Source organism: Pseudooceanicola lipolyticus (assembly GCF_002786325.1).
In the GTDB taxonomy this organism is placed as follows: domain Bacteria; phylum Pseudomonadota; class Alphaproteobacteria; order Rhodobacterales; family Rhodobacteraceae; genus Pseudooceanicola_C; species Pseudooceanicola_C lipolyticus.
In genome coordinates, this window is the sequence record NZ_PGTB01000008.1 from 1 (window position 1) to 57,671 (window position 57,671).

The 57,671-nt window shown below is 59.9% G+C and carries 46 protein-coding genes and 3 pseudogenes (1 of these 49 running past the window's edge); 34 read left to right on the top strand and 15 right to left on the bottom strand.

Annotated elements, in window-relative coordinates:
• Positions 1-34: 34 nt before the first annotated feature.
• From pcaF to CVM52_RS04740, 6 genes are all read right to left on the bottom strand, one after another.
• Positions 35-1,234 carry a 3-oxoadipyl-CoA thiolase gene (gene pcaF, locus CVM52_RS04715; RefSeq protein ID WP_071974433.1) on the bottom strand — a complete coding sequence of 400 codons (1,200 nt, stop codon included), beginning with the start codon at positions 1,232-1,234 and terminating at the stop codon, positions 35-37.
• Between the two features lie 2 nt (positions 1,235-1,236).
• On the bottom strand, positions 1,237-2,157 hold the full coding sequence (locus CVM52_RS04720; protein WP_071974432.1) for an FAD-binding protein: 921 nt from the start codon (positions 2,155-2,157) through the stop codon (positions 1,237-1,239).
• Complete coding sequence (locus CVM52_RS04725) at positions 2,157-2,915, bottom strand: electron transfer flavoprotein subunit beta/FixA family protein (protein ID WP_009827023.1); 759 nt, start codon at positions 2,913-2,915, stop codon at positions 2,157-2,159. Before CVM52_RS04725 ends, CVM52_RS04720 begins: the two co-directional genes overlap by 1 nt.
• Positions 2,916-2,991: 76 nt before the next feature.
• Positions 2,992-3,747 carry an SDR family NAD(P)-dependent oxidoreductase gene (locus CVM52_RS04730; RefSeq protein WP_037954867.1) on the bottom strand — a complete coding sequence of 252 codons (756 nt, stop codon included), beginning with the start codon at positions 3,745-3,747 and terminating at the stop codon, positions 2,992-2,994.
• Positions 3,748-3,819: 72 nt separating this feature from the next.
• The gene (locus tag CVM52_RS04735) at positions 3,820-5,457 is read right to left on the bottom strand and encodes a flavin-containing monooxygenase (protein ID WP_071974431.1); all 1,638 of its coding nucleotides are present in this window, start codon (positions 5,455-5,457) and stop codon (positions 3,820-3,822) included.
• Between the two features lie 125 nt (positions 5,458-5,582).
• A complete protein-coding gene (locus CVM52_RS04740; protein WP_071974447.1) occupies positions 5,583-6,485 on the bottom strand; it encodes an alpha/beta hydrolase in 903 nt (300 codons plus the stop codon).
• 287 nt (positions 6,486-6,772) lie between these two features.
• On the opposite strand from CVM52_RS04740, the pseudogene CVM52_RS04745 reads away from it, so the two are divergent.
• Together CVM52_RS04745 and CVM52_RS04750 are read left to right on the top strand one after the other, a co-directional pair.
• A pseudogene (locus CVM52_RS04745) lies at positions 6,773-7,800 on the top strand (IS110 family RNA-guided transposase).
• 324 nt (positions 7,801-8,124) lie between these two features.
• Positions 8,125-8,873 (top strand): annotated as a pseudogene (locus tag CVM52_RS04750) (IS5 family transposase); the annotation flags it as partial.
• On the opposite strand, the gene CVM52_RS04755 reads toward CVM52_RS04750, so the two are convergent.
• Together CVM52_RS04755 and CVM52_RS04760 are read right to left on the bottom strand one after the other, a co-directional pair.
• Positions 8,861-10,900 carry an FAD-dependent oxidoreductase gene (locus CVM52_RS04755; RefSeq protein ID WP_232786402.1) on the bottom strand — a complete coding sequence of 680 codons (2,040 nt, stop codon included), beginning with the start codon at positions 10,898-10,900 and terminating at the stop codon, positions 8,861-8,863. The pseudogene CVM52_RS04750 and the gene CVM52_RS04755 sit on opposite strands and share 13 nt — an antisense overlap.
• Before the next feature lie 8 nt (positions 10,901-10,908).
• The gene (locus CVM52_RS04760; protein ID WP_232786403.1) at positions 10,909-12,363 is read right to left on the bottom strand and encodes an NAD-dependent succinate-semialdehyde dehydrogenase; all 1,455 of its coding nucleotides are present in this window, start codon (positions 12,361-12,363) and stop codon (positions 10,909-10,911) included.
• Between the two features lie 171 nt (positions 12,364-12,534).
• On the opposite strand from CVM52_RS04760, the gene CVM52_RS04765 reads away from it, so the two are divergent.
• The 22 genes and pseudogenes from CVM52_RS04765 to CVM52_RS28020 all read left to right on the top strand — a co-directional run.
• Positions 12,535-13,329: an IclR family transcriptional regulator gene (locus tag CVM52_RS04765; protein WP_017467065.1), complete on the top strand. Its 795-nt coding sequence runs from the start codon at positions 12,535-12,537 to the stop codon at positions 13,327-13,329.
• A 15-nt stretch (positions 13,330-13,344) separates the two neighbouring features.
• Positions 13,345-14,505, top strand: coding sequence for an acyl-CoA dehydrogenase family protein (locus CVM52_RS04770; protein WP_017467064.1), 1,161 nt, complete (start codon positions 13,345-13,347; stop codon positions 14,503-14,505).
• An 18-nt stretch (positions 14,506-14,523) separates the two neighbouring features.
• A complete protein-coding gene (locus CVM52_RS04775) occupies positions 14,524-15,678 on the top strand; it encodes an iron-containing alcohol dehydrogenase (RefSeq protein ID WP_017467063.1) in 1,155 nt (384 codons plus the stop codon).
• The gene (locus CVM52_RS04780) at positions 15,678-16,880 is read left to right on the top strand and encodes a CaiB/BaiF CoA transferase family protein (RefSeq protein ID WP_088672647.1); all 1,203 of its coding nucleotides are present in this window, start codon (positions 15,678-15,680) and stop codon (positions 16,878-16,880) included. Before CVM52_RS04775 ends, CVM52_RS04780 begins: the two co-directional genes overlap by 1 nt.
• A 52-nt stretch (positions 16,881-16,932) precedes the next feature.
• Positions 16,933-17,814: a helix-turn-helix domain-containing protein gene (locus tag CVM52_RS04785; protein ID WP_232786404.1), complete on the top strand. Its 882-nt coding sequence runs from the start codon at positions 16,933-16,935 to the stop codon at positions 17,812-17,814.
• 73 nt (positions 17,815-17,887) lie between these two features.
• Positions 17,888-18,346, top strand: coding sequence for an acyl-CoA thioesterase (locus CVM52_RS04790; protein WP_007120589.1), 459 nt, complete (start codon positions 17,888-17,890; stop codon positions 18,344-18,346).
• 204 nt (positions 18,347-18,550) lie between these two features.
• A protein-coding gene (locus CVM52_RS04795; protein ID WP_369924169.1) for an IS3 family transposase occupies positions 18,551-19,677 on the top strand; the annotation gives its coding sequence in 2 pieces (ribosomal slippage) (positions 18,551-18,797 and positions 18,797-19,677; 1,128 coding nt in all).
• A gap of 165 nt (positions 19,678-19,842) precedes the next feature.
• Positions 19,843-22,014: a ParB/RepB/Spo0J family partition protein gene (locus tag CVM52_RS04800; RefSeq protein ID WP_009827031.1), complete on the top strand. Its 2,172-nt coding sequence runs from the start codon at positions 19,843-19,845 to the stop codon at positions 22,012-22,014.
• A 126-nt stretch (positions 22,015-22,140) separates the two neighbouring features.
• Positions 22,141-22,521, top strand: coding sequence for a DUF3768 domain-containing protein (locus CVM52_RS04805; RefSeq protein WP_009827032.1), 381 nt, complete (start codon positions 22,141-22,143; stop codon positions 22,519-22,521).
• Positions 22,522-22,637: 116 nt separating this feature from the next.
• Positions 22,638-22,934, top strand: a complete 297-nt coding sequence (locus tag CVM52_RS04810; protein WP_009827033.1) for a hypothetical protein — start codon at positions 22,638-22,640, stop codon at positions 22,932-22,934.
• A gap of 78 nt (positions 22,935-23,012) precedes the next feature.
• On the top strand, positions 23,013-23,396 hold the full coding sequence (locus CVM52_RS04815; RefSeq protein ID WP_009827034.1) for a DUF6878 family protein: 384 nt from the start codon (positions 23,013-23,015) through the stop codon (positions 23,394-23,396).
• A gap of 1 nt (position 23,397) precedes the next feature.
• Positions 23,398-23,874 carry a DUF6915 family protein gene (locus CVM52_RS04820; protein ID WP_009827035.1) on the top strand — a complete coding sequence of 159 codons (477 nt, stop codon included), beginning with the start codon at positions 23,398-23,400 and terminating at the stop codon, positions 23,872-23,874.
• A 105-nt stretch (positions 23,875-23,979) separates the two neighbouring features.
• Entirely contained in the window at positions 23,980-24,624 is a 645-nt protein-coding gene (locus CVM52_RS04825; protein ID WP_009827036.1) for a hypothetical protein, read from the top strand.
• A 50-nt stretch (positions 24,625-24,674) separates the two neighbouring features.
• Positions 24,675-24,926: a type II toxin-antitoxin system ParD family antitoxin gene (locus CVM52_RS04830; protein WP_009827037.1), complete on the top strand. Its 252-nt coding sequence runs from the start codon at positions 24,675-24,677 to the stop codon at positions 24,924-24,926.
• Complete coding sequence (locus CVM52_RS04835; protein ID WP_009827038.1) at positions 24,919-25,218, top strand: type II toxin-antitoxin system RelE/ParE family toxin; 300 nt, start codon at positions 24,919-24,921, stop codon at positions 25,216-25,218. Before CVM52_RS04830 ends, CVM52_RS04835 begins: the two co-directional genes overlap by 8 nt.
• Positions 25,219-25,344: 126 nt before the next feature.
• Positions 25,345-29,742 carry a strawberry notch-like NTP hydrolase domain-containing protein gene (locus CVM52_RS04840; RefSeq protein WP_009827039.1) on the top strand — a complete coding sequence of 1,466 codons (4,398 nt, stop codon included), beginning with the start codon at positions 25,345-25,347 and terminating at the stop codon, positions 29,740-29,742.
• The gene (locus CVM52_RS04845; protein ID WP_009827040.1) at positions 29,739-30,785 is read left to right on the top strand and encodes a DUF7146 domain-containing protein; all 1,047 of its coding nucleotides are present in this window, start codon (positions 29,739-29,741) and stop codon (positions 30,783-30,785) included. Before CVM52_RS04840 ends, CVM52_RS04845 begins: the two co-directional genes overlap by 4 nt.
• 312 nt (positions 30,786-31,097) lie before the next feature.
• The gene (locus CVM52_RS04850; RefSeq protein ID WP_009827041.1) at positions 31,098-32,009 is read left to right on the top strand and encodes a DUF2493 domain-containing protein; all 912 of its coding nucleotides are present in this window, start codon (positions 31,098-31,100) and stop codon (positions 32,007-32,009) included.
• A 192-nt stretch (positions 32,010-32,201) separates the two neighbouring features.
• The gene (repA, locus tag CVM52_RS04855) at positions 32,202-33,395 is read left to right on the top strand and encodes a plasmid partitioning protein RepA (RefSeq protein WP_009827042.1); all 1,194 of its coding nucleotides are present in this window, start codon (positions 32,202-32,204) and stop codon (positions 33,393-33,395) included.
• A complete protein-coding gene (repB, locus tag CVM52_RS04860; protein WP_100161449.1) occupies positions 33,379-34,308 on the top strand; it encodes a plasmid partitioning protein RepB in 930 nt (309 codons plus the stop codon). Before repA ends, repB begins: the two co-directional genes overlap by 17 nt.
• Positions 34,309-34,521: 213 nt before the next feature.
• A complete protein-coding gene (gene repC, locus CVM52_RS04865) occupies positions 34,522-35,733 on the top strand; it encodes a plasmid replication protein RepC (protein ID WP_037954835.1) in 1,212 nt (403 codons plus the stop codon).
• Positions 35,734-35,912: 179 nt separating this feature from the next.
• Positions 35,913-37,271: pseudogene (locus CVM52_RS28020) on the top strand (ParB/RepB/Spo0J family partition protein); the annotation flags it as partial.
• A 97-nt stretch (positions 37,272-37,368) separates the two neighbouring features.
• On the opposite strand, the gene CVM52_RS04875 reads toward CVM52_RS28020, so the two are convergent.
• Positions 37,369-38,466, bottom strand: coding sequence for a tyrosine-type recombinase/integrase (locus tag CVM52_RS04875; protein ID WP_084353840.1), 1,098 nt, complete (start codon positions 38,464-38,466; stop codon positions 37,369-37,371).
• A gap of 156 nt (positions 38,467-38,622) precedes the next feature.
• On the opposite strand from CVM52_RS04875, the gene CVM52_RS04880 reads away from it, so the two are divergent.
• The 4 genes from CVM52_RS04880 to CVM52_RS04895 all read left to right on the top strand — a co-directional run bounded on the left by CVM52_RS04880 (position 38,623) and on the right by CVM52_RS04895 (position 41,275).
• Positions 38,623-39,507, top strand: a complete 885-nt coding sequence (locus CVM52_RS04880) for a DUF1403 family protein (RefSeq protein WP_088672544.1) — start codon at positions 38,623-38,625, stop codon at positions 39,505-39,507.
• A gap of 2 nt (positions 39,508-39,509) precedes the next feature.
• Positions 39,510-40,106 (top strand): SMC-Scp complex subunit ScpB, encoded by a 597-nt coding sequence (gene scpB, locus CVM52_RS04885; RefSeq protein ID WP_088672545.1) that lies wholly within the window; start codon positions 39,510-39,512, stop codon positions 40,104-40,106.
• Between the two features lie 132 nt (positions 40,107-40,238).
• Positions 40,239-40,703, top strand: a complete 465-nt coding sequence (locus CVM52_RS04890; RefSeq protein ID WP_053079232.1) for a helix-turn-helix domain-containing protein — start codon at positions 40,239-40,241, stop codon at positions 40,701-40,703.
• A complete protein-coding gene (locus CVM52_RS04895; RefSeq protein ID WP_088672546.1) occupies positions 40,700-41,275 on the top strand; it encodes a PIN domain-containing protein in 576 nt (191 codons plus the stop codon). Before CVM52_RS04890 ends, CVM52_RS04895 begins: the two co-directional genes overlap by 4 nt.
• 52 nt (positions 41,276-41,327) lie before the next feature.
• Here CVM52_RS04895 and CVM52_RS04900 read toward each other — a convergent pair whose 3' ends face one another.
• Genes CVM52_RS04900 through CVM52_RS04925 form a run of 6 tightly spaced genes read right to left on the bottom strand, consistent with a single transcriptional unit; the run spans position 41,328 to position 50,360 of the window.
• Positions 41,328-42,044, bottom strand: coding sequence for a M48 family metallopeptidase (locus tag CVM52_RS04900; protein WP_088672547.1), 717 nt, complete (start codon positions 42,042-42,044; stop codon positions 41,328-41,330).
• Positions 42,041-45,265, bottom strand: a complete 3,225-nt coding sequence (locus CVM52_RS04905; protein WP_100161450.1) for a type I restriction endonuclease subunit R — start codon at positions 45,263-45,265, stop codon at positions 42,041-42,043. The genes CVM52_RS04900 and CVM52_RS04905 overlap by 4 nt, the downstream gene beginning before the upstream one ends.
• Positions 45,262-46,935: a DUF6119 family protein gene (locus CVM52_RS04910; protein WP_100161451.1), complete on the bottom strand. Its 1,674-nt coding sequence runs from the start codon at positions 46,933-46,935 to the stop codon at positions 45,262-45,264. Before CVM52_RS04910 ends, CVM52_RS04905 begins: the two co-directional genes overlap by 4 nt.
• A complete protein-coding gene (locus tag CVM52_RS04915; protein ID WP_100161452.1) occupies positions 46,932-48,236 on the bottom strand; it encodes a restriction endonuclease subunit S in 1,305 nt (434 codons plus the stop codon). Before CVM52_RS04915 ends, CVM52_RS04910 begins: the two co-directional genes overlap by 4 nt.
• Positions 48,229-49,746: a type I restriction-modification system subunit M gene (locus CVM52_RS04920; RefSeq protein ID WP_100161453.1), complete on the bottom strand. Its 1,518-nt coding sequence runs from the start codon at positions 49,744-49,746 to the stop codon at positions 48,229-48,231. The genes CVM52_RS04915 and CVM52_RS04920 overlap by 8 nt, the downstream gene beginning before the upstream one ends.
• Positions 49,743-50,360, bottom strand: coding sequence for a restriction endonuclease subunit S domain-containing protein (locus tag CVM52_RS04925; RefSeq protein WP_100161454.1), 618 nt, complete (start codon positions 50,358-50,360; stop codon positions 49,743-49,745). The genes CVM52_RS04920 and CVM52_RS04925 overlap by 4 nt, the downstream gene beginning before the upstream one ends.
• A 562-nt stretch (positions 50,361-50,922) precedes the next feature.
• On the opposite strand from CVM52_RS04925, the gene CVM52_RS04935 reads away from it, so the two are divergent.
• From CVM52_RS04935 to CVM52_RS26535, 6 genes are all read left to right on the top strand, one after another.
• The gene (locus CVM52_RS04935; RefSeq protein WP_100161455.1) at positions 50,923-51,261 is read left to right on the top strand and encodes a DUF736 domain-containing protein; all 339 of its coding nucleotides are present in this window, start codon (positions 50,923-50,925) and stop codon (positions 51,259-51,261) included.
• A gap of 632 nt (positions 51,262-51,893) precedes the next feature.
• A complete protein-coding gene (locus CVM52_RS26810) occupies positions 51,894-52,070 on the top strand; it encodes a hypothetical protein (RefSeq protein WP_172720910.1) in 177 nt (58 codons plus the stop codon).
• Between the two features lie 411 nt (positions 52,071-52,481).
• Positions 52,482-53,204, top strand: coding sequence for a helix-turn-helix domain-containing protein (locus CVM52_RS04945; protein ID WP_071974411.1), 723 nt, complete (start codon positions 52,482-52,484; stop codon positions 53,202-53,204).
• A complete protein-coding gene (locus CVM52_RS04950) occupies positions 53,197-55,125 on the top strand; it encodes a relaxase/mobilization nuclease domain-containing protein (protein ID WP_071974410.1) in 1,929 nt (642 codons plus the stop codon). The genes CVM52_RS04945 and CVM52_RS04950 overlap by 8 nt, the downstream gene beginning before the upstream one ends.
• Before the next feature lie 14 nt (positions 55,126-55,139).
• Entirely contained in the window at positions 55,140-57,053 is a 1,914-nt protein-coding gene (locus CVM52_RS04955) for a type IV secretory system conjugative DNA transfer family protein (RefSeq protein WP_071974409.1), read from the top strand.
• A 376-nt stretch (positions 57,054-57,429) separates the two neighbouring features.
• Positions 57,430-57,671: the start of an HAD hydrolase family protein gene (locus CVM52_RS26535; RefSeq protein WP_205964883.1), read on the top strand. 1,567 nt of this gene lie beyond the right edge of the window; the window shows 242 of its 1,809 coding nt (coding positions 1-242); it begins with the start codon at positions 57,430-57,432; the stop codon falls past the right edge of the window.

The following is a 57,671-nucleotide window of genomic DNA, read 5'->3' on the forward strand; positions in this document are numbered from 1 at the left end:
ATGATTATGGTAATTTTTAGGCTGTCACGGCACCTCAGACAGCTTCGAGTGCGATTGCAATTCCCTGTCCCACGCCAATACACATGGTCGACAACGACTTTTCTCCAGGTTTGAGGTCCAGCATCGCTGAGCCGGTGATGCGGGCACCCGACATGCCAAGCGGATGGCCGAGAGCAATAGCGCCGCCGTTTGGGTTCACGCGGGCATCATCATCCGCGATCCCCAGGTGCCGTAGTGTGGCCAGACCCTGCGAAGCAAAGGCTTCGTTAAGTTCGATCACCGAGAAGTCTTCTTGTTTCAGTCCAAGTCGCGCCATCAGCTTTTTCGACGCCGGTGCCGGCCCGAAACCCATGATGCGCGGTGCAACGCCGGCGGTTGCGCCGCCCAAGACCCTTGCGACCGGCGTGAGGCCAAATTTTTTTGCGACGTCGCTGGTGGCAAGGATCAATGCTGCGGCACCATCGTTCACGCCTGAAGAATTCCCTGCGGTTACCGTGCCATCCGCTTTTACGAAAGTTTTCAGTTGGGCGAGCGCTTCCAAAGTCGTACTCGCGCGAGGGTGTTCATCCTGTACGACGATCTTTGGCTCCCCCTTTCGCTGAGGAATCTCTACCGGGACAATTTCACGGGCCAAACGACCGTTCGCCATAGCAACGCTCGCCTTTTGCTGGGAATGTAGGGCGAAAGCATCTTGGTCGGCGCGGTTGATGCCGAAGACTTCAGCCACGTTTTCGGCCGTTTCAGGCATACTGTCGACGCCGTATTGGCTCTTCATCAGTCTATTGACGAAGCGCCAGCCGATGGTGGTGTCTTCCACACTATTCTCGCGCGAGAATGCAGTTGTAGCTTTTGGCATCACAAACGGAGCACGAGACATGCTTTCCACACCGCCAGCAACAATGAGATCGGCTTCTCCAGCTTTGATCGCGCGGGCGGCTGTGATTACGGCGTCCATACCCGATCCGCACAACCGGTTCATCGTCGTGCCAGGGACACAATCCGGAAATCCCGCGAGTAGCAGCGACATGCGTGCGACGTTGCGGTTGTCCTCGCCCGCCTGGTTGGCGCAGCCGAAAATCACTTCGTCAATGGCCGCTAGATCTAGCTTCGGGTTTCGGCTGGCCAGGGCCCTGAGTGGGATTGCACCAAGATCGTCGGCTCGCACAGAAGAAAGCGCGCCGCCATAGCGACCAATTGGTGTGCGGATGTAATCGCAGATGTAGACGTTTGTCATTCTTAGAGTGCCTTTGTCATATCCGGGACGGCGTCGAGCAGGTCTGCGACCAGGCCGTAGTCGGCGACCTGGAAGATCTGGGCCTCTTCATCCTTGTTGATGGCGACGATGACCTTGCTGTCCTTCATGCCTGCAAGGTGTTGAATTGCCCCGGAAATCCCGACCGCGATGTACAGCTCGGGCGCCACGACCTTGCCGGTCTGGCCGACCTGCCAGTCGTTCGGTGCGAACCCGCTATCCACCGCCGCGCGCGAGGCGCCGACGGCAGCACCCAGTTTGTCCGCAAGTGCTTCAATAATCGCGAAATTTTCCTCGGAACCGACGCCGCGCCCGCCCGAGACCACGACCTTGGCCGAGGTCAGTTCCGGACGATCCGACGCCGCGACCTTGTCCTCGACCCAGGCGCTCAGGCCCGCGTTGCCGGCTGCTGCGATGGCCTCGACGGCGGCCGAGCCACCCTGGCCAGCCGCGTCGAAGGCGGTGGTGCGGACGGTCAGTAACTTCTTGGAATCGTTGGACTTTACCGTCTGCATCGCGTTGCCCGCGTAGATCGGGCGCTCGAACGTGGACCCGTCCAGGATGGCCGTCACGTCCGACAGAACCATCACATCCAGCAGCGCCGCAACGCGCGGCAGGATGTTTTTCGCGCTTGCCGTGGAGGGAGCAACGATATGTTCATAATTGCCTGCCAGGCTGACCACCAGATCGGCGACCGGCTCGGCCAGGCCGTTGGCGTAGGCCGCGTCATCCGCGACCACAACCTTCGCCACGCCGTCGATCTGCGACGCGGCCTGACCCGCAGCAGCAGGGCCCGCAACCAGAACGGTCACATCGCCCAGCGATTTGGCAGCGGTCACCGCCTTGGCGGTGGCGTCCAGCGCCAGCGCGCCACCGGCGATTTCTGCAAGGAGAAGAACAGCCATTACACGATCCCCTTTTCTTTCAGTTTCGACACCAGCTCGTCGACCGAGCCGACCATCTCGCCTGCCGACCGTGCGGCGGGCTCGGCGGTTTTCACAATCTCCAGGCGCGGGGTGACATCGACGCCGTAATCGGCGGCGGTCTTCTCATCCAGCGGCTTCTTCTTGGCCTTCATGATGTTGGGCAGCGAGGCATAGCGCGGCTCGTTCAGGCGCAAATCGGCGGTGACGATCGCCGGCAGCTTGACCTTGATCGTCTGCAACCCGCCATCCACTTCGCGGGTCACGACGGCATGATCGCCTTCGATCCCGACCTCGGAGGCATAGGTCGCCTGGCCCCAGCCCAGCAGCGCCGCCAGCATCTGGCCGGTGGCGTTCATGTCATTGTCGATCGCCTGCTTGCCCGCGATCACCAGGCCCGGCGCCTCGGCGTCGATCACGGCCTTCAGGATCTTGGCCACCGCCAGCGGCTCGATGTCCTGGTGCACGTCATCGGCGGCCACAACCAGGATCGCCCGGTCCGCGCCCATCGCCAGCGCCGTGCGCAGCGTTTCCTGCGCCTGCTTCACGCCGATCGAGACGACGACAACCTCGTCCGCCTTGCCCGCTTCCTTCAGCCGGATCGCCTCTTCGACCGCAATCTCGTCGAACGGGTTCATCGACATCTTCACATTCGCGAGATCAACTCCGCTCCCGTCCGCCTTAACGCGAACCTTCACGTTGTGGTCAATTAGGCGTTTTATAGGAGCAATTATTTTCATTGGCTTTTATCGTTTTCAAAATTTGCAATGGTGGTAACGGCCCGGATTCCGAGCCGTTACTCGGGATGGGTCCCTGTCAATTCGCAGTATAACCGCCATCTACTACAATCTCTGCTCCGTGAACGAACGATGACTCATCCGATGCGAGGAACAGGACCGCATTCGAAACCTCTTCAGGTTTGCTTGGTCGCTTGAGCAGCGTCGCCCCCAGAATTGCCTGCCGGGTAACTTCGTCGGCGTGTAGCAGATCTTTTGTCATGGGAGTATCGATGACACCGGGATGGATCGAATTCACGCGTATGCCACTTTCAGCCAGGTCGACTGCGCAGGATTTCGTCAACATCCGTACGGCGCCTTTGGATCCAATGTAGGCTCCCGCCGAAGCGGCTCCAACAATCCCATAGATTGAAGAAATATTGATAATAGATGCCTTTTCGGCCTCTTTCATCAATGGAACCGCGGCTCGGATGCCGAGATAAATACCGCGTACATTGACGTTGAACGTCATGTCAAATTCGTCAGGCGAGGTTTCGTGGAGCGGCTTAAGAATGAGAATGCCAGCGTTGTTCACTAGCACATCAAGCCGACCAGCACTTGATTGCACCGTAGAGATGACATTCTTCCAATCTTCTTCAAGCGTCACGTCATGTTGAATGAATTCCGCCTTCCCTCCGGCTTCAATGATACCTTTCACTACGCTTTCAGCCGCTTCCGTGTCACGGTCGGTTACAAATACATGCGCACCTTCACGTGCCAGCGTTTCACAATGGGCTTTTCCCATGCCCATCGCTCCACCTGTTACCAGTGCGACTTTTCCGAATACCCTTCCCAAATCTCTCTCCCTAGTTTTCATGAACAAATTTAATTGGTTCCGCCGGGGATTCTTGATGCCCGGCGGAATTCTTTACACCTTCTCGGCAGTGCGGTTGCGGATCAGGGATGTATAACCTTCCTCCTTCACTGCATTAATGGCATTTCGGTAATTGCCAATCCCGGCCATGTAGAACATTACTGCATTCTTCTTTCCGGGGATATTTGCGCCGAAGATCCAGCTTTCAGCTTTGGGGAAGAGTGTCATGTCGGCGATTTCACGACAGGTGCGAACCCAAGCATCGCGCGCTTCCACGGTTGGCTCCACACTTTGAACCCCCTCTTTTTCCATTGCGCAAATCGTGTCAGCGATCCATTCAACTTGCGTCTCAATGCTGGGGGGCAGGTTAGTGAAGGGGCCATTAGGGCCAAGGATCATGAAGAAGTTAGGGAAGTCTACCTCCATCATGCCGAGGTAACCGAGTGGGCCTTCCTTCCAAGTGTCGCGCATGGTCACGCCTCCGCGTCCGCGGAGGTCCATTTTGACGTAATTGCCGTCGACCGCATCGAAACCAGTGGCAAAGATTACGATGTCAAGCTCATGCTCCTCGCCGCTTTCGAGACGAATGCCGTTCGGAGTGAACTCTGCGATCGGATCGGCCTTCACGTCGGCGAGGGTCACGTTGTCTCGGTTGTAGACCTCGTAATAGTTGTTTCCGCAAAGCGGGCGCTTGGCGTAAAGGTCCTTCGGCGTCAGTTTCTCTGCGACCTTGGGGTCCTTCACGATTTTCTTGATTTTGCCCTTGATGAAGTCAGCGGCCGCATCATTGGCCACTTGGCTGGTCGCAATATCGCAAAAGGTGCCAAACATGAAATAGAAACCACCGCCGCGCTGCCAGGCGGCTTCGAAGACCCGCTCCCGTTCCTCGGGCGAGGCGGTTTCGGCGGGTTCGGCGCTTTCTTCGAAGCCGAAGGCCACAACAGAATTCTTCACTTGATTCCAGATATTATCGTAGTTCGCCTTTTGCTCGGCGATGGTAGCATCGTCTTGCGGGGTGTTCCCAATCGGCACGACATATTGTGCAGAGCGCTGAAAAACAGTCAGGTGTTTTGCAATTGGTGCCGTTGCAGTGATAACCTGAACACCCGTCGAGCCGGTGCCGATAATGCCCACGCGTTTGTTGCTCAAGTCCACTCCCTCGGGCCAGGCACCTGTGTGTAAGATACGGCCTTTGAAATCATCGATGCCCTTGAATTTTGGAACATTCGTTGCGGACAAGAGACCGAGGCCAGTGACAAGGTATTTGGCGGTAACTGTCTCACCACTATCAGTGATCACGTTCCAGAGACCGGTTTTTTCATTATAGTGCGCGCCGTCCACCTTGGTGTCGAACTTGTAGCTGCGTCGGAGATCGAGATGATCCGCCACCTCGTTCATGTATTCGAGGATCTCGGGCTGGGTCAGATACCGCGTTTTCCAGCGGCCTTTTTGAAGCAACTCTTTGTCAAAAGAATAGCGGTAGACATAGCTTTCCGTGTCCGACAGCGCACCGGGATATCGGTTCCACCACCAGGTGCCGCCAACGTCACTGGCGCTGTCATAGCCCCGGACGTTCAGTCCCTGCTCGTTGCGAAGTTTGTGGACGGCGTAAAGCCCGCCGAAGCCCGCGCCAATGACGACTGCGTCGTAATCCGCTCCGGATGTTTTAGTAATCTCAGTCTGAATGTTCATGTCACTCCTCCCAGAGTAAGACTGCTCCGCCCCGCAGTTTGCGGGTGAGATGGCAGATGAATGTGTCGTAGGGGTTTCTCTCGCACCGCACCGCACCGCACCGCAATGCAGTGCGAGTACAGGTGTCAGAGGGCCTGATACCATGCGGCGATGCGACCAAGTTCCTCGTTCGCCTCGGGCGCGCGTCCCGAAAGCGCGGGAAAGACATGCTGCATGCCTTCGACGATAGACAGGGTCACATTTACGCCCTGTGCCTTGGCCTTTTCGTGCAACCGCTCGGCATCGCTCCTAAGCGTCTCAGCCCCTCCGGCATTGATATAAAGCGGCGGGTAACCGGTGAAATCGTTCTCCAGCGGGTTGGCCAACGGATTAAGCGGATCCGTGCCTTCACCGAGGAACATCCCCGCCATCGCTTCGAGGATCGGTTTGCCGACTAGCGCATCGGTTTCCGCGTTGGTTTCCAGTGTTTCCCCGCGCATCGCCATGTCGAGCCAGGGCGAATAGGCGATGACCGCTCCGGGCAGTGGCAACCCAAGTTCGCGTAACTTCAGCACGCTGGCGATGGCAAGATTGCCGCCAGCACTGTCGCCAGCCGTCAGAATATTTCTTGCCTTGAAACCCTTATCCAGCAGCGCTTTGTATGCGGCTACTGCATCTTCGATCTGCGCCGGAAATGGGTGCTCGGGTGCGCGCCGATAGTGCAGGATCACCGACGTAACCCCAAGCACCTTAGCGAGGTGCCCTGCCATTTTTCGATGACTATCGGCTGAGCCGACGGCAAAGCCGCCACCATGAGTGTAAACAATTACACGCGAGGTATCTGCCCCGGCTGGTAGGGCCCAGATAGCCTCAACTCCTCCGACATGATCGCTTTTGTAGCTAACGTTTTCCGGCTCTAGTGCGGGCTGCCCCCATTCATCGAACATGCTGCGCAGGTTCGCGATCGTCAGGTCTGGGTTCTCGACCATCTGATCGGTCCAATTCTGATAAAGCGCCCGCAGCGTATCGGCTTCTCTACTGATTTCCATGTTTATCCTCCCAAGCATAACATTTGGCAAAGCCACCAACTGACGTCGCCAATCTCGAAGACGTCAAACGGTCAACGGCATACGCCAATTATCTCAGAGTAAGGGCGAAAAATGCGCCATGTATTGAACAATCCTGCTTTGGAAATAGTATGATCGTGCTCAGCCTGTCGTGAGGCAGATATGCCCGTTACTAGGCTCTGTTGATGGCGTGGATACCCCCTCCCGACGGCATCGCAATGTGCCACTATGATGAGCGTTAAAAGCCATCACAGAAGGAAGGAGCATCTATGTCCGAAATTAAAATTATCGGTGTCGACTTGGCAAAGCGCGTTATCCAGTTGCATGGTGCGTACAATGATGGGTCAGTCGCGTTTCGCAAAAAGCTTTCACGAGGCCAGTTTCTCGCGTTCGTGGCACAGCAACCCAAATGCATGATCGCCATGGAGGCGTGGCCACGGCGCATGGCTGGGGCCGCGAATTTGAGAAGCTGGGGTGCGACGTGCGGTTGATACCGCCGGTCTATGTGAAGCCGTTCGTCAAACGCCAGAAGAATGATGCGACCGATGCAGAGGCCATCTTGGAGGCTGCATTGCGTCCAACCATGCGCTTTTTCGCAGTGAAGACGGAAGATCAGCAGGCCCGTGCCATGCTGTTTCGCACGCGGCAGATGTTTGTCGGCCAGCGCCCCCAGATGATCAACGCTTTACGCGGCCACCTCGCCGAACACGGATTGGTCGCGGCCCGCGGGCCTGCCCATCTCAAGCGACTCGCGGACGCAATCGCAGGTGATGACACCGCGCTGCATGCTGAGGTTCGTGACCTCGGCCGGATGTATCTGGGGCAGATTGAGGGGCTGAATACGCGTGTTGCAGAGCTTGACGCGAAGATGCGATGTGCCGCCAAGAAAGCCGACTTGGTGCGCCGAACACAAACCATGCCGGGCGTGGTTCCTGTCACGGCGCTTGCGATCGAGACATTTGCCCGTGACCTGGCCACCTTCCGGCGCGGGTGCGATTTTGCCGCCTGGCTTGGGCTTGTGCCGAAGCAGCACTCGACGGGCGGCAAAGCCCGGCTCGGGAAGACCTCGAAGATGCGACAGCGCGACTCCGGACACTCTTGGTCTCTGGCGCTATGGCTGTCCTCCAGGCTGTCGAGCGGTTTGACACACCGAATAATGGCTGGCTGAAACGCCTACTAACCCGCAAGCCGCGCATGGGTCGCCGCGATTGCGCTGGCCAACAAGATGGCGCGTGGCCTCTGGGCCATCATAATGAAACAAGAGGATTACCGGAATCCGGTGGCGGCGATGGCATAGCGAAGACGGCATGCCACGACGTCCCGGTAAGTTGGGAGTGTGAGGAGGTCACTGAAAAGTAAGGGCAAAGGATCGATCAGATCCGGGTCAGAGAAAGCAGCATTTGTGCAGGAGCCACCGAGCTCGGTTTGTTGATATGCCTCTGGTCCGCGCATCGCCATACCGGCCCGCGGTTACATCAGCGCCGCACACAGAGGCCTGATACATGACCGCACCCGATCACACGCTCGCGCCGTTCAAAAAATCACTTGCACCAATGGGGGCATGCATGCACAAATCCCGTGTCGGACTCATCTTATGAATCCAGCGTGGTAGCTGAGGTGCATGAGCAGACCGACAACCCCGACATACAAGACCATGAACTGGCCCGCTTATAACGAAGCGCTCAAGCGCCGTGGCTCGCTGACGATCTGGTTTGACCCCGAGATGAGCTGGGAGGCCGTGCCGACAGGCAGAAGAGTTACAGCGACGCCGCGACCCAGACCTGTCTTTCGATGAAGGTCCTGTTCGGCATGGCCTTGCGACAGGCGACCGGGTTCGTCGAGAGCCTGTTGCGGCTGATCGGTCTCGACTGGACGGTGCTCGACTTCAGCACCCTGTCCCGGCGCCAGAAGACCCTGGCCGTGAACATCCCGTATCGCGGCTCCAAAGGGCCGTTGCACTTGTTGGTGGACAGCACGGGGATCAAGCTTGAAGGTGAGTGGCATGCCCGCAAGCATGGCGGCCCCAAGCGACGGGTCTGGCGCAAGATCCACCTCGGGATCGACGAGCAAACGTTGGAAGTGCGCGCTGTTCAGATCACCGGGAGCCACATCGGTGACGCTCCAGTGTTACCCAACCTTCTTGAACAGATCCCGGCAGACCAGCAGTGTCACGGCTGACGGTGCGTATGACACACGAAAATGCCAGGACGCGATTGCGGACCGTGGCGTCCACGCCGTTATCCCACCAGGTAAGAACGCAAAGTCTTGGAAGACCATCACCGCCTAAGCCGCGTCGAGACGAAGATGCACTGTGTTAAGTTGCTGGGGCAGCGCCTTATGGCGCGGGACTTTGACCGTCAGGTCGCGAAAACCCTTTCTAAATTACGAGGCACCCTCCAGTCGCAAGGATCCTCTCTGACAAGCGCGCTAAAGAGCGCGGCCAACCGATCCTTGCCGATATTTTTGGCGTGGTGCATCAGGCCTCCCCGCCAGCGGGGAAATCCGTAGCCGTGAATCATTACTAGGTCGATGTCTTGCGGTTTTTCTGCGACGCCTTCGTCAAGGATATCGCAGGCTTCCGCCACCATTGCGAGCAAGAGCCTTTCTACGATTTCGTCAGCTGAGAACTCCCGGCGAGTGAAGTTCATTTCTTCTGAGACACGGAGTATTTCGCTAGCGACCAGCTCCGAAGGTGAGGGTTTGCCGTCCGGCCCATAGTCGTACCATCCGGCGCCCGATTTGCGTCCTAGGCGTTTGTGCTTTTCGACCAGCCGCTCGACCAAGGGCACGTGACCACAGCAGTTCCCTTCTGCAGCGGCCTTGCGACGGATATTCGCGTAGGCGATGTCCAGCCCCGACATGTCCTGTGCAGCATATGGACCCATCGCCATACCGAATCCGCGCATAGCCGCGTCGATCTCGTCGACAATAGCCCCCTTCACCAGAAGGCGATTAGCGGCGTGACGGTAGCTAGACAAAATTCGGTTTCCGATGAAGCCATCGCAAACACCAGACAGTACCGGGATTTTACCAAGCCTGCGCGCCAGCACAAATGCTGCACCTAATGTATCGTCTGACGTTCGGTCGCTCCTGACGACTTCCAGAAGCTTCATAATATGCGCAGGACTGAAGAAATGAATCCCTACAAAGCGTGCTGGGTGCTTCAACCCATCAGAAAGCCGATTTACATCGAGATAGGATGTGTTTGTGGCAATAATCGTCTCGGGCGGCAGAGCACCTTCGAGTTCGGTCAAGATCGCGCTCTTGACCGCAAAATCCTCGAAGGCCGCCTCGATTGCTAGATCGGTTGGTGGCAGAGCGTCATAGCCTGAGACCGTAACCAGCCGGTCCTCAACCGCCTTTCCCGCATCGGGGGACAGAATGCCGCGACTGATACCCTGATCAATCAGCTTTTGCAGGTTTTCTCTGGCCCACTCTGCGGACGAGGCACTGCGTTCGACGACAGTCACCGAGATCCCTGCGGTCGCTAGCGTGTACGCAATAGCTGCTCCCATATTGCCACCACCGACCACGATGGCGGTTTCAGCATCTCGGGAAGGTCGGGGGTAGGTGCGCCCCTTGTTGGTTGCGGTACGCTCGGTGAAGAAAACGTGCCTAAGGGCCCGCGCCTGATCCGAGGCACGAAGGTCCAAAAACGCAGCGCGCTCGCTGGCCAGTGCGTCGTGCAGCGGCGTCATCGCGCTGGCCGCGACCAGGTCCACCGCAACATGCGGGGCATTCTGGCCAGGCATACGCCGCGCTACATGCGCTCGGGCGACTTCCGCTGCGACGTGGTTTGGCTTTGGTGAAGGAAGATTGTCGGGTGCCTGTGCCGCCTCAAGTACATCGTCATCGAGAGCTATGGCCGCGCCAAGCGGGTCATCGGCTAGCAGCTGGATCAGTCCCATTTTCAGTGCCTGCTCGGCGGAAACAGCCTTCCCGGTGACAATCATGTCAAGCGCAGCTTCAATACCGATAAGTCGCGGCAGTCTTTGGGTTCCCCCTGCGCCAGGCACGATCCCCAAGTTTACCTCTGGCAAGCCCAGTTTGGCAGAAGTTGAGGCGATGCGATAGCAGCAAGCCAGAGCAATCTCTAGTCCCCCACCAAGCGCAGCCCCGTTGATGGCTGCGATAGTCGGAATCGGAAGGTGCGCAAGTTGCAACAGCACGTCATTTAGTTGTGGATCAACAGGCAACTGTCCGAATTCCTTCGCATCCGCGCCCGCGACGAACGTCGTTCCTGCACCGGTGATAATCAGCCTGGTAGCGCCAGTTTCGAGGACTTGGGAGATACAGTGTTGTATTCCAGCCCGAACCTCCGCGTTGATTAGGTTAAGCGGCGAATTGTCTATGGTCAGAATTGCTGCGCCATTTGAGAAGCTTAATTCAATAGGCATGGGCATCCTCACAGCACTGGCGCTCGATTGCGCGAGATAAATTTGGTATTGAGATAGCCTTCGAAGGTTTCTGTCCCGCCTTCAGTCCCATAGCCGCTGTCTCTTACGCCGCCAAACGGAGTCTCGGGCAGAGCCAGGCCGAACTGGTTGATGCTTACCATACCTGCCTGCAAACCCGCAGCTGCTTTATCTGCACGCTCCAACGAATTGGTAAAGACATAGGACGCCAGCCCGAAGGGTAGCCCGTTGGCCCGCGACAGTCCGTCCTCTATTTCACGAAAAGACGAGACGACAGCAATCGGGCCGAAGGGTTCTTCGCGCATCAAGTCGATGTCGTCGTTGGGCGTATCGACGACTGTCGGGGCATAGAAGCTACCATGATTCCCAACCCTTTTGCCTCCCGTCAACACCCGTGCGCCGTTTTCGCGGGCATCCTCGACGAGCTTTTCCATCGCATTCACGCGTCCGCGATGACACAATGGTCCCATCTGCGTGCCTTCGGCTAAACCAGCGCCCACCTTTACGCTCTCAAATGCTGAAACTAGTTCGGACAGAAATCGATCGTAGATGCCTTGTTGTACGTAAAACCGGGTTGGGGCGATGCACACCTGGCCTGCATTGCGCAGCTTGTTGACCGCCAAGGCGCGCGCCGCGGCCGTGGCATCGGTGTCGTCGAACACCAATACGGGCGCGTGACCGCCGAGTTCCATCGTCGCCCGCTTCATATGGCGGCCAGCCAATTCTGCCAGATGCTTGCCCACCTCGACCGAACCGGTGAAGGTGATCTTGCGCACCTCGGGGCGCGCAATAAGAGTTTCCGAAATGAAGGCCGCATTACCCCAGACAAGGTTCAGACAGCCTTCGGGCAAGCCTGCATCCAGCAGATAGCGCGCAATTGCCATGCAGCCCGCCGGAGCCTCTGCCGGGCCTTTCAAGATCATCGTGCAACCTGACGCAAGCGCCGCCGCGACCTTGCGTACCGCTTGGCTCAGCGGAAAATTCCAAGGCGTGATTGCAAGGCAGACGCCTATCGGTTCGCGCACGACAAGCTGCTGTACCCCTGGGCTGCGCGATGGAATGATGCGCCCATAAATGCGCCGACATTCCTCGGCGTGCCAGTCGACGTGGTCAGCTGAGGCGCGGACCTCAGCCAAGGCCTCAGCCTGAGGCTTGCCTTCATCGAGAGTGATCCAGCCAGCGATCAGTCTGTCATTTTGGCGCAGCAGGTCGGCAAACCGTCGCAAAATTGCACTTCGTTCCATGGGAGAGCTGTTTTTCCATTGGCGAAAAGCTGATTCGGCGGAGTGAACCGCATGGTCCAGATCTGCGGCGCTAGCCTGCGGAATCTGTCCGATAGTTTGCCCGTTTGCAGGGTTTATGACTGCGCGATCCTCCGGCGTGGGAGAAGCGATCCAGTCCTGTCCGATGAGGTGCTGGATGGTCGGATAATTCATTTCTTTCATGGCGTTATGACCTCGCTTAGTTGTGTCATCCGCAGGATCCGGCACGAAGGGGACCAGATGGACGACCTTAGTTTTCCGCATAGCGGTAAAGTTTACCGCAGTATTGACGCGGACGTTATCGATCGTTTAGATGTGTTTCAAGACGCATAATTCTTCCCGAGGAGGGATGTCGTGAGACCAAGGAAAGACCGCACCAAGGACGCCGAGAGACAGGACCGCGATTTTGTCACGGCGTTGGCGCGCGGCTTGGAGCTGTTGCGGGCCTTTCGGCGGGAAGGGGAAGCTCTGGGGAACGGTGAGTTGGCCGAGCGCACTGGCCTGAGCAGATCGACGGTCTCAAGGCTGGCCTATACACTGAACAAGCTGGAATACCTCAGCTACGATCCGGATACAGCACGCTATCGACTGGCCCCTCCAGTGCTTTCGCTGGGTTTCTCCTGCCTTGCAGGGATTCCGCTGCGGCAACTCGCAAAGCCCTTTATGCAGGAATTAGCAGATTACACAGGTATGCCGGTGGCCATGGCCAGTCGTGACCGACTATCGATGGTCTATCTAGAGCGGTGCAAGGGCACCAACGCCGTCACGCTGGCGATTGAGGTTGGTGCCCATATTAAACTGGCCACTACCGCGGTTGGTCGCGCCTGCATAGCGGCACACGGCCCGGATGAGCAGGCCAGAATTCTGGCCCTTGTGGAGGAACATGAGGGTGACAACTGGCCGAATGTGCAGCCCGGAATCGAAGCAGCTATCGAAGACTACCAACAGTACGGTTATTGCACGTCCTTCACGGAGTGGAAGCGTGATGTGAACGCAGTAGCAGTGCCCTTCGTGCCGACGGACGGCTCACCCATCATTGCCTTCAACTGCGGCGGTCCTTCGCAAACCCTTACGCGCGATTGGATCGAAAGCGACGTCGCGCACCGCCTTGTCGATCTTGTCCGCCGCGTTGCGGCGGTCGCACCCTGAACAATAGAGAGCATAATGGCCCTTGATACAGATACCCTTTCCCAGTTTCTCGACGCGCTCGACCGCTTCGTGAAAGAGCGACTAATCCCTTACGAGGATCGCGTCGCCGATGAAGATGTGATTCCGCCTATGCTGGTCGATGAAATCCGCACGATGGGCCTTTTCGGCATGTCGATCCCGGAGGATTTCGGCGGGCTTGGCTTGTCGATGATAGAGGAAGTGCAAGCCGCTTTCGTTCTTGGCCAGGCTTCGCCTGCGTTCCGGTCGCTAGTTGGCACAAACAACGGGATCGGCTCGCAGGGAATCATCATCGATGGAACCGACGAGCAGAAGGCGAAGTATCTACCAGCTCTCGCCTCCGGAGATATGATCGCATCCTTCGCCCTAACCGAGCCAGATGCTGGTTCGGATGCTGGCGGTCTGCGCACCACTGCGCGGCGTGATGGAAACGATTTCCTACTGAACGGCACGAAGCGCTACATTACCAATGCGCCGCGTGCCGATCTATTCACGGTTTTTGCCCGGACCAGTCCAGAGGTGAAAGGTTCTGCCGGCGTAAGCGCTTTTCTCGTCGAGGCAGGGACGCCGGGCATAACGCTTGGCCAGCCTGACAGGAAGATGGGGCAGAAGGGTTCGCACACATGCGACGTCATCCTTGACAATGTCCGCGTGCCTGCCTCGAACATCATCGGCGGGCCGGACCGTCTGAACAAGGGCTTCAAAACGGCAATGAAAGTCCTTGATCGGGGCCGACTGCATATTTCTGCCGTCTGTGTGGGCGCCGCCGAACGGCTGATCCGTGACAGCCTATCCTATGCGATGGAACGCAAACAATTCGGTGAACCCATCGCTGAAAAGCAACTGATCCAAGCCATGCTGGCTGACAGTCGCGCCGAGGCCTTCGCAGCGCGTTGCATGATCGAAGAAACAGCACGCCGCAAGGACGCTGGTCAGAACGTGTCGACTGATGCTGCCTGCTGCAAGATGTTTGCCAGTGAGATGGTAGGTCGAGTGGCCGATCGCGCAGTGCAAATCCACGGCGGTGCAGGATACATGGCCGAATATGCGGTCGAGCGCTTCTATCGCGATGTGCGTCTCTTCCGCATCTACGAGGGGACAACCCAGATTCAGCAAATACTGATCGCGCGGAATATGATCCGCACTGCAGCAGCTTAACAGGAGCGAAGACAAACTATGGACTTCAATTTCCTTTCCACCCCGAGGATCGTCTGCGAGAGCGGTGGGCTTGGCCGGATCGGCAGCCTGATGCAAGATTTGTCTTGCACCCGTGCGCTGGTCGTGACGGACCCGGGCATATTGGCCTGTGGTTTTGCGGACGAGGCAGCCGCCGCACTTAGGGCTGCTGGCATCGAGGTTGAGATTTTTCATAAAGTCGAAGCGGACCCCCCGATCGCTGTCGTCGAGGCCGCGGTAGAGGTCGCGCGGGCCTTTGGTGCTGACGGAATCATCGGACTTGGCGGCGGCAGTTCACTGGACACGGCCAAGGTCATCGCAGCGGCGGTAGCCAACGATCAACCGATTACGGACATGATCGGGATCAATCAGGTCACCGATAAACGCTTGCCACTGATCCAGGTGCCAACCACGGCAGGGACCGGATCAGAGGTAACATGGGTGTCCGTGCTGACTTCGGAAAGCCACGAAAAAAAAGCGGTATATGCACCGCAGCTTCTGCCTGACGTTGCCTTGCTAGATGCAAAGCTAACATTGGGAATGCCTCGTCACATCACAGCGGCCACGGCGTTAGACGCAATGGTTCACGCCATTGAGGCAGTAACCAGTCGCACCAGAAAGAATCCCATTTCCGATGGAATGGCGGACAAAGCGCTGGTGCTTCTCGGTCAGAACTTACCAATCGTCATGGAAACGCCTTCGGACCTGTCAGCGCGAGAGGCCATGCTGTTGGGGGCGACACTGGCTGGGATGGCCTTCATTAATGCCAGCGTGGGGGCGATTCATGCCTTGTCATACCCACTGGGAACAGGTTTCAAAGTTCCTCACGGGCACGCAAACGCTCTGGTCGCAGGACCAGTGATGAGGTTCAACATGCCCGTTGCAGAAGCTGAATATGCTCGTCTATCGCGGTTACTACTGCCCTCGCGGCCTTTCAACTCTGATGCGGCTGCGGCCTATGGCCTGATCGACGAGATGGAACGGATGCTAGTCGAAAGCGGACTTGAGTCTCGACTTTCTGGTGTCGGAGTGACCGAGGCAGCCATTCCCGGAATGGCTAATGAGGTCGTGACCGGTATCACGCGATTGCTGGAGACCAACCCGCGCGACATGACAGCCGAAGATGTGTCGCGCCTCTATCAGGAGGCGCTTTGATGGCTGGCTCATTGGACGGGATCAAGGTGGTCGACCTCAGCCGCGTGCTGGGCGGGCCTTACTGCACCCAAATGCTTGCGGATCATGGCGCTGAGGTCATCAAGGTGGAGCCGCCTCTGGGCGACGAGACCCGCAGTTGGGGCCCGCCTTTCAATGATGAACTCAGCGCCTATTTCTCTGGCGCCAACCGCAACAAGCGGTCCATCGCTATCGATCTGCAGCAACCGGAAGGGCGCGACCTGATTTTGCGGTTTCTTCAGGATGCGGATGTTTTAGTTCACAATTTTAAGTCTGGTACTCTTGAAAAATGGGGGCTTGGTTATGATGATGTTCTCAGGGCACGTTTTCCTAGACTGGTACTCTGCCACGTGACTGGATTTGGTTCCGATGGCCCACTTGGCGGTTTTCCCGGCTATGACGCCGTGGTACAAGCTATGACGGGCCTCATGAGCATCAACGGCAATCCCTCCGAAGGCCCGACACGCATGGGTACGCCCATCGTGGACATCGGCACCGGTCTGATCGCCTGTAACGCTATTCTCGCCGCACTTTTGGAACGGGGCCGGTCCGGATTGGGCCAAGCCATCGAAGTGCCGCTATATGATTGCGCGATCAGCATGATGCATCCCCAAGCGGCTAATTCCCTCATGTCCGGACAGATACCAATGGCGACCGGCAATGGGCATCCAAATATCGTACCATACGACATGTTCGAAACAAGTAATGGCAAACTCTATCTGGCTATCGGTAACAATGGTCAGTTCGCAAAACTCTGTGACGTGCTTGGCCTACCTGAGGTGCCCTGCGATCCACGATTTGCCGACAATGCCGCGCGTCTTGCGCATCGGTCAGAGATGACAGAGGTCTTGTCAGAGTGCCTGGTGCAACATGACGCCTTCAAACTTGAGCCGGTGCTTTTGAAAGCTGGGATTCCCGCCGGAGTCGTTCGGAATGTGAATGAAGCGTTGGAGCATCCACACACCCGACATCGCGGCATGGTGGTATCAGTTGGCACCTACCGCGGCACCGGCGTGCCAGCACGCTTGTCGCGTACCCCCGGAGCGGTTCGCGCGGCACCGCCTCGCTTCGGGCAGCATAGTAGGGAGTTGCTTAGCGAGGCTGGACTGACAGAAGCTGAAATCGATAGATTGACTCAAGCGAATATCGTTCGAGAAGAACCGCGGATGCGCGAGACGACCTAAGCCGAAATTTCAGCTCAAGCGGACGATCGTGAAAAAGTTCAGGGAGGCCAAGATGGAAAGACTGCTCATATCACCGGACCGGATACCCGAATGGATTCCCGGCACGACTACGTTGGACAGTTCCGGGTGCAACTGGAACGGCATTACCCTGAAGGGCTATCGTTATGAGCGACAAGACGCGGCAATTCCCCCCATGCGCGACTATATGATTGTTGCATATGATGGCGCGCCAACCACTATGCGCCGCACGAGTGGCGGCCCATGGCAAAGCGCGCGCGTAGAGAAAGGTAGGATTTCCTTGCTCACGCGTGCAGAGGAATCCACTTGGAGTTGGTCCGAGCCTATCACGGTTAGACACGTCTATCTCAGTCACAGTGAACTCGAAAACGCGGCCCTTTCGGTCTTTGATCGTGACCCGAAGTCCATTGAGATCAATGATTGGCTATCTGCGAAGGACCCCTGTATCCTGAACTGCATCCAATTGCTAGAGAATGAGCTAAAGAACGGTGGAATCGGCCAGAGATTGATCATCGACGCCCTGCGCAGCCAGATCGCCGTTCACCTTCTGCGTCAGTACGCCAAGGTCTCTTTGACCAGCGACGCAAACTCGAACTTCAGCCCTGCTCAAAGGCAGAGAATCATCGATCTCGTTGAAAGCTGCTTAGGTGAAAACCTCAGTCTGGAAGACATGGCCGCATCTATCGGTTTCAGCCAGTTTCACTTTTCGCGTCAGTTCAAGGCGGAGTTTGGGTTGGCACCGTATGCATATGTTTTGCGCAAGCGAATATCGAAGGCCCAGGAGATGCTGAGAAAGGGTAATGCCCCCCTGAAAGTGGTCGCGCTTGACTGCGGTTTTGCAGATCAGAGTCATTTTAGTCGAACTTTTCGAAAAATGACAGGCGCGACCCCCGCCGAGTTCCGGCGCATGGCATAATGACCGGAAAACTATTCCTTCCTATCGCTGTCACGCACCAGAGACAAAGAAATGTTGAGCCCGTAACGCTGCAATGAATGTACCAGAAACAGAATTTAAACCACGATTTGCCTTCGAACGCAGGATTTTCTTTGGCGACTGTGACCAGCTGGGAATCGCCTTTACTGGCCGGATCACGAATTTCGCGCTGGAAGCGATCGAGACTTTCTGGGACGATTTGCTTTCAGGCCGGGGCTGGCTTTTTCTACTCACGGAAAGAAACACGGCCATGCCTTTTGTCTCTATGGACCTACAATTCCATGCGCCGGTGAAAGCAGGCGCGAACCTAGCATGCGAGGTCTATGTGGTCCATGTCGGGGAAAGTTCAGTTGGTCTAAAAGTTGTCGGCCGTCAGCATGACTTGATTTGCTTCGAATGCGAAACGAAGTCAGTTTTCCGAGATGCTTCAACATTTGGAAAAGTCAAAATTGAAAGCTCAATTCGGCAGATTTTGCTCGCGGAAGTGGGTTCGGAAAATCAAACAGTGAGCTAGCAACCTTTGAGGTTGCCGCCTGTAATCAAAGAGGTTTTTCGCCCCGTTTGCGTGTGACCGAGTGCAAATTTCTATCTGGCCTTCAAGAATGGCATTTTGAAAAGCCGCGGCCAGAGACGAAGGTCAGCGGATGAGGTCTGAAGTGGTCCCAGGAAACCGGACAGTCAGCTAAGGTGTTTCCCGAACCTTTGAAGGGATACGAACATGGCAAAGCGCCGGAACTTTACAGATCAGTTTAAGGCCAAGGTGGCGTTGGAAGCGCTGCGTGGCGACAAGACCGTGCAGGAGATCGCGGCGAAGCATCAGTTGCACCCAAATCAGGTCAGCACATGGAAGCGGCAGGCCATCGAGGGCATGGCCGATGTGTTCTCGGGTGGCAAGCAGAGCGGCCCGACCGAGGCGGAAGTAAAGGAACTTCACGCCAAGATCGGGAGGCTGGCGGTCGAGAACGATTTTTTGTCGGAAGGGCTGAAGCGATGAGCCCTGGAAAGAAACGCGCGATGATCAACCGGGATCACCCCAAGCTGAGCATCAGCCAGCAGTGCAAGCTGGTGAGCCTGAGCCGGTCGGCGTTCTACTACACGCCCGCCGGGATCGACGCCGACACGCTGTCGATGATGAAAGAGATCGACCGGGTGTTCACCAAATACCCATTCTTCGGGTCGCGCCAGATCGCGGCCTATCTGCGCCGGGAAGGCATTGTTGTTGGCCGCCATCGCGTCAGGCGATTGATGGCGAAGATGGGTCTTGAAGCGGTCTACAAGCGCCCACGAACCAGCCAGCCGCATCCTCAGCACCCGGTCTTCCCGTATCTGCTGAGGAAGATGGTGATTGACCGACCGAACCAGGTCTGGTGCGCCGATATCACCTTTGTGCCAGTCAGAAATGGCTTCCTCTATCTGGTGGCAATCATGGACTGGGCGACGCGCAAGGTGCTGAGCTGGCGGTTGTCGAACACGATGCACGCCGACTTCTGCGTCGAAGCACTGAGCGAGGCCATCGCCAGGTACGGCCCGCCTGAGATCATGAACACAGATCAGGGATCGCAGTTCACCGGATCGGCCTGGATCACGACGCTGACCGAGGCGGGCGTGCGCATCTCGATGGACGGGCGCGGGCGTTACCTCGACAACATCTTCATCGAACGCCTCTGGCGATCCCTGAAGCAGGAGGCCATCTATCTCGAAGAAATCAATGAAGGCTTCCGGGCCCGTCGTGTCATCAAGGGCTGGATGGCATTCTATAACACCAGCCGACCCCATTCCGCGCTTGATCGGCAGACGCCGGACGACGCATATTGGGCAGGCTTGGAAGAGCGACACGCAGCATGAAACCTAAACCCGATACACCTTAGAAACGCTGCAAACCTGTCCGAAAAGATGGGACCACTTCACACGTCAACGCACAGTGAAAGCCAGAGAAAGGGAAGCCCGGGTGCCGGGCTTGAAAGGATAGAGAGAGGCTCATCCGGGTCCGGCGAGACAAGGACCCTGACCATGGCCAAGACCACGACCCGCCCGAATCCCACCACCTCAAAAAAGACCGAAGCCGTTGGATCGGCCGCGCCTGACGGCGGTGCCGACATCCGGATGATCCCGCTCGACAAGCTGGAGCCGAGCCCACTCAACGTCCGCAAGGTGGCCGCAAGCGCCAGCGACGATGCCGAGATTCTTGCGAGCATCCGCGAGACGGGAATCAAGCAGAACCTGGTGGTTCACGCACTTTCCGAGACACGTTTTGCCGTCGACGCAGGCGGTCGTCGCCTCAAGGCGCTGAAACAACTCGCCGAGGACGGTGTGATCCCCGCTGATCATCCAGTGCCCTGCCTTGTCGAGGACGAGCGCAACGCCATCCTTACCTCGGCCACAGAAAACCTCCAGCGCGCGGCGATGCATCCGGCAGACCAGTTCGAGGCCTTCGACAAGATGATCGGCGAGGGTCGCAGCGAAGACGAGATTGCGCTCAAATTCGGCGTCTCCGTCGACCTGGTGCGCCGTCGCCTCAAACTCGCCCGTGTCGCACCCGAAATCATCGAGCAGTTTCGTGCCGGTGATCTGACCCTCGAATGCGTGATGGCTTTCACGCTGACCGACGACCATGACCGCCAGCTCGCGGTCTGGAACGCCGTGAAGGGCGGCTATCACATCCATCCGCAGAGCATCAAACGTCAGCTGACCGGGGCCGCACATTCGGCGAACTCGGCAATTGGTCGATTTGTCGGCATCGAGGCGTATGAGGCGGCGGGCGGGGTTCTGCTGCGGGATCTCTTCGACGACCGGGCAACCGCTCATATGGAAAACCCCGACCTCTTGGAGCGTCTCGCCATTGAGAAACTGCAGGCTGCGGCCAAACCCTTCGAAGGGATATGGAAATGGGTCGAAGTGCATCTTTCGGTGGATTATGGCGCGTTTCGCAGTTTCGGGCGGGTCTATCCGCAGGACATCGAACCGGATGCGGACATGCTGGCCGAGGAGGAACGTCTCATCGCGCGTGAGGAAGAATTGGCGGCGCAGAACGACGGGGAGGACTGGACCGACGCGGAGACCGAAGAATACTACGCCATCGAGCCGCGTTTGCGCGAAATTGAAGCCATGCAGCGCGAACGGCAACCCTATGCCGAGGCAGATCGCGCTATCGCCGGTGTAGTCCTGACCATCGGCCATGACGGGGTGTTGCGCGTCGAGAAAGGCCTGGTGCGGCCCGAGGACATTCCTGTTGCGCCCGAACCGGACGATACCACCGCAGATCCGGATGGCGCTCCCTCCCCTGCCCGCCCACAGGTGACGCCGCCGACCTCCTCCACGCCGGTGCCGAGCTCCGACCCGGCCGCGACGTTGCGCAAGGCGGACGGGATTTCGGCGAGCCTGGCCGACGATCTGCGCGCCACGCGTCAGCACATCCTGCGGGCGCATCTGGCGGCGGATTTCGAGGTGGCTTTCGATGCGATGCTCTACGCGCTCTGCGAGCAGGCTTTGGGGCGGTCCTACAACAACGAGGCGCTCGATATCTCCATCCGGCCCTTCCAGGCGCAAAACCGCGAGGTGCTGCATGCGGACACCGTCGCTCAGAAGATGCTTGAGGCGTTGGAGCAGGACCTCGCCACCGACTGGATGAAGCTGGAGAAACCCGATGACTTCCGGGCGATGTCGGCCCTGCCCATTGCGGACAAGCAGGCGCTTTTCGCCTGGGCGACGGGTCTCGCGGTCAAGCCGCAGCTCTCCTCTGACAATCGCCCCTCCCACATCATTGAGGAGATTGGTGCGCGGCTCGACGTCGATGTGGCGGCCTGCTGGCGCCCGAGTGCCCAGAACTACTGGGGTCGCGTCAACAAGGGGCATGCGGTGGCCACGGCGCGCAAGCTCATCGGCGATGATTACGCCGAGGATCGCAATCGCGAACGCAAGGGCGATCTCGCAGCCGCGATGGAGCGCGCTTTCGCGGAAACGGCCGGCGAGACGGAAGGTTTCGACGCGGCGACGGCAGCAAAGACAACGCGCTGGCTGCCAGACGGGATGGTGTTTGCCGGTGCGGCGGAGGCCGACGCCAAAATGATTGGCGATGCGCCCGAGGCGGAGGAAGGCGACGTGCCTGCCGCAGACGCTCTGGCCGAGGCGGAGAGCAATGAACCATCGTCCTTGCCCGCCTTCCTTAGCGGAGATGCGGCCTGACGAAGCGAACACCGACCTGATCACGACATGAGCTTTGGGCCGCCCTCACATCGAGGGCGGCTCTTTCCGGCTGACGGGTTGCCGACAGCCGATATCGGATCGGCTGGCCCGTCCCGGAGACATCCTATGACCACCAGACTCGACCTCGATCCTGTTCAGGAAGCCGCACGCATCGCCGCGCAGAATGACGCGTTTCGCAATTCCATCCTCGGCAATCCTTCCGTTGCCGATGCCCCGCAGGGACAGTTTGTGATGACATGTGGCGTCGCCGCGCTTGGACCCGACGCACAACTGGAACTCACACGCCGCGTTGCCGCGTTCGACGCCTTCAATGCCGACAGTGACCCGCAGGGATTGCACGAGATGGGGGTCATCGAATTCAATGGCACGAAGGTTTGGTTCAAGATCGACTTGTACGACGTCGATTATCAGTACGGCTCGCCTGAGCCTTCCGACCCGAAACAGACGCGTCGCGTGCTGACCTTGCTTCTCCCGTCGGAATACTGACGCCCTCCACCCCCAATCGCCGCCCCGGGCCGTCCTTGCATAAAGGGCGGTCCTTTCGGGCTGGCGGGTTTCAAGGGGCGCGATGATCGCGTCCGGCCTGCTGCAGGAGACCAGAGATGGCCAAGACACTCGATTACCAGATCACCCTCTATCCCGCGCATCGTGACGGCGCCTTCGTTGTTACCCAGTTCCATATGATGGCGACCTACCCCGAAAAGCGCGTCCAGGCCGCGGGCATGGACGATTTGATCGACAAGGTGACGCAGTTCGCAATGGAGCATGGTGAGAGTTGCAGTGCTTCGGTGCGTTGCCTCGCCCCGCGCAAACCGCCGGGGTTCAAGCGCGCGACCGAGAATCTGTATTTCAACCTGGTTGACCGGACGGCTGAAAACCGCGGCGACGCTGCGGCCTGAAGCCCCCCAAAGGAAACTCCGGGGCGGCCTCGCGTAACGGTCGCCCTCCCCTCTCCCAATTCCAAAGGACAAAAAGACATGACACAAGCGACTGATTTCTACGCACAGATGCTCGAATCCCAGAGACGCGCATCCGAAGAGCGGGGCGAGACTCGCGCTGCCCTTCTCTCCGAGCTGCGTGCCTTCGGCGTGACCAGCATCGAGGTGCAATATGAAGGCTACGGCGATTCCGGCAATGTCGAGGATGTCGTCGTGACACCCGACACGATCACGCTGACAGAAGAGTTGCGACGCCGGGTTGAAGATTTTGGTTGGGATTTCGCCTATGCGCTGAGCCCCGGATTCGAGAACAACGAGGGCGGTTATGGCGAGCTGACCTGGGCGCTCGAGACGGACAAGATCGATGTTAGCCACTCGAACCGCTATATCGAAACCAACACCACCGAACACGAGGGGCTCTGACATGGCACATCCCCTCCACCACGCCGAAAGCTCCGCCCGAAAATTCGGCGGTGTTCCAGATGACTATCAGTTCGTGCATGACTGGTTTGACTCATCCAAAGAGCACCTAGGTCTCTTTGTTCACAGAGCCCAAAAACATCATACAGTCGGGATCTATGATGCCGAACGTCACTTCGGCCGCAGCCTGACCAACAGCGCGGGCCGGGTCGTCCCGATCCGCTGGATCGGTGAGCAGCATGTGCGCGAGGACTGCCAGGGACGGATCCCGTCGCTGGCGGACTGGCTTGTCCGCATTCAGCCGGAACCGTGGATGGCCAATGGCCGGATCGACAACGATCCTACGCAGATTGTTGGCGATCCGCGTGCGGTCTGGATCGAGGCGGTCTCCAATCACCAGACCATTCTCGGTTTTGAGGACTGGCTGCTGAAGGTCTCTGTCGAGCACATCCAGCATCGCCAAAACCGCGCCGCTGCCTGATCCGCCGGCCAGAAAACTCACCAACCACCGGATCCCATCCACTTCGACCCGCCTGCGCCACAACCGGCTTGGCGGGTCGATTGCGTTTCAAGAAAGGATATCGACATGCAAGACCCTGTCTACGAGGAGGCCTACCAAGGCCACGTCATCAAGATCTATCACGACCCCGATTCTGAGAACCCAAGGGAGTGGTCCAACCTCGGAGCGCTGATCTGTTGGCACCGCCGATACCGGCTGGGGGACAGCCACCGGTTCGACTGCCCCGAGGCGTTCCTGCGCGATCTTGCGGGCGTCTCGGATCAGAGCGATCTTTCACTGGATCGCCTCCGCGAGCGCGCCGAGCGCAAGGCAATCATCTTGCCCGTGTACCTCTACGACCATTCCGGCCTCGCGATGAACACCATCGAGTTCCATTGTCCGTGGGATTCCGGCCAAGTTGGCTTTGTATACGTAACGCTCGAAACGGTTCGAAAGGAGTTCGGCGCGAAGCGCGTCACCAAGGCGATGCGCGAAAAGGCCAAGGACATTCTGCGCGCTGAGATCGTCACCTTCGATGCCTACCTCGGCGGACGGGTTTATGGCTATGTCGTCGAGCGTGACGGTGAAGAGATCGACGCCTGTTGGGGGTTCTTCGAGCACTATGATCTGGACTGCCTGTCCGAGGCGCGGGCGGTTGTAGATCCTCTGATTTTGCGAGAGGTACAAAGACCCGCCGCTGCGGAACAGGGCGCAAGCCCACCCCCGAGTTGAAACGCCCGCAATACTCATATATCTTATTCATGCGTATTACGGAGGTGAGCATGGCAAGCACAAGCGTCACACTTGGCCCCCATTGGGACGAATTCATCGCCCTGATGCTTAAAGAGGGGCGTTACGGGTCAACCAGCGAGTTGATCCGCGCCTCTCTGCGCCTGATGGAGGAGCAGGAAGGTCAGCGGGCGCGGCTTCGCGTTGCGCTGATGGAGGGCAAACAATCCGGTGACGCCGGTCCGCTTGACATGGATGAGATCAAGCGCGACGCGCGGAGCCGCTCTGGCGCTTCTGATGCGTGACATTCATCACTCTCAGGCGGCAAAATCCGACCTCGTCGATATCTGGGTCGAGACAGACCGACAGTGGGGCGAGGCGCAGGCGGACCGCTATCTCGATGATATCGATCGCGCCCTGAAGGGTCTCATCGCCAACCCGCAAATGGGGTCTGACTGTTCCGATCTCTTGCAGGGTGCGCGTAAACTGATCACGGGCCGGCACCTCGTGTTCTACGAGGTGGACCCGGACAGGATCTTCGTGATCCGAGTCTTGCATCAGTCCATGGACGTGCCGAGGCATCTGCGGTCGTCCTGATAACGGGCGAATTCGCACCGGGGCTTTGCCATGAAAGAGCGAGAGGCAGGGCAGGAGGGGTGACCCCTCCCGGGTGAGAGAGTGCGCGCGGGGCTTGGGGCCAACCCTAAACCCCGGAGATTGCCGATGAACGCTCACCCCCATTCCGTCCAACTTGCAACCGAGCCCGACGCCCCTGCCCTGCCAGAGGCTCCGGGCTTCGCCCAACACCTGATGCAGGTTGCGAAAGCCCTCGTCCCCCTGTTCGAGGCGGGCAGGTCCATCGACGCCGCCGCCCTTCGCACTGCGATGGAGCAAGCCTTCGGTGCCAGCGACACCAGCGGCTCCTGGATCTGGAAGGATGCTTACGAAGCCGCAGAGGTCGCCCAGATCCTGATGCTTTCGCGCTACGGTGCGCTGATGCAGCGCCAGGTATCCGCGCCGCGGGCATTTCTCACCATGATCGAGCGTCTCGCCGGTCTGGCCCCCTCCCACACGCGGCGCTCTGAAGACAGTGTCCGCCTGCAACAATTCTCGACCCCTCTGCCCCTCGCGGCCATCGTTGCGCAGGCGGCGGGCTTTCGGGACGACGACCTGGTGCTCGAGCCTTCGGCCGGTACCGGCCTGCTGGCGATTTTCGCAAAGATTGCAGGCGCTCGCCTGGCGCTGAATGAGCTTGCCGAGACCCGCCGCGCCCTGCTGGGACATCTGTTCCCCGGTGCAGTCGTCTCGGATCACGATGCCGCCTCGATCGATGACCGGCTGGATCGGTCGATCACGCCCTCGGTCATCGTGATGAACCCACCGTTTTCTGCGGCCAACCATGTCGACGGCCGGTTCCGGCAGGCCACCAGCCAACATGTCCTGTCCGCCCTAGCGCGTCTCGCGCCGGGTGGGCGGCTTGTCGTCATCACCGGCGAGAGCTTCCGCCCCTCGACGAAATCCTTTCAGTCGACGTTTCAGCGGATCGCACAAAGCGCCGATGTGGTATTTTCCGCCGCTATCGACGGCAAGGTCTTTGCGCGGCATGGCACCACGATCGACACACGGCTGACGGTGATCGACAAGCGTGCGACTGGCGCTGATGAGATCGCATCGGTCGAAAGCGAGGCCGTCTACCATCCGATCTGCGCGACCACCGCCGACCTTCTCAACGCAGTGCTCACCCACTGCCCGCAGCGCCACAGCCCCTCGCCCTGCCCCACCAGTACGGCCCTGTCGGCTCCGACCGCTTCGACCCGCACCAACCTGCAGGCCCTGCGCAATGCCGCGCGCAAGGAAACCCGTGCCCTCGCCGAAGAACGCGCAAGGCACCCGTTTGACGATATCACGACGGCCCCGATCGACTACCTGCCGAAGGCTTGGAGCCAACCCGACGGCACGCTGCAGGACACGGTCTACGAGGCCTATGACCTTCAGGCGATCAGGATCGATGGCGCGGCGGAACATCCGACCGCGCTGGTGCAATCCACCGCCATGGCCTCGGTGCCGCCGCCCGTGCCGACCTATCGTCCCATCCTGCCGAAGAACCTCGTTCAGGACGGCCTTCTTTCTGCGCCGCAGCTGGAAAGTGTCATCTATGCGGGCAACGCGCATGAGACGCATCTCAAGGGCTGGTTCAAGCGCGGCGAGATCGAAGGCCAGTTGATGGCGGCGGCCGAGGGCGACGAAGGCGCGTTTCGCCTGCGCAAGGGCTGGTTTCTGGGTGATGGCACGGGATGCGGTAAAGGGCGACAGGTTGCCGGTATCATCCTCGATAATTGGCTCAAAGGGCGCCGACGGGCGGTCTGGGTCTCGAAGAGCGACAAGCTCATCGAAGATGCGCGTCGCGACTGGATAGCGCTCGGGGGACGCGAAAGCGATATCGTGCCGCTCTCGAAGTTCCGCCAGGGCAGCGACATCCGCCTGCCCGAGGGCATCCTCTTCGTCACCTACGCCACGCTGCGCTCGGCTGAACGTGAGGGCAAAGCCTCCCGCCTCGATCAGGTCACGTCCTGGCTCAGCGATGGGTTCGACGGGGTCATTGCTTTTGATGAAAGCCATGCCATGGCGAATGCTGCCGGAGAAAAGTCCGACCGCGGCGACAAGAAGGCGTCCCAGCAGGGCCTCGCTGGCCTCGCGCTGCAGAACGCCGCGCCCGATGCACGGGTTCTCTATGTCTCGGCGACCGGTGCCACAGTCGTCGGCAATCTTGCCTATGCTTCGCGCCTCGGTCTCTGGGGCACCGGCGATTTCCCCTTCGTGACGCGGGCCGAGTTCGTCGCCGCGATGGAGGCCGGGGGCATTGCGGCCATGGAGATGATCTCGCGCGACCTGAAGGCGCTTGGGCTCTATCTGGCGCGGTCCCTCTCCTATGCCGGGGTCGAATACGAGATGCTGGTCCATGAGCTGAGCCCCGCTCAAGTCGCCATATACGACAGCTACGCCGATGCCTACCAGATCATCCACAACAACCTTGAGGCAGCGCTTCAGGCCTCGGGTATTTCTTCTGAGACCGGCACGCTGAACGCCCAAGCGAAATCCGCCGCGCGTTCGGCCTTCGAGAGCAACAAGCAGCGCTTCTTCAACCATCTCATCACCGCCATGAAATGTCCCTCGCTGATCCGCGCCATCGAGGCGGACCTTGCAGCAGGGCACTCGGCCGTGATTCAGGTGGTCTCGACCAGCGAAGCGGTGATGGAACGCCGCCTTGAAGAGATCCCTTCCTCGGACTGGGACGATCTGCAGGTCGATTTCACGCCGAGGGAGAACATCATGGACTACCTGATGCACAGCTTCCCGACGCAGCTTTTTGAGCCTTACACCGACGAGAATGGCGATCTGCGCTCGCGCCCCGCCCTCGATTGCGATGGCAACCCGATCATCTGCCGCGAGGCGGAGCGGCGGCGGGATGATCTTGTCGAGCATCTTGGGGCCCTCGCCCCGGTGCAGGGCGCGCTCGACCAGATCCTCTGGCATTTCGGAGGCGATGCAGTGGCTGAGGTCACGGGGCGCAAGCGGCGCATCGTCAAGACGCGTGAGGGGCGGCTCAAGGTCGAGAACCGCCCCGCCTCCTCCAACCTCGGCGAAACCCAGGCCTTCATGGACGATGCAAAACGCATCCTGATCTTCTCCGATGCGGGTGGCACCGGGCGCAGCTACCACGCCGATCTCGGGGCCAAGAACCAGCGCCTTCGGGTGCATTACCTCCTGGAGCCCGGGTGGAAGGCCGACAATGCGATTCAGGGTCTCGGGAGGACCAACCGCACGAACCAGGCGCAGCCGCCACTCTTTCGCCCCGTCGCCACAGACGTGAAGGGCGAGAAGCGCTTTCTCTCCACCATCGCCCGCCGCCTCGACACGCTGGGTGCCATCACCAAGGGACAGCGCGAGACCGGCGGTCAGAACATGTTCCGTGCCGAGGACAACCTTGAGAGCCCCTACGCACGCGCTGCGCTGCGCCAGTTCTTCTACAAGCTGCGTGCGGGTAAGATCGAGGCCTGCTCCTATGCGAAATTCCAGGAGATGACTGGGCTGACGCTCGATGAAGCGGATGGCACGATGAAAGAGACCCTGCCGCCGATCCAGCAGTTCCTGAATCGTTGCCTCGCGCTCCGCATCGACATGCAGGACGCGATCTTCGAGGCCTTCGGCGGGTTCCTCTCGGCCATCATCGAAGATGCGCGCCAGGCAGGCACGCTCGATGTCGGCCTCGAAACGCTCAAGGCCGAGAAATTCGAAATCGTCGACCGCAAGGTCATCTTCGAGCACGGGGCTACGGGCGCAACGGCAACTGCGCTGACCGTGGAGCGTACCGATCGCAACGATCCGCTCACCCTGCCCCGGATCAAATCGATCTGCGCAAATACGGACGGCGCGACGCTGTGCTGGAACACCTCCTCCAAACGCGCGGCGCTGATGGTGAATGCGCCGGCCTTCATGGACGAGGACGGCGTGCCGATCCTGCGGGTGAAGCTTCTGCGTCCGATGGCCACAGAAATCCTCGCGCTGACCGAGTTCTCGAAGTCGCACTGGGAAGAGATCGATGATGCGATATTCGAACAGCTCTGGCAGGCCGAGGTCGAGGCAGTGCCGGAGTTCACCACCTCAAAGATTACGCTCATCTGCGGGCTTCTCCTGCCGATCTGGGATCGGCTTCCCGCTGACAACATGCGCATCTACCGCCTTCAGACCGAGGATGGGGAGCGCGCCATCGGTCGACTGGTCAGCCAGGAGCAGCTTCTCAATGTCTTTGCACGCCTTGGTCTCGATTGCCAGATCGAGATGACGCCGCGGGAAGTGCTCGCCGCCGTGATGGAAGCCAGGACGACGCTGAACCTCCTCGGCGGCTATCAGCTGCGCCGGTCGCTGGTCATGGGGCAGCCGAGGCTTGAGCTGATAGGTGCTTCAGGCGCGGCCCTGCCCGGACTGAAGGCAATGGGCTGTTTCACGGAAGTGATCCAGTGGAAGACGCGGGTGTTCATTCCGGTCGACGGCATCGAGGTGCTGACACGGGTCCTTGCCGAGCATCCAGTTGGCGCCGGCACATCGGAGGCCGCCGCATGAGCGCGCGCCACAGTATCGCGGACCTCTCGGCCGATCTGGCAGACCATGCCGAGAGTTTCTGCCGCCAGTATTTCCCCGAGGGGCGCAAGCTGGGTAATTATTGGCAGGTCGGCGACACGTCCGGTGCAAAGGGCCAGAGCCTCGCCATCCGTCTGCAGGCGCAGGTTGGTCGTAAAGCCGGGTCCTGGCAAGATTTCGCGACGGGTGAATATGGCGACCTGATCGACCTGCTGCATGAACGGCTTGGGTCTGTCACGCTCAAGGAGACCCTGAGGGAGGCTCGATCCTTCCTCGGCGAAGCCCCCTGCCCTGCCGTACCTCGAGACACCCAAAGGGCTGAGCGCCCGGATGCAGCCTCCAGCAAACGCATCGCGCGGGCGCGCAAACTTTTCGCTGCTGGCAAGCCGGTGTTTGGCACCTTGGCCGCCACCTATCTGCAGGGGCGCGGGATCACACGGCTCGGCCCGGCCCTGCGCTATCACGCGCGTGTCTTCCTGCGGCAGGGCGAGGACGACCCCGATCTGCTGGAACGGGCCCCTGCCCTACTGGCAAAGATCACCGACAATCGCGGCCAGATCACCGGATGCGCAAGGGTTTTTCTCGACCCGTCCACCGGCGGTTTGGCCGAGATCGAGAGCCCGAAGCGGATCCTCGGACAGCTGCACGGCCATGCCATCCGCTTCTGGTCCGGCAAGGCGCGCAGCGATCTCATCGTCGGTGAAGGTCTCGAGAACACCCTCTCGGTCGGCACGGCTCTCCCCGAGTTCGATCTCGCCTCCTGTCTCACTGCCACCCATCTCGGCCTCTTCATCCCGCCGCCGAGGATCAAGCGTATCTGGATCGCGCGGGACAATGACGAAGCTGGACGCGACGCATCAATAAGATTGCTTAACCAACTGGAATCGCTTGGAATTACCTGTGGTGATCTCGTACCAAACATGGGCGATTTCAACGACGATCTGCGGGCATTTGGCAAAGATGCGCTGCGCCGTTCTCTGCTAAAGGCCATGAAAGCACAAGGTCTGGAGATCGAGGACGGGTGACCGCCAACCTCCCCGGGGATGCCTGACCGGGCAAAGGTTTCGCCGGTTCTATCTGATCCCGTTTGGACAAGGGGAGCGATGGACCGGCGGGTCGGAGCAGAGTGCTCCTCGCCCGGGCAGCAATGCGCCCGCTACCCGGAAAATTCCCCTGCCCCACCACATGACCGTGGCGGGCCATTCCTCGCGGGAACAATTTTCCGGTCCGGGTCACATTCTCCGCTGCGCTCCGATCCTGACGGATGCGGCCCGGTCGCCGCCGGTCCTGTTATCGCCCCATCCAAATCGGGTCAGATCAAACAGAGGAACCAGACAATGCCCCATCAGACAGACATCCAAGAGGAAACCGGCGTGACCTCCGCCATCCTCGACCACCTCGCACTTCACGTCGCAACGCCCGGGCCCGGCGAGACCGATCATCGCCCCCTGCCCCAGCCCGACGAGGTCGAACTCGCCATGGCGACGCTCTTTGACACCACCATCGGCCTCCTCACCGGAAGCCAGTTGGAAGACAATCTCGAAGAGATGCTCTGGTCCCTGACCTCGATCTTCCATCGCCGGCTCACCCATATCCAGAAGCTCCTCGATGACAACGAATTCGAGGTCCGGGAAAGTCTGGCCATCCAGGACGGCTCCGAGGTCGCCTCGGTCGAACTCGAGCGCCTCCAGATGATCGGGCTGAAGCTCTGGGACCATCGCGACGCTTTCGAGCAGATGCGCGATCTGGCCGTGGACCACTTCTCGGCCGCCACCGGTTCACCCTGGCTGCCCCGCACCGGATCCAAGGTCTCGCATCGCGGTCTCACCTCCGCCGTGGTGGACAGCCGGGCCTATCTCTCGGCCAAGCGGCGCAAGGAGACCGAGGTTCACTGCCCCGAAGGCACGCGGATCGCCTTCTCGGGCGGGGACTATCACGCCTACGACCTGATCTGGTCCGTCCTCGATGCCACCCATGCGAAATACCCAGACATGATTCTTTTACACGGCGGCACACCAAAAGGTGCCGAGATGATCGCTGCCCGCTGGGCAGATACCCGTGGTGTCACGCAGGTGGCGTTCAAACCCGACTGGAAGAGCCATGGCAAGGCTGCCCCCTTCAAGCGCAACGACAAGATGCTCGAGACCATGCCCCAGGGTCTGATCGCCACGCCCGGTTCGGGCATCACCGAGAATATCGTCGACAAGGCCCGCAAACTCGGCATCCGCATCAAGAGGATCGGGGCTTAGGCCCCGGTTCACGCACCGCGCAGGAGATCCCGCACGACCACAGCCTCGGAGTAATGGAACGCTACCCTTGTGGTGGACTTGGTGCACGACGCAATATCTAGAAAGTGCTTGCACGAATCTGGCTGGTCGGGCAATAGTCTCGAAAAATAACGCGCGGTCACATAAAAAACGCGCCCACGGATCGGGGCAGACATGAGCGAAGCAGAACAGGATCTTGATATCGCCATCGGGCACTACGCGGAACTTCTCGCGTCGAACCTGCATGCTCAGCGCGCTGCGCACTTCCCACCAGATGCAAAGAAGGTGATGCGCACTTTGACCAGCGGCGAAGCTGCTGAGCTCCTTGGCGTCGACCATACCTATCTTCGGAAGCTTCATCGAGAAGGAAAGATCGTTGACGTCGAGACGACGGCGGGAAGTCATCGCCGCTATACGCTCGACGATATCTGGGAAATCCGGCAGACGCTTGAAGGAAATGCAAAAAAGTCTGGAACTTACGTGCCTGGGCGTCGCGACGGTGACGAGCTTCAAGTCATATCAGTGGTGAACTTCAAGGGCGGCTCCGGCAAAACGACGACGTCTGCTCACCTCGCTCAGCGCTTGGCGCTAAAGGGGTACAGGGTTCTTGCGATCGATCTCGACCCCCAAGCATCTCTTTCGGCTCTTCATGGAATCCAGCCAGAACTCGACCTTATGGAGGGCGGAACCCTCTATGATGCCGTTCGCTACGACGATCCGGTTCCGATCGCCGAAGTGATCCGCAAGACTTACATCCGCGGCCTTGATCTTATCCCGGGCAACCTTGAACTCATGGAGTTCGAGCACGAGACGCCTGCTGCTATCCAGCGAGGCGGAGCGAAGGCGTTCTTCGCGAGAGTTCATGACGCACTCGATAGTGTTGAAGCAAACTACGACGTTGTTGTGATCGACTGCCCGCCGCAGCTTGGTTTCTTGACGATGTCAGCACTTTCTGCGTCCTCGGGTGTCCTCGTGACGGTTCACCCGCAGATGCTTGACCTCATGTCGATGTCTCAATTCCTGCGAATGACTGCGGATCTCCTGGGAGTGATCAGGGATGCAGGCGCAAATCTGCGCTTCGATTGGCTGCGCTTCTTGCCAACGCGATACAAAGTCGGCGACGCGCCACAAACCGAAGTCATCGCCTTCATTCGCGGGCTGTTTGGGAGGTCGGTCCTGACCAATCACATGGTTGAATCGACCGCAATATCTGATGCCGGCTTGACCAAGCAAACGCTCTACGAAGCTGACAAAAAGGACTTCACGCGTCAGACGTTTGATCGTGCGATCGAATCCATGAACGCAGTGAACGATGAGATCGCTGAAATCATCCAGAACACATGGGGTCGGAATGGCAAGAAAGCCTAAACTTGGCCTGCCGCTGCAGACCCTTCGCAACGCTCCTGACGCTCTTGAAGGGCGCCGACTGCGTGGCGGTGTATTTGAGATCGATCCGGCGCAGATCCTTACCGAAGGACGGTTGGATGACAGGCTTCAGATTGAAGTTGAGGGCCTGAAGAACTCTATTTCCAAGAACGGTCAGCGTGTGCCCGTCTTGGTGCGCCCACTGGAAGGCGATCGCTACAACCTGATCTATGGCCGCAGACGCTTGGAAGCATGTCGCGAACTCGGTATCAAAGTTCGAGCCATCGTCACAGAGGTTGAGAGTGATCAAGCGCTTCGAGATCAGCTTCTCGAGAACCAAGAGCGTCGTGATCTGAGCTTTATTGAGCGTGCGCTCGTTGCGACGGCACTTCTGGACGGTGATCATTTGGAAGGGGCTGAGCGCACCAATCGAGGTGTCGCCGAAGTCCTTAACCTCCACGAAGCCGGGGTTTCACAACTCTTGAGTGTCGTTCGGACGGTCGGCGAGGAACTCATCCAGGCAATTGGTGCGGCTCCCGGGATTGGTCGCCCGAGATGGGAAGAGCTCAAAAAGGCTTTGGGTGCCTACGACGGTGATCGAGACCAACTGCAAGCCGTAGCTCATGCAGCCAAGTCCGAAAGTTCCGGCTCGGTCGATGAGGTTTCTGAGCGTGCGTTTCTCGCAGTTCTGGCAGCCGCGAAGAGCGCAGAGAAGAAAGCAAGCCCGTCTAGAAAAGGCGTGCCTGCTTTGGCGATCCCCGGTGTCGGAGCTGCGACGGTCAAGACCAGCCGCCAAGGCAAGCAGCTTAAACTCGATCTGACTACGGATGAACCTGATTTTATCAGCTGGTTGGAGGGCAATGCCCCAAAGCTGATTACCGAGCTTCATGAGCGCTGGAAGCGTTCAGAAGACTGAGGAAGAGCAACCAACAAGAAGGAGGCACGATACAGGCAAAAAGAAAAAGGCCCCGAGAAGCTAGCTTCACGAGACCTTTGTAAGGTTTCGCACCGGGATCAGCCCGCTACAAAATCTCAGTTTTCGCACTTCTGAATGTAGCGTTCTGGCCCCTACCCCGCAAGCGCAAAGCGATTCGCGGGCCCTAGAATTTTTGTCTTCGTGAACATTTTCATGGAGTACACACCAATTTCGCCGTTTATGCGGCCGATTTCGCACGCTCATTTGCGCGTCATCGAGCGACCCGAGGCATCTGTTCCGGCCAGACCCGTTAACAAGTGGGAACTCCTGCGCGAGCTCTCCAAGGCGCAAGCGGCCTTTGGGGTCTCGGAACGTGATCTGACTGTTTTGCAGGGGCTCCTCAGCTTCTTTCCGGACGATGCGCTTGGCGGGAACGCCGAGATGGTCGTCTTCCCCTCGAACAAGGCGATCTGCGAGCGCCTGAATGGCATGCCGTGCTCAACGATGCGTCGTCACCTCGCGCGTCTCGTCGAGGCTGGCTTGCTCCAGCGGCGCGATAGCCCCAATGGGAAGCGCTACGTCCGCAAGCACGGCGAAGACCGCGTCGCCTTTGGCTTCGATCTTTCCCCGCTCTACTGCCAGTCCGAGGAGATAGCACGGGCCGCAGAGGCCGTACGTGAGGCTGAGGAGCGCGTCAGGCGCCTGAGAGAGGTCGTAAGCCTCATGCGACGCGATCTCGCGGCCCTCGCCGAGTTCGGAGACGAGATGCAGCCAGGCCTAGGCTTCTGGGATCAGCTTCGCGACAAGGCTGCCCTCACAGCCCGCGCGCTTCGCCGCAAGCTTTCAATTGAGGACCTCGCGGCCTATCGAGCCGATCTTGAAGCTCTCCTTGACCAGGCACGCAACATCATTGATGGCCCTGAAACAGAAGAAATGAACACCAATGATGCCCAATCTGAGCGTCACCATCATAATTCAAATAAAGAATCTATAGATTTTGAGCCGGCTTTAGAAAAAAGCGGGGCGGCGGCGGGTGTGCCAGATGTGGATACGAATGAGCCGGTGGCTGACGTTGATGAACAGGACACAAGACATCTGCCAAAGATCCCGCTTCACCTAGTGATAGCGGCATGTCCCTCGCTGAAGACCTTCTACCAAGGTGAGATCCGGCATTGGCATCAGCTTTTCGATGCGGCGGGCCATGTGCGGCCAGCCATGGGGATCAGTGCGTCTGCATGGGAAGAAGCACAGCGGTTCATGGGTCCGGAGCAAGCGTCGATCGTCGTTGCTGCGATGCTGGAACGCTTCGCCGACATAAGATCGCCTGGTGGATACTTGCGAGCTCTGACTGCCAAAGCTGCGGCCGGCGAGTTCTCCTGTGGGCCGATGGTCATGGCATTGATTGGGCGACGATCTGCAGCTTAACAGCTGTTAAGGTTGAGAGACTGCGTACTTTTCCGCCACCTCGGGACTGTCGACTTAACAGCTGTTAAAGTCCTGCCTCGCGAGCGTCAGAATATGAGAGGGAAAGGGTTGTTGGTTTGAGGGTGACGGGAAGTGAGATCGGAAGAGTGGCTTCCGGCGCCCGTCGTGGAGGAGATCTGATGGCGAAACCTGCCCAGAAAGTCACCCAGTCCCCGTTCCGGGACATTCCCTTCGACAAGCTCGTGCTGAGCCAGTCCAACGTCCGGCGCATCAAGGCCGGCATCTCGGTCGAGGAACTGGCCGAAGACATCGCCCGCCGCGGGTTGCTGCAAAGCCTGTGCGTCCGGCCCGTTCTGGCGGATGATGGGTCCGAGACAGGCAAGTTCAAAATACCCGCTGGCGGTAGGCGCTTCCAGGCCCTGTCACTCTTGGTGAAGCAGAAGCGCCTGGCCAAGACGACGCCCATTCCCTGCTTCGTGCGGGATGCGAAGTCCACGATCCTCGCCGAAGACGACTCGCTCGCCGAGAACATGAAGCGCGCTGTCCTGCATCCACTCGATCAGTTCCGCGCCTTCGTGGCGCTGCAGGAGAAGGGTCAGGGCGACGAAGAGATCGCAACCGCCTTCTTCGTCAGGCCGCAGGTGATCAAACAGCGCTTGAAACTCGCCGTCGTGGCCCCTGCCCTGCTCGAGCTTTATGCCGAGGATGAAATGACGCTGGAGCAGCTGATGGCCTTGACGGTTAACCCGGATCATGAGCGCCAGGTTCAGGTCTGGGAGGCGATCCGCTCGTCCTGGAACAAGGAGCCCTATCAGATCCGGCGGATGCTGACGGAAACCTCGGTGCGGGCATCCGATCGTCGTGCTGTCTTTGTCGGCATCGATGCCTATGAGTCTGCTGGCGGCACCATGTTGCACGACCTCTTCCAGGGCGATGACGGCGGCTGGCTGGAAGACCCCGCCCTGTTCGATCGTCTGGTCAGCGAGAAGCTTCAGGCTGAAGCCGAAGCCATTGCGACCGAAGGTTGGAAATGGATCGAGGTCTCGCTCGACCTGCCCTATGGCTACAGCCACGGTTTGCGGCGGCTGAGCGGAGACCCGGCACCGATGACGGATGACGAAGGCGCGGCCCATGCCAAGCTTCTTGCCGAATACCGGGCGCTCGAAGAGGAATACGAGGGCCAGGATGAATTCCCCGAGGAAGTCGACGCGCGACTTGGCGAGTTGGAAATTGCGATGGAGAAGCTCGAGACTCGGCCGTTGATCTTCGACGATGAAGAGATCGCGCGGGCAGGGGCTTTTGTGACGCTTTATCGCATGGCGAGCTTGTCGTTAATCGCGGCTTTGTCCGGCCCGAGGATGAGCCTCGGGAATACGCTGATGTCTTCAGCTGTGAACCGACAGCAGGGCGCTGAGCTTTCAACGGGGAGTTACGCGGATGGTATCGGCCACGGTACGGAAATCACTTCTGCTGGTCAAGCGCTTGGCGCGAACGCACGCGACGACGAGGACGATGGTGCGTTGAAGCCCTTGCCTGAGCCCGTTCCCGACACCGAGCAGGCTGAAGATGCAGATCTTCTTGACTTCATCAGCTCAGACCGGCCAAGGATTAATGACAGGATGACAGTTCGCAAGATTACAATCCAGCGGCTTTCGTCAGGTTCACGCGGAAGCGGTCGCGGCGGCGTTGGTAGCGGCGGGTCATCTGTGCCGAAGCGTGGCCAAGGTGCTTCTGCACATACCGCTCGTCCACCTCGGCCGAACTGGCGAGACCTGCGCGCAGAGAATGGCCAGAGAACAGTGCCAGGCGTTCCTTTTCGGGCAGTTCGGATCGGATGCCGGCGTCCAGGACCGTTCGCTTGATCAGCCGCGCGACATGCTTGTCGTTCAGCCTTGTCTCCAGGGCCTTCTTTCCACCCCGAGTGGTGCCGACAAAGACCGGCCCGAAGTCGATCCTGGCGAAGTGCAACCACTGCTCGAGCGCATGCACAGGGCAGCTGGAGTTAGACGATCCCAGACCGATCTCGACCTCGCGCCAGCCGGTCTTGGCGTTGAGCGTCAGCACGGCGCCGTCGTCGAGGATCTCGATCCAGCCGCCTGAATCGGGCGTGTCGTCCTTTCCGACATCCAGGCTGACGATCTCGGAGCGGCGGAGCCCGCCGGCGTACCCGAGGAGCAGGATGGCGCGGTCCCTGAGCCCGCGCAGGTCGTAGGGCAGGGTGGCGACCATCGCGAGGATGTCCTCGGCCAGGATCGCTTCCTTCTGCACCGGCGGACGGGCGTGTTTGCGTTTGATCCCGGCCAGCACTGTTGCGATGTGGCGGTTCTTACGATCGAGGACAAAGCCGCGTTGCGCATAGTTCCAGGCAAGGCCGGAGAGGCGACGTTCGATGGTACTGACCGATAGGGCAGGGGAGGGGCCCGCTCCGGACGCCAGGTCTGCGAGATAAAGCCCGATCATTTCAGGCGACGGGGGCAGAGGCTCCGCGCCCTTCATCCGACACCACCGCGCGAAATGCGCCCAATCCTTGGCATAGGCTTTCAGCGTATTGTCAGAAGCTGCGGCGCGCGCATAATCTCGGGCGGCGTCGACCAGGCGATCAAGGCTGCCGGATCCCGCGACGTGGGCGGGTAGGGAGATGTCGTCGCTTTTTTCTTGATCGCTGTCGCCGTTCTGAGCGATACAAAACGCACCAGAGTTTGATGATGTCGACTTCTCGTCCTCTGAGGGCATTTTCCAGTGAATCCGGTGGTGAAATTAAACTGCGTCCTAGCATATCTCTTGATGTCCGATAATGCAAACTTATTGGACATTAATAAGACTTACAAGGCGGGGCGGTTTAGACGCTATTTTCTGGAATAAAGCGCCGCGAAGATGTAGGTTGTCCGCATGATCTTTACCCGCGACAGCCGCATCAGCGACCCTGAGACCCTACCCCGGATGCCCGCCTGGGTCACCTCTGCACGCGCTGAAACCCTTGAAGATGTTGCGTTTTTGTCAGGTGCAGCGCTGAACCACCTGCATGTTGTGTTGGCGCAAGGGGACCTGCCCCACGCCTTGTTCCGGGATCGGCTCGCTCTGCGTGCCGCAGAGGCTTGTGTCGCGTTTTCCGGGCGGCCGGAGCGGGCGGCGGAGTTGCGCGACGTGGTACATGTTCTGCGGCCCGGTGACTTGCCGGGTCCGGCGGGCGAAACCTACCTGGTCTGGCGGCGCGCGGTGGAGCGGCCGGTGTCGATCAAGGCTCTAGGCCGAGCCTTGCCGACCTTCGAGCCGGGCCAGATTGCTACAAGGCTCGATACGGGGAAGGGGGCGCCGGTGACCCGCGCCGCGATGGCGCTGGAAGCCGTTCTGCGCGAGGCGCCACGTGCAGACGTAGCAGGACTGATGCTCGCGGATGCGGCCCTGGCTAGGGCACTCGGCTGGGATCATTTCGTGCCGCTGCTGGCCCCAGGCCTGAAACGCGCCGATCTGCGTAAGCGTGGCGAAGACTTGCGCTTGGCCTGTCATCGGGCACTCATCTCTTCGGTGTTCGAGGCGGTGCGGCAGGCCTCTGACCTCGCGCGTCGGGTGACGCACCTAAAGTCGGTCGCTCCGAAGCTGCGGGCAAAGGGGGCGGGGGATGCCGTCGAGATGTTCCTGACCCGGGATGCCGTGGCGCCGTCGGCCCTGCCTTTGCCGGATCGCGCCGCGCGGCGGCTCTGCGACCGGCTGGTCGACCTCGGCGCGGTGCGCGAGCTGACTGGGCGCGACACTTTCCGACTCTACGGGGTGTAGCGATGGCGAAGGATCGCCCTGAGCCGGAGCTTGATCGCGAGTTGACCGACCTGCCGCCCGATCTGCGCTGGCGCGAATGGATGCGCCGGATCGAAGCGGTTCTGTTTGCCAGTGCCGCGCCGGTGCCACGTGAGGATCTGGCGCGGGTCGTGGGGCAGGGGGCCTCAGTCGATCTGCTGGTTGAGGACCTTGCCGCCGATCTGGAGGGGCGGGCCTTCGAGATCGCGCAAGTTGCCGGCGGCTGGATGTTCCGGACGCGGTCGGCCTATGCCCCCGCGATCCGCGCCGCGGCGGATGTCGGGGACCAGTTGCTGGACTTGAGTGAATTCGACGTCGCGGTGCTGGCCGCCATCGCCTATCACCAGCCTATCACCCGCGACGGGCTGAAGGACATCTTCGGCAAAGAGATCAGCCGTGACCTGATCGGGCGGCTCCATGCGCGCGGGCTGATCGGAACCGGGCCGCGGTCGCCTCGACGCGGGGCGCCCTATACCTTCGTCACCACCGAGCAGTTCCTTGTCGCGTTTGGGTTGGAGAGCCTTCGCGATCTTCCCGATCGCGAGCAGCTGGTGGATGCGGGGGTGGTCGGCTCGGCTTAGTGGCCTAGCGGCACTCGGTCAGGCGGCTCGTTCACATGGCGTTAGTGAATTTCGAATATTTCGAGTGTTGCGATTGTTTCGAATGGGAGCTATCCTATATCTAACTCAAGTCGTGAGAACTGGAGAGACAAGATGAACGCCCTCAGAAAAGAGGCGTTTTTTGATCGCTTGCCCGATGAGGTGGAGATCAAGAACGCTGAACAACTCAGAACAATTGTCGCTTCCCAAATCAAGGAGGGCGAGCCCACTACGCTGTCGCTTGCCCTTGAAAGCGGCGAAGTCCAAACCGTAACCCTTGCACCGGCCCTCACAGCATCTCTTCTCGAGGTGCTGCGCCTCGTATCGAGCGGTCGCGGGTTTCGGATGATCCCGGTAGAGGCTGAGCTGACGACACAGCAGGCAGCAGACTTGCTCAACGTATCGCGTCCATTCCTGGTGAAGCTTCTTGAGGAGAAAGAAATTCCGTTCACGAAGACAGGACGGCATCGCCGCGTCCGCGCGAATGATCTGTTTGCTTACAAAGAAAAGCGTGACGCTGCCAGATCAGACGCGTTGGGCGATCTTGCGGTGATGGATGCCGAGGACGGCCTTATATGAGCCGATACGCAGATCGGTTCACGGCTCTCCTCGATGCATGCGTCATAGGCGGCGCGCTTCGTAGAAACATGCTGCTCAGCCTTGCCGAGGCCGGACTGTTCCGGCCCCGGTGGAGCAGTCGCATTCTGGACGAGACTCAGAAAGCCATCTTTCAGATCACGAAGGGCGAGACCGATGGTGCGCGTCAGAGGGCGGCCATAGAAGCCGCCTTCCCAGAAGCTTTGGTGACGGGCTATGAAATTTTCGAAGAGAAACTCGCCTTGCCAGACCCTGACGACAATCATGTCCTCGCCGCCGCCATCGCAACGTCAGCGTCCGTCATAGTGACGGACAATCTAGCCGATTTCCCATCCGAGGCCCTGGACCTGCACGCCATCCAGGCGATTTCCGCCGACGACTTCATCGCCGACACAATCGAGTTGGATCCCTCGGAGGCCATTCTGGCCCTGCGCCGTATGCGCGAGCGTTTCAGGAATCCGGCGCTCGATGTTGCGACCTTGATTCACAAGTCCGAAGCGCAGGGCCTACTGCAGGTTGCAACCTTCATGGACGAGTACCAGTCGTTCCTGTAGCTTGCTTCTTCCTGGCGAACGGCTGAAGAACCAATTTTTTTGACGCTGCTAATCACGCCATGGCCCGTTCCAACCTCTGCTTCCGACGCTCCCAATCGGGCATCACTTTGTCGAGGAGATCGAAGAAGGCTGATCCGTGATGGGGCTCAGCTACATGGCAGAGCTCGTGGGTGATCACATAGTCTATGGCGTCGACCGGGGCTTGCACGAGGCGGCGGTTCAGCAGAAGGCGCCCGGCTGGTGACATAGATCCCCATCTTTGTCGGGTCTGGCGCACGATGAGCGCTTTTGGCCGGAATGCTGCGGGATCCGGGAAGAGACCAAGACAGAGTTCGATCCGCTCCGGAAACTTGATGTGTGCCCGGTCTCGGTACCATGCCTCGACCAGTTCGCGCGTCACTTCCGGCTTGGCCGGCCGGTGCGTTTGCACGACGATGAAGCCGCGGCTCAGATTTACGCTTTCTCTAACATGCGGGATGACCTTCAGTCGGTATTGGCGCCCGAGATAGAGATGGGTCTCGCCTGCGACGAACCTGCGCTCTGGTGTTCTTGGAAGGAACTGGGCAAAATACCGCTGCTGCCTTGTCACCCATGCCGCGCGTTTCCGCAGCTTGGCTTCAATGGCGTCGAGCGTCGCGTCTTCCGGGGCCGCGATCACCACCGTCGCATCCGGCTCGACGGCAATCTCAAGTGTTTTTCTCGGGCGTCGGACGATCTCGTATAGGATCTCGTGCTCGCCATACTGCAGGCAGTGCAACTCACGCGTCATGCCGCGAACCGGGCTCGAGCGAGATCCATAATTTTCAGCTCGAGATCGTCGAGCACCTCTACCGGGAGGTCGATGCCTTGCTCGTCGCGCAGAACGTCGAAGAAGTAGTCGTCTATGGCGTTGCGCAGATTGTTCTGGGCCACTTCGTTCGACCAAATGTCCACGATCAGGTGGGACTTGATGATGTCGATAATCTGTCGAGCGATCGCTGCGGCATCGTTCCCGTCCACAGTATCATCGCCCACGGTCTTGAGCTGACCGTCCAGGATGCCGAAGAACGCCTGTGCATCTTCATCGCCTTGAATGCTCTCAGGAACATCCCGGCCACGATCCTTGCGTGCCACCTTGCTCGCGAGGTTCACGACGCTGTTCAGATACTCGCGCTCGGATAGCCGCTTCTCGCGATAGGCGCGGATGGTGTCTTCGAGCAGCTCGGAGAACTGTTTATAGAAAGTTGGGTCCTCATCCATCTTCTCAGTGATCGCCTTCCGGGTCGCGCTGGCAATGCGGTCTGCTCTTGAGGCTTCGGAGACGCTCGTTTCACCGACAACTGCTTTCAGCGCGTCAGGGTCGTTGATATTGACCACCTCGATGATGGTTTCCGCCGGCATCGCCACAACGTGGTCATCGAGCAGCTTCTGGATCTTCGGCTCGAACTCGCGGACGTCAACTGTCTCCTGGTAGCGGAGCTGGACCGAGCGTTTGAGTTCGGAGAACTGCTTCCAGTCCCGCTTCAGAGCATCGACCTTGGCGTGGTCGAAGACATCGAACAGCTTGTCGGACGAGAGCGAGATGTGCAGGCAACGGCTGAATGCCTTGAGGCGCGCGTAGAATTCATGACGCAACGCCTCGTCAGCGAGATGCTGCTCGAACTGCTCCATGTCTTTCTTGTTCCGAACCGGCTTGAAAAGGTCCCATAGCTGATCATGCAGCTGGGGCAGCTTGCGGATCTCCTCCCGGACATCGTGCACCGTCCCGGCGAGGTCCGTAGCCTCGTAACCTTCGAAGGCGCTATAGGTCGTCAGGGCGCTGTCCAACTCGCCGAGCAGCCCCTCGTAATCGACGATGAAACCGAACTGCTTCTCCGTTCCGCCGTCCTCGTAGAGACGGTTCACGCGCGCAATCGCCTGTAGAAGGTTGTGTTCTTTCAGGGACTTGCAGACGTAGAGCACCGTGTTCCGGGGCGCGTCGAAGCCGGTGAGGAGCTTGGAGACGACGATCAGGATCTCTGGATCGCCGGAACCTTTGAAGGCATCGATGATCTGGCGGTTGTACTCCTCCTCGGTCTTGTACCGCGCCATCATCTGCGACCAGAAGCGTCGCACCAGGTCCTTGGACTCCTGGTCGACCTCCTCGTTGCCCTCGTTCTCGTCCGGCGGGGAGATGACGATCGCGCTCGAGGCGTGGCCAATCTCGTCGAGTACATCTTTGAAGCGGACCGCCGCCGCCTTCGACGGGGCGACGAGCTGCGCCTTGAAGCCGGTCCCCTGCCAGTGCTGGCGATAGTGTTCGGAGATGTCGAACGCCTTAGCTCGGATAGCCTGGTCAGTCTTGGCCAGCGCGTCCATCCGGGAGAACTTGCGCTTGAGGTCGGCCTTCTGGCTGTCAGTCAACCCCTCGCTGATCTTCTCGAACCAGCGGTCGATCACGGCTCCGGATACCTGCTGCTCGACAAGCCTTCCCTCATACAGTAGCGGCACGACGGCACCGTCGGCGACCGCCTCGTCGATGGCGTAGCGGTGGATCAGTCGCCCGAAGGTCGACAGTGTGTTCTTCTCCTTCTTCAGCAGGGGCGTGCCGGTGAAGCCGAGGTAGCAGGCCTTGGGCAGGAGGCGCCGCATCTTGGCGGCGAATTGGCTGTGGCCGCCGTAGCGCCCAGTCTGCGTCCTGTGGCTCTCGTCCACCAGCACGAAGGTGTTCGGATCGTCGTCCACAAGCTTGCTGTTCTTCAGCGCAGTATCGAACTTGTTGATGATCGTGGTGACCAGTGGAGCCTTGTTTTGAACGAGATCGAGAAGGTGAGACCCGCTTGTTGCGCGAACCGGCTCGAGGTCGCAGGACTTGAAGGTGTCCTTGATCTGCTTGTCGAGATCATCGCGGTCCGTGACGATAATGATCCGCGGGTTCTCGATGCTACGCTCGAGAGCGAGCGAGCGCCCCAGCATCACCATCGTCAACGACTTGCCCGACCCCTGCGTGTGCCAGATGACACCGCCCTTGCGAGCGCCGTTAACATCATGCTGCTTGACCGTCTCGACAGCGCGCCGGATCCCGAAAAACTGCTGATGGCGCGCAACCTTGCGGACGCCGCCATCGAACACCGTGAAGCGGCGGATGAGATCGAGCAGCCGCACGGGGCGGCACAACGCGTACACCGTCCGGTCTTGAACCGTGACCGCGCGGTCGCCCTCAACGGCCATCGCATCGAAATAGGCGCGTGCGCCCGTGAAATCGCCGGAGAAGATGGCGTCTTTCTCCGCCGCAGAAAGCACACGGTTGGCGAAGGGCGCGATGGCCTCGTCAGTGTCTTCCTCGTCGCGCCAGTCAGCCCAGAACTTGGATCTTGTCCCAACCGTAGCATAGCGCGCACCATTGCGGTTCATGGAGACCAGTAGCTGGGCGAAGTGGAAGAGCTGTGGGATGTTGTCCTCGTTCTGGTAGCCGATCAGTTGACTGTCCGCCTTCTTCAGGCTTTCGGTCGGCCGCTTGTTCTCGATCACGAGAATCGGGATGCCGTTCACGAATGCGACGATGTCGCAGCGCTTGGTCTGGCTCGACGCCGTCCTCTCGACCGAGAACTCGGCAGTGACATGGAAAACGTTGTTCTCCGGCCGCTCCCAATCGATGTAGCGGAACGAGTAGCTCTTCGAGTCGCCGTCGATGGACTTCGTGATCGTCGTGCCGAGGACGAGCGTGTCGTAGATGTCCTGGTTAGTGCCCTTAAGACCCTTCAAACGGTCGGGCGTGGGCTTGAGGCGCCGCATGGCGTCATGCGCGTCCTCAAGGTCAAAGCTGTATTCACGCCCCCGATGGGTGAAGCGGTTGATGCGCATCAGCTGGTCGGCGAGCACGTCATCCAGCACCACGTTCCGCAGGCGCCCGCCGCGCAGGCGAAGCGCCTCCTCTTGTGAGAGCGGGGTGAACCCAAGCGCCACGAGCAGCTGCAGCGCTGGCACCTGGGACTGGTGTTTCTCAGCCGCGATGAATCCCTCGTAATTCATGCTACCTCGTCTGCGGGGTCAATCACCTCGCCGTCATCTTGATCGTCTTCTGTGGGCTTCGATGGCTTCACACCGACGGCAGCCGGCTTCTTGATCCAAGCAAACGCTGCTTTGTAGCCCAGTGCCTTGAGATCGCGGACGGCCTGGCGAAGCGTGACAAGGCTGAAGAAAGGAAGCTTCGGCACGTCACCGGTTCCGATGACGGCATAGACGATGGTGTAGTCCCGCGACTGGAAGTTGCTTGCTGCAGTCGGAATTATTTTCGCGAAGTCCGCCTGACCGGTCTCGGCTTCAACCTCGGCGATCTTGCCCCTGACAAGGTCGCGAGCGGCTCCATCAACGATCAAGATCCGACCGGAAACCGTGCCCTGGTTGAACAAGTGACTGAGGCGCGAGGACGAAGTCTTGTCCTTCACGTGGATGATGCGCGAGCCCTTATCGAGGAAATCGCAAGCTTCAACCGTCGTGGTCCAGCCGGTGGGCTTGATGAGTTTGCGATCGAGGCAGAGAAGCTCAGGCACGTCTTTCTTCAAGCGCCTGTTGTACTTCTCCTCATTTTCATCGGGGAGCGCGTCTGGAAGTTCTTCCTTTGGTAGTTCGTCGAAGAACTTCACTAACTCCTGAGCATAGTCCTGAGCGACCTGATACCAGCGTCCGCCGGAGAGCACGTAGGTATGGCCATCAACCTCGGCTTCGAGAACAAGACACTCGCCAATCTTCCAGCTCTTGCCGCAGTCCTTGCCCTCGTCGTCGACCTCGTGGACAGCATGCTTCCTGAGATCGTCGGCCGAGAAACTCGTCACGCCCTGCTCCTGAAGGGCGCCCAGGTAACCGGAGAGATCGAGGTCGGGGAACACAAGCTTGCTGCGGAAGCCCTTGTAGCGAATGCAGGCGCCCTTTTCTGGGTCGTAGATGATGGGAAAGGCCAAGTGCAGGCCATCCGGGTCTGCTCCACCGATGACAGCCTCGAGCTTCGCGGCAGCGGCATCATCCAGCTTCTCAAGAAGGTCGGCTTCGCGCACGTGTTTGATCTGGTCGACCCATCCGAAGTGGTTCTTGTAGGCGTCCTTCGCATATACGGAGAGCGCGTCGGCGCAGGCTTTCGGAAGGTCAGCCACCTTCAGACGGCGATCCATGGACAATGCATCACTGCCGGCGACCCGTGTCGCGAAGTCCTTGTCCTTGGGAGTGCCGGCCAACCCGCGAATGATATCGCGTTCGACGTCGATCGCGAAGGCCGTCTGGTCGGACCCGCGACTCGTCTGGCTGCGCCGGGACAAGGTGTTCTCGTCGGGCGTCCGGACATCGGCGCTCTTCAACTGCTCTTCGTCCACCGAGTTGAGGACGACCCGAAGACCGAAGTCCTGCTCGAACTTGGAGGGGTCCAATTTCACATGACCCATACCGAATGACACGGCGAACCAGCGGCCAGACGTCTGCAGAAAGACCAGACCGTATGCGGTGTTGTTCCAGACCTTCTTTTTTTCGTCCGCGGACAGCCCCAGGAAACCGGACCACTTCGGCGGGTTGCCACCCATCGTGTCCAGCGCGATCTTGGCGCCTTCGATCTTGGGCCAGTTCTCCAAGTCGACACCGTCGCGGAGGGCATCTGCAGGTTCGACACCGTCCTTCAGGAGGCGGATGGATAGCTTCTGAATATTGTCGGTCATGAAAATTCCTTCTGGTCACTCTTCAATTTCACGCGCCACTCACCCGTCAGCAGCTTCTGCATCAGGCCGCGCTTCTGCCGGGTGACCGCTTCGATTTCTCGTTCTGTGGCGGCGAGGTCGTCCCGCGCAGTGTTCAGAACTTCGACGATGGCTTTCTGTTCATCCAACGGCGGCACCGGAAACGGGAGGCGAGAAAAATCGCTCCAGCGGAGGCTGCCGCGCCGGTCCACCGAGGCGCTGGTACTTACCTCAAAGATGTGCCGGTAGAGTTCCGTCTTCAGAACCGCAAATGCGTATTCTGCACTCACCTCGTCTGGGCTGAAGCGGAAGACAGTGTAGATGGGACTGACGACGCCGATATCAGTGAGGTTCTGGAGGCCGATCGACCCTTCCTCGACGTGGTTGCTGGGGAAGCCGAAATCGCCGCGCCAGATTTTCTTATAGCCGGTCAGGTCGGCGCTGAAGACCTGCTTCTTGAAGTACTCCAGCGACCGCACGAAGCCGTCGTGCTTCGAGCATGAGAGAACTTCGTGCTGGTCAACTGCACCATTCCGCTCCGAGACTTCTGTGGCCAAATCGCCGATAGGGCGGCAGCCCCATGATGCAGGAAGCTGAAACCACCTGTAGGGCGCTACCTCGTCAGTCCTCCGGAAGCGGTCTAGCTGCTTGGCGCCGAAGGCCAACGCCATCGTGAGTCCCCGGTGCCGCCTGAGCTTCGCCGCGCGGAGGGCAGTGAGTTTTTCGAGCGCCTCGTCCCAAGTCCGCAGGATTTCGGCGATCTTGCGCTGTTCGGGGAGCGGGGGCAGCAAGATCGGGAGCTTTTCGAGCGCCTGCTTCGTGAGCTTGTAGCGCCCGGCGCCTTGACGGGTGAGCGAATGCGAAATGTCTCGGTGCCTAAAGAACTGAAAGAACCAGTCGACTGCGCAGCCCTTACCGCTCGCGATCAAATGAGCGTGGTTGTTGACGTTGAACCGCCCGGACACCCTAACGGTCTGGCTCTTCTTCTCCGTGTCGAGAAAATGATCGCCATCTTCGCCAATGAGCGCAAACTCACCTTCAGCGCGAAACTCATCAATGTAATCGAGAATGCCGGTCGGGCCGTAATACGGATACTCTCCCTGCATCACCGCTCTTGTTTCGACCGACAACGGCAAGCGAAGATCGTTTCGGATCGTGCAAGCCTTGCCCACGGTTGATAGCTTCCAGCCATCCGGAACCGTGGTCACGCCAAGTCGGCCGAGGTCTCGCTCAGCGGCACGGCTCCGCGCGCTTTCTTTCGCCGAAGTCGTTCCGTCACGCATCAACGCCGAGCTCCTTCAGATACCCGGCCATCTTCGCCCGAACGTCGGCCAGTTCGGCCTCGATCCGCAGGATGTCCTTCTGCACGGCGGCGACGTCGATCTCCTCCTCCGGCTCGAACGTGTCGACGTAGCGGGGGATGTTGAGGTTGTAGCCGTTCTCGGCGATTTCCTCCGGGCTGGCCCGGTGCGAATACCGCTCGACCTCGGCGCGGGTGCTGTAGGTCTCCAGCACCCTCGCCACATGCGCGTCGTCCATCACGTTCTGGGTCTTGCCCGGCGTGAACTCCTTGCTGGCGTCGATGAACAGCACGTCGCGCCGGCCCGCGTTCGCGCCGCCTTCCTCTCGCGAGCGGTCGAAGATCAGGATGGCGACCGGGATCCCTGTGGTGGTGAACAGGTTGGCGGGCAGGCCGACGACGGCATCGAGAAGGTTTTCCTCGATCAGCTGCTGCCGGATGCGCCCCTCGGCCCCGCCCCGGAACAGCACGCCATGCGGCACGATCACGGCCACGCGGCCGGACTGCCGCTTGGCGATCTCGATCATGTGGGTGATGAAGGCGTAGTCGCCCTTGGACTTGGGCGGCACACCGCGCCAGAACCGTTTGTACTGGTCGCTGTCCGCATCCTCCGCGCCCCACTTGTCGAGCGAGAACGGCGGATTGGCGAGCACCACGTCGAAGCGCATGAGGTGATCGCCCTCGACCAGCGTCGGGCTATTCAGCGTGTCGCACCATTCGATGCGGGCCGCGTCCTTGGCGTGCAGGAACATGTTCATGCGGGCCAGCGCCCAAGTCGCGCCGTTCACCTCTTGCCCGTAGAGGGCGAAGTTTTCGGACCCGACTTCCTGTGATGCCTGAATAAGCAGAGAGCCCGACCCACATGCCGGATCGCAGATGGTATCGCCCGGCTGAGGCGCGACCAGCTTGGCCAGCAGTCCGGAAACGGCGGTTGGGGTATAGAACTCGCCTGCCTTCTTGCCGGCGTCCGAGGCGAAGCGGGAAATCAGGTAGATGTAGCACTCGCCAATGATGTCCTCGGTCACCCGCGACGGGCGCAGGTCGAGCGCGGGCTTGGCGAAGTCCTCAAGCATGTTCTTGAGGCGGCGGTTGCGATCCTTCGGGCGGCCGAGATTGGCCTCGGAATTGAAGTCGATATTGCGGAAGACGCCTTCGAGCTTTGCGCGGTTCGCGTCCTCGATCTTTTCAAGCGCGATGTTGATCAGCTCGCCGATGTTGGGCTCGTTTCGCTGCGCGTAGAGATCGTAGAAGCTGGCGCCCTCGGGAAGGATGAAGCGCTCACGTTCCAACCGCCGACGGATGCGCGCATCATCGTCCCCGTATTGCTTGCGGTAGGTCTCGATATGATCATTCCAGAGGTCCGAAATGTACTTCAGGAACAACATCACGAGGATGTAGTCCTTGTACTGACCGGCATCGACGGCGCCCCGGAAGGTGTCGCAGGCCGCCCAAGCGGTCTGGTTGATCTGCTGTTGGGTAACCTGATCTGTCATTGGAAGAGTTCCTTTTTGCGACCGGCGCGGGCGCGCTCAGCCAGAATAATGGATGAAAGCTGCTCTCGGCGATCAGCCAGGTCGCGGAGCAATGCACCCTCGCGCTTTGCAAGCTTATGAATTGCAACAATACGTGCCTGAGTTTCGATATCGGGCAATGGCACGTCCAGCTCCTCGAGTACGGCCTTGGATATCATCCGCATGCTGGTCCCTTGTGCTTCTGTGTCGAAGTATCTCTGGGACCTTGGCTGATTGATCGCCCAGGCGAGGTAGTCCGGCAGCGTAAGACCCGCCTTAGGGCGCAAAATGACGAGCGGCAGGATAACGACAATCGGTTCTTCAAGTTTCGTGTTAACGGGCGCCGCTACGTTAGGCTCGCCACGTGACTTGAAGATCACTTCTCCCCCGCGCACAACATGGCGCTCGGGTAGACCATCCAGTGCATAACGCTGCAATGGCCTAGCGGCCAAATCGTCATCGGGCTGGATGTCGCGAAGCTGGACGGCAAGCCGCCCGCCTTCCGGGGAAACCTCTAAGCGCCCTCTTGCGGTGTGCCCTGACCAAATTTCGCAAATGTCACCAAGCCTCAAGATCGATTCCTCTGTATTGTCCATACAGAGATACGCCGTTGCAGCCAGATTGTCAAGGCCGCGAACTCAGTAGCTAGATTACAGAGAGTTTCGGTCTGGGGCGGTACTTCTGGCAGACAACTCGAGGAGACGGCTAATTCGCAAATTAGGTCAAGCTGATCGTTGGCCTGTCTCTGGCCTGCTCAAGACGCCATCGTTCCAGCTTACTGCCAATCCTGCCGAGGTGCGGCGTACGGTCTATCTTGATTGTCGCGGTCGTGGCGTTCGGGTTCGAACCGTTCTGGTTGGCAAAGATCAAGGACGGCAAGCGCCGAAGAAGGGCAGCATCTCCCTCGGCTGTTCACCCACCTTCCTTCGCGGCTACCGCACTTCTCCCGATGTGTTGCTTTGCATGACATGCTGGTCGCAGCTGTCGTCCCGCCCACAAGGGTTGTCGCCGATCTTTTTCCCCTGACCCTGCGGGTCATTCCTCGCGAGCCAAAAACACCGGCGCCTGCCCCTCTCCGCTGCGCTTCGCCTTCGGTGTGGCCGGGCCTTGGCCAGCTGCAAGGTGACCATCATTGCAACGCAAACAAGGAGAAGAGCAATGACCACGAACTGCATCAAATTCACCAGCGCCGACATCGAAACCGCCAAGGGCACAGGCTCCATCTCGACCCTGACCTTCGACCTCGACATCACGGTCGAACCCGTCGCGAGCACGAACCCGATGGCCCCCACGCACCGCGTCCTCGGCCGCTCCCCGCGCGGCAAGCTGGTCGAGTGCGGCGGTATCTGGAAGAAGCAGAACAAGGAGACCGGCGCCGACTACTACACGCTGACCATCCGCGACCACGGCTTCAACGCCAACCTCGGCAAGGCCGCAAACCAGGACGATCTGTCCGTGCAGGCCGTCATTCCCTGGGGTCCCAAAGACGCCGCCTAAGCCAACGGCCAGGCCGCTCCGGCGGTCTGGCTATTTCTTGTTCTTAGGTTCGCCCCAAGGACGGGCCGGATGCCGGTGCCCGAAGAACGCGGCATATTTCGGACGCGGTCACAGTGGTGGATAGTCAGACTGGATCGGTCGCCATGCGACGCCGATCTTTCTGTTCAGCGACAGCGAGGATCGCGCGAACCCGAGGCGGAACCGAATGTCAGCCGGAGAACTGGCAGCCGGCTGAGCGAGCCAAGCGCACTCCTTCTCTCAGTCGAGCAAACCGCGCCAGGACCGTCTTCGCGATGCTTCCCGGGGTGGCGAATTTACAATGTGCCGCGAGGGTAGAAACCGCAGATCAACGACATGAGTCCGGGGGCCACGTCTCACGTCAGGGCCACCGCCGCGCGCCTTTCCGTCGACCTGTTGGCCTTAGAGATCGCTAGCCCGGGGTAGAGCGGTCGGCAACGCCGGGGGCAGGTTTCTGGACGGCTGACGCCTTGAGCGCTGCTGGGCATCGCTCACAACAAACCTGCCCCCGGCGTGCTCCATTTCATTCCGCCCCGTGCCGGGTGCAGCCCGCTCTCATGCCCCCGGTCTTTTCCACGATCCGTCCAACGACGATCAAAGGAAAGGATCACACCATGACACTCGAACAATCCATCGACCTCGCCGAACTGCAAGCCGACATGGCCTTCGAGGCCTACCTCACCGCCTTTGATGAGGCCGCCCATCCCGAGACACTCGACAGCCTCGAGACCGAGGCGCTGATCGCCCGCAGTCGCTACGACGATCTGCGCAATCAGGGACTGGGTCACTGACCCAGACACCCCTGCGGGTCTTCGGATCCGCAGGGGTTTGACCCTGATACTTACCAACACTGTGACGCCCTAAACGGGCGTGACCCGCGCCATCCCGCGCGGGCCGTCTTCGTGTTCCTGGCGCCCGACCCGTGACCGGCTCGAGCGTCCGGTTCGTCTGTCGTCGCGTGCGTCTTGAACACAAGTTTCGGAAGTTTTTTCGACCTGGTTGTCCTGCATCGATGAGGGCGGGACCCGTTCCATGCCGCGCTGCGCGGCGGTCGTGAGTGCACATCATTTCCCGCAAAAAGATACAACATGCAAAACGTAATATTGCACAATGTGATGTATTGAAGTATAAGCGAAGGAGAGAAGGAAGACGTTGGCAGGATATGGCCAATGTTTGCACATTTTGTCCGAGGGGTCTGACCCGTGCCGAGGCCAGCGAGAAACCTGAAGCTTGAAGAGCGCATCGAAGTGGCGCGGCGCTTCGCGGCGGGCGAGACCGCGAAGGACCTGGCGGCGGCGTTCGGCATCTCTCCGCGTCATGTGAACCGGCTCGCGAACGAGGAGGCGGGCGAGGGCATCGCGGTGCGCGATCCGAGCGAGACAGTGGCCTTTCGGGCGAGCCAGTCCGAGCTTGCAGCGTTTGATGCGGAGTGGCGCGCGCGGGGCTTTGCCAATCGTTCGCAGGCGCTCAATGCGGTGCTGCGCGGACGCTGCGGTTTCCTCGATGTACCCCGTGATCTGGTCGCGGAATTCTGCGCCGCGTGGCGGCAGGCGAAGGATGTAAGCGACGCCGGTCTGGTCCTCGCCAAGGCGGTGCATCGCGGCCGACTGGAGGTCTCAGAGGCGGACCGCGCGGTGCTGATCGAACTCGTTGATCTGGCGCAGTCGATGAGCCGTGAGATGGGCCGGATGAAAGATGCGGCGCAGGCGTTGCGTCATCAGGAGTGGCCGCAAAAGGAAGAAGGGCAGGGGACGGAGAGCGCGGTTCTGGAGGATGACCCGCGCGCGATCGGGAGCGGTCTGAGGCTGGTGCGTGAGAGTTCCGGTTCAGAATTGCATCGCCCTTCGCTGCCTCTCGGCAAGCCGCGAACGCGAACGGCGATAGCCGATGATTTTCTGAAGAACCGGAACTCTCGAAATGGCTGATCCCCTCGCCCTCTATGCCTCGGTCATGGGGCGGCTTTGGGAGGATGAGCGCATCCGGGGTCAGGCCGCGGCGCAGATCGACGCGCGTCTGGCGGGGCGTCGGCAGGGGCGCAGTTTCGCGCGCGTCGGATCCATGTCGGCGCGCAACGCGCTGAAGGCTGCGTCGGGCCAGAGCCGCGCGGCGGTCTTCAAGCGGATCCGGGCAGGGGGCTGCAAAACGCGTGCTTCGCTTGAGGCGCAAATCTCCTACATCAACGACAAGGCGGTCTACACTTACTCGACGATGACCAACGCGCTGACCGATGCGGCGGTGCTTTCTGAGGAGCAGAAAGAAGACATCATCGAGGATTGGGCCGGGACCTGGCGCGGCTCGACCAAGCTCGGCTTCACCTCGCACATGCTGCTGTCCTTCCCGACCGACGTAACCGTCGATCAGGTGCGCGACATCGCCATGGACTGGACGGAGCATTTTTTCGAGAGCGGCGAATACGGCGACCAGTGGGACTATGTCCTCGCGGTTCATGATGACCGGGCGCACAAGCACGCCCACGTCATCCTGAACAATCGCGGCGTCGAGAAGGGCACCTGGTTCTCGTGCTGGGCCGAGGGCGTGATGTCGCCGCAGCTCATGCGCGAGAAGCAGGCTGAAATCGCGGAACGCTACGGCGTGATGCTCGACGCCACCACCCGGCTCGAGCGCGGCATCTTCGAGAAGCCTGCCGGGATCGAGGAGATCTACCGTGCCAAGGAAGAGGCCCGCCTGCCGCGCGAGATCGTCATGACGGCCCAGGAATCCGCCATCGCGCAGGCGCAGGTGGTGGGCTTCGCCAAGGACTACAAGAACCTCGCCGACCTGCTGGACCGGATGGACCAGCGCCACATGGCGCGCGCCGTACGCGGCATGGCGGACGGGCTTGGCTCCGGCACGCCGTGGAACTTCACCGAAGGAGAGATAGACATGAAGGACATCAAGACCGTCGGTGACGCGATCGACTATTCCGAGCGCACCATCGAGGCGCTGAGGCTTAAGGCCGAGGAACTGGACCCGGCCGAGCGCGCCGCTTTTGAAGCCAAGGCCGCACCGATCATCGCGGACCTCTCGCAGATGGTGCCGGACCCGGAGTTGCGCGCGCGGTTTGGCAAGCATCTCGAAGAACCCTATCCGCCGGGGGCGGGCAGCGATGTGCTGATCGACGCGCTGCGGTCCGGCAAGGATGAGGGGCTGCGCGATGTGCTCGAGCGCGCCGAGGAGGCGGGCATGGACAGCGAGGAGCTGGTGGCCCGGATCGCGGCGGGCGGCACGCGCAACTACGGTATGGCGCAGGACTGGGTCGAGCGGGACATGAACGCGGTGCTGGCTAAAGACGGTCTCAGCGTTGAGACCGCGAGTGACGACCAGCTAGATGCCGCGCTCGAGAAGGTCGACGGGGTGATGGACGCGCTGATGGAGCGGGCGAAGGAACTGGGCGTCGAGATCGGGCGAACCCTCGCGGACGAGGAGGAGGCGACATTGCCCCTCATCGACGAAGACGACCGGACGCCCAATCCCTACCTGCAGGACCTCGCCGACATGCTGCGGGACGGCAAGCTCACCGAGGCACAGGAGGAGACCATCGAGCGAACCCTGCAATCCGAGCTCTTCAAGGAGTTGGGCGAAGAAGGTTTGGCCGAGCTGCGCCGCGGCAACTACGAGGTGCTGGATGCGGCCCTGCCGAGCAAGCTCGATCAGATCACGGTCACGCAGGAGTTCCTCGAAATGACCTTCGAGGAGACCGGCGACCAGGTCTTTACCGACCGCGCTGCCGTGTTGCAGCAGGACAAGGCGACCGAGGTCGCGCGGATGCGCGGCCAGCAAGAGGCGCAGGAAATGGGGCGCGATCTCGGTCGGGACCGCGGTCTCGATGACGAGATGGAATTCTGAGGGGGATGACCACTATGACCAAGACACTTCCCCTCTGGGCCGCGCTCCTCTTCGGCGTGATCTGCGGCGCTGTCATCGGCACCATCGTTGCCGCCTTCTACCTGACCCTGGCCCTGAAAACCGGCTTCGGCAGTTTCGACATGTTGGCGCTCTGGAAGGCCAGCGCCGCAACACGCGCGGCACATCCTGAGGCCTTTAAGGTGGGGTTTGGCGCCGTCGGCTTCGGAGCCATCGGGCTTGGCGCCCTGGCGCTGGCCTGGACCTGGAAAAAGGAGAGAGACGACTATGGTTCGGCCCATTGGCAGACAAAGGCGGAGTTGAAGAAGAACGACATGTTGCAGGCGCCGGGCAAGGGCTTCGTCTGCGGCAAGCTTGGCGCGCCGCGTTTGAAAGCCGAGTTCATATCCTCGACCACGATCCCGCATGTGATGATGGTGGCGCCCACCCGCGCGGGTAAGGGCGTCGGCTTCGTGATCCCGAACCTTCTGAGCTTCGCGGGCTCGGTCGTGGTGCTCGACGTGAAGGGCGAGAACTTCGAGAAGACTGCACGGCTCCGGGCGTTGAACGGAGACGAGGTCTATCGCTTCAGCCCCTTCGACTGGGCCAATGCCACGCATCGCTACAACCCGCTTGCGCGGATCGCGAAGGCCCCGACATTCGCGCAGCGCTTCACCGAGGTCTCGATCCTGGCCGACCTCTTCCTCGACAAGGACAACAAGACGCTCGACACCTTCTCCGAGGCCGGCAAGTCGATCTTTGTCGCGGCCTGCCTGCTGGCGATCCAGCGCGGCACACCGAACCTTGGCGAGGTGAACAAGATCGTCGCCGGGGGCGAGTACAAGAACGCGCAATACAAGACCTATGCAGACGAGGCCGAGGAAGACATCCTGCGCGAGCTCTGGACCAACGCGGCCTCGGCCTCATCGCGCCTGCTGACCTCGAACATTCAGGCGCTGATGACGGCCGGCCTCAAGCAATGGGACAACCCGGCGGTGCGCTCGGCCACAGAGGCGAGTGATTTCGATTTCTCGACCTTCCGCAAGACCTCACAGTCGCTCTACATCGCGGTCTCCGAGGATCACATCGCCACCCTCGCCCCGCTCCTGCGTCTGATGTTCGCCGATCTCATCGCGTCGATCCGGCTGAACGAGCCCGGCCCGGATGAGCCCTGGCCTGTCATGATGATGATCGACGAATTCCAGCAGATGGGGGCCATGCCCTATCTCGAGCGCGCGATCCATTCGCTGGCAAGCTATGGCGGCCGCGTCGCGATGATCGCGCAGTCGCTGGCTTCGCTCGACCGGATCTACGGGCCCGAGGGCCGCGAAAGTCTCGAAAACGGGGCAGGGCTTAAGCTCTATATCACTCCCCGCGATCAGCGGACCGTGAAGGAGGTATCCGCCGCAGTAGGCAGCACGACCCGCGAGGCCGTGACCCGGATGTATGGCCGGAACAAGGGCTTCCTTGGCGCGACGTCAACATCAGCGCGGCTGGAGGAACGGCCGCTGCTTTCCGAGACCGAAGCGCGCCTGATGGACCCCGACGAGGTCATCATCCTCGCCTCGCCGCAGCATCCGATCAAGGCAAGCCGGATCAAGTATTACGACGATCCGTTCTTCAAGGACATGTTGGCACGACAGGAGGGCAAGCCCTTCCCCTATCCGCCGAGCGTGCAGGGTGTGGGGCCTTGGGGTAGCGACGGTGGTGACGAGGCAAGTTCTGACGAGCTGGTGAAACCAGTCGAACGCGCGCCTGTGCGGGATCGATCACAGCGCCGCGAAGCGCGCGCGATGAGCGTGAGGACGATGGATGCCAGGCGCGGGCAACCTGTGCCCGAGACGCTCGAGCGGGAAGCGGCGCTGCCGAAGGAATGGGAGGCGGCGCTCGATCGGCAGGAGGATTTCATCGCGGAGTTGTTGGGAGGGTAATGACCGAAATGTGTTTCAGTGCTAGTCAGAGAACTGGCGGTTTCGCTCCCGTGGTTGTCGGTCACTCCATCACAAGCTGACCTGCAAATGTCTGAAGATCCAGTGCGATACACGGTTGAAAAAACTGTCGCAAACAAGGATTGTGGGTGTTCATTCAACCCCGCAATCTCCCTCAAGCAGAGCTCTTCCATTCGGCCGAAAGTTCGATGGTGATCGCACAACGGAGCCCTGGGGGCAAAAACAGAAAAAAGGCAGGCTTGCAGTGTCTGAGAGATACCGAGCGGAACTACGCAGCGCTGAGAACGCGTATCAGTCAGCCATGAAGGCAGATATCTCCGAACTCTGTCGAGTCGTGGACGGTTGGCGAGAGAGCCCCATGATGATGGTTGGCTCTGGAGGATCTTACTCTGTGGCTAGCTTCGCGGCTCAGATGCATGAATTGATGGAAGGCGAAACCGCCAAAGCTGTCACACCGCTCGAAATCATTTCCGGCCCGACTACGAATGCCGGTATTGCATGCTTTTCGGCAAGTGGACGAAACCGAGATATTGGTGTGGCTTTCAAGGCCGCAGCTCAACGGGAGTTCTTGCCGCTTTCCGCGCTGGTCTTAAAAGATGA

Coding starts and splice junctions, on each gene's coding strand:
- pcaF (WP_071974433.1), bottom strand. CDS start 1,234: ATGACAAACGTCTACATCTGCGATTACATCCGCACACCAATTGGTCGC.
- CVM52_RS04720 (WP_071974432.1), bottom strand. CDS start 2,157: ATGGCTGTTCTTCTCCTTGCAGAAATCGCCGGTGGCGCGCTGGCGCTG.
- CVM52_RS04725 (WP_009827023.1), bottom strand. CDS start 2,915: ATGAAAATAATTGCTCCTATAAAACGCCTAATTGACCACAACGTGAAG.
- CVM52_RS04735 (WP_071974431.1), bottom strand. CDS start 5,457: ATGAACATTCAGACTGAGATTACTAAAACATCCGGAGCGGATTACGAC.
- CVM52_RS04740 (WP_071974447.1), bottom strand. CDS start 6,485: ATGGAAATCAGTAGAGAAGCCGATACGCTGCGGGCGCTTTATCAGAAT.
- CVM52_RS04755 (WP_232786402.1), bottom strand. CDS start 10,900: ATGCCTATTGAATTAAGCTTCTCAAATGGCGCAGCAATTCTGACCATA.
- CVM52_RS04760 (WP_232786403.1), bottom strand. CDS start 12,363: ATGAAAGAAATGAATTATCCGACCATCCAGCACCTCATCGGACAGGAC.
- CVM52_RS04770 (WP_017467064.1), top strand. CDS start 13,345: ATGGCCCTTGATACAGATACCCTTTCCCAGTTTCTCGACGCGCTCGAC.
- CVM52_RS04775 (WP_017467063.1), top strand. CDS start 14,524: ATGGACTTCAATTTCCTTTCCACCCCGAGGATCGTCTGCGAGAGCGGT.
- CVM52_RS04780 (WP_088672647.1), top strand. CDS start 15,678: ATGGCTGGCTCATTGGACGGGATCAAGGTGGTCGACCTCAGCCGCGTG.
- CVM52_RS04785 (WP_232786404.1), top strand. CDS start 16,933: ATGGAAAGACTGCTCATATCACCGGACCGGATACCCGAATGGATTCCC.
- CVM52_RS04790 (WP_007120589.1), top strand. CDS start 17,888: ATGAATGTACCAGAAACAGAATTTAAACCACGATTTGCCTTCGAACGC.
- CVM52_RS04800 (WP_009827031.1), top strand. CDS start 19,843: ATGGCCAAGACCACGACCCGCCCGAATCCCACCACCTCAAAAAAGACC.
- CVM52_RS04805 (WP_009827032.1), top strand. CDS start 22,141: ATGACCACCAGACTCGACCTCGATCCTGTTCAGGAAGCCGCACGCATC.
- CVM52_RS04810 (WP_009827033.1), top strand. CDS start 22,638: ATGGCCAAGACACTCGATTACCAGATCACCCTCTATCCCGCGCATCGT.
- CVM52_RS04815 (WP_009827034.1), top strand. CDS start 23,013: ATGACACAAGCGACTGATTTCTACGCACAGATGCTCGAATCCCAGAGA.
- CVM52_RS04820 (WP_009827035.1), top strand. CDS start 23,398: ATGGCACATCCCCTCCACCACGCCGAAAGCTCCGCCCGAAAATTCGGC.
- CVM52_RS04825 (WP_009827036.1), top strand. CDS start 23,980: ATGCAAGACCCTGTCTACGAGGAGGCCTACCAAGGCCACGTCATCAAG.
- CVM52_RS04830 (WP_009827037.1), top strand. CDS start 24,675: ATGGCAAGCACAAGCGTCACACTTGGCCCCCATTGGGACGAATTCATC.
- CVM52_RS04835 (WP_009827038.1), top strand. CDS start 24,919: ATGCGTGACATTCATCACTCTCAGGCGGCAAAATCCGACCTCGTCGAT.
- CVM52_RS04840 (WP_009827039.1), top strand. CDS start 25,345: ATGAACGCTCACCCCCATTCCGTCCAACTTGCAACCGAGCCCGACGCC.
- CVM52_RS04845 (WP_009827040.1), top strand. CDS start 29,739: ATGAGCGCGCGCCACAGTATCGCGGACCTCTCGGCCGATCTGGCAGAC.
- CVM52_RS04850 (WP_009827041.1), top strand. CDS start 31,098: ATGCCCCATCAGACAGACATCCAAGAGGAAACCGGCGTGACCTCCGCC.
- repA (WP_009827042.1), top strand. CDS start 32,202: ATGAGCGAAGCAGAACAGGATCTTGATATCGCCATCGGGCACTACGCG.
- repB (WP_100161449.1), top strand. CDS start 33,379: ATGGCAAGAAAGCCTAAACTTGGCCTGCCGCTGCAGACCCTTCGCAAC.
- repC (WP_037954835.1), top strand. CDS start 34,522: ATGGAGTACACACCAATTTCGCCGTTTATGCGGCCGATTTCGCACGCT.
- CVM52_RS04875 (WP_084353840.1), bottom strand. CDS start 38,466: ATGCCCTCAGAGGACGAGAAGTCGACATCATCAAACTCTGGTGCGTTT.
- CVM52_RS04880 (WP_088672544.1), top strand. CDS start 38,623: ATGATCTTTACCCGCGACAGCCGCATCAGCGACCCTGAGACCCTACCC.
- scpB (WP_088672545.1), top strand. CDS start 39,510: ATGGCGAAGGATCGCCCTGAGCCGGAGCTTGATCGCGAGTTGACCGAC.
- CVM52_RS04890 (WP_053079232.1), top strand. CDS start 40,239: ATGAACGCCCTCAGAAAAGAGGCGTTTTTTGATCGCTTGCCCGATGAG.
- CVM52_RS04895 (WP_088672546.1), top strand. CDS start 40,700: ATGAGCCGATACGCAGATCGGTTCACGGCTCTCCTCGATGCATGCGTC.
- CVM52_RS04900 (WP_088672547.1), bottom strand. CDS start 42,044: ATGACGCGTGAGTTGCACTGCCTGCAGTATGGCGAGCACGAGATCCTA.
- CVM52_RS04905 (WP_100161450.1), bottom strand. CDS start 45,265: ATGAATTACGAGGGATTCATCGCGGCTGAGAAACACCAGTCCCAGGTG.
- CVM52_RS04910 (WP_100161451.1), bottom strand. CDS start 46,935: ATGACCGACAATATTCAGAAGCTATCCATCCGCCTCCTGAAGGACGGT.
- CVM52_RS04915 (WP_100161452.1), bottom strand. CDS start 48,236: ATGCGTGACGGAACGACTTCGGCGAAAGAAAGCGCGCGGAGCCGTGCC.
- CVM52_RS04920 (WP_100161453.1), bottom strand. CDS start 49,746: ATGACAGATCAGGTTACCCAACAGCAGATCAACCAGACCGCTTGGGCG.
- CVM52_RS04925 (WP_100161454.1), bottom strand. CDS start 50,360: ATGGACAATACAGAGGAATCGATCTTGAGGCTTGGTGACATTTGCGAA.
- CVM52_RS04935 (WP_100161455.1), top strand. CDS start 50,923: ATGACCACGAACTGCATCAAATTCACCAGCGCCGACATCGAAACCGCC.
- CVM52_RS26810 (WP_172720910.1), top strand. CDS start 51,894: ATGACACTCGAACAATCCATCGACCTCGCCGAACTGCAAGCCGACATG.
- CVM52_RS04950 (WP_071974410.1), top strand. CDS start 53,197: ATGGCTGATCCCCTCGCCCTCTATGCCTCGGTCATGGGGCGGCTTTGG.
- CVM52_RS04955 (WP_071974409.1), top strand. CDS start 55,140: ATGACCAAGACACTTCCCCTCTGGGCCGCGCTCCTCTTCGGCGTGATC.